The sequence below is a fragment of the Photorhabdus australis DSM 17609 genome (genome assembly GCF_000711895.1).
Classification (GTDB): Bacteria; Pseudomonadota; Gammaproteobacteria; order Enterobacterales; family Enterobacteriaceae; genus Photorhabdus; species Photorhabdus australis.
This window is the reverse complement of the sequence record NZ_KL543986.1, coordinates 1-51,931: the sequence shown is the minus strand read 5'-3', so window position 1 is coordinate 51,931 and position 51,931 is coordinate 1. Positions and strand designations below refer to the sequence as shown.

38 protein-coding genes and 2 pseudogenes are annotated in these 51,931 nt (G+C 46.0%); 27 read left to right on the top strand and 13 right to left on the bottom strand.

What is annotated here, in order from left to right; translation table 11 throughout:
• Nucleotides 1–150 precede the first annotated feature (150 nt).
• The 11 genes and pseudogenes from BO26_RS19775 to BO26_RS19725 all read left to right on the top strand — a co-directional run bounded on the left by BO26_RS19775 (nucleotide 151) and on the right by BO26_RS19725 (nucleotide 12,163).
• Nucleotides 151–642 carry an Hcp family type VI secretion system effector gene (locus BO26_RS19775; RefSeq protein WP_036774500.1) on the top strand — a complete coding sequence of 164 codons (492 nt, stop codon included), beginning with the start codon at nucleotides 151–153 and terminating at the stop codon, nucleotides 640–642.
• A gap of 242 nt (nucleotides 643–884) precedes the next feature.
• Nucleotides 885–3,569 (top strand): type VI secretion system ATPase TssH, encoded by a 2,685-nt coding sequence (gene tssH / locus BO26_RS19770; protein ID WP_036774499.1) that lies wholly within the window; start codon nucleotides 885–887, stop codon nucleotides 3,567–3,569.
• Between the two features lie 31 nt (nucleotides 3,570–3,600).
• Nucleotides 3,601–3,840: pseudogene (locus BO26_RS22540) on the top strand (contractile injection system protein, VgrG/Pvc8 family); the annotation flags it as partial.
• 355 nt (nucleotides 3,841–4,195) lie between these two features.
• Entirely contained in the window at nucleotides 4,196–4,642 is a 447-nt protein-coding gene (locus BO26_RS21730) for a cytochrome c oxidase assembly factor Coa1 family protein (protein WP_051691073.1), read from the top strand.
• A 409-nt stretch (nucleotides 4,643–5,051) separates the two neighbouring features.
• The gene (locus BO26_RS19755; RefSeq protein WP_036774497.1) at nucleotides 5,052–6,200 is read left to right on the top strand and encodes a hypothetical protein; all 1,149 of its coding nucleotides are present in this window, start codon (nucleotides 5,052–5,054) and stop codon (nucleotides 6,198–6,200) included.
• A gap of 416 nt (nucleotides 6,201–6,616) precedes the next feature.
• Nucleotides 6,617–6,977: pseudogene (locus tag BO26_RS22925) on the top strand (type VI secretion IcmF C-terminal domain-containing protein); the annotation flags it as partial.
• 3 nt (nucleotides 6,978–6,980) lie between these two features.
• The gene (gene tssA / locus BO26_RS19745; RefSeq protein ID WP_036774494.1) at nucleotides 6,981–8,579 is read left to right on the top strand and encodes a type VI secretion system protein TssA; all 1,599 of its coding nucleotides are present in this window, start codon (nucleotides 6,981–6,983) and stop codon (nucleotides 8,577–8,579) included.
• A gap of 57 nt (nucleotides 8,580–8,636) precedes the next feature.
• Nucleotides 8,637–9,773, top strand: a complete 1,137-nt coding sequence (locus BO26_RS22535) for a type VI secretion system baseplate subunit TssF (RefSeq protein WP_072023312.1) — start codon at nucleotides 8,637–8,639, stop codon at nucleotides 9,771–9,773.
• The gene (tssJ, locus tag BO26_RS19735; protein ID WP_036774492.1) at nucleotides 9,754–10,290 is read left to right on the top strand and encodes a type VI secretion system lipoprotein TssJ; all 537 of its coding nucleotides are present in this window, start codon (nucleotides 9,754–9,756) and stop codon (nucleotides 10,288–10,290) included. The genes BO26_RS22535 and tssJ (BO26_RS19735) overlap by 20 nt, the downstream gene beginning before the upstream one ends.
• Nucleotides 10,291–10,293: 3 nt before the next feature.
• Nucleotides 10,294–10,728, top strand: a complete 435-nt coding sequence (tssE, locus tag BO26_RS19730; RefSeq protein ID WP_036774491.1) for a type VI secretion system baseplate subunit TssE — start codon at nucleotides 10,294–10,296, stop codon at nucleotides 10,726–10,728.
• A gap of 64 nt (nucleotides 10,729–10,792) precedes the next feature.
• The gene (locus BO26_RS19725; RefSeq protein WP_036774489.1) at nucleotides 10,793–12,163 is read left to right on the top strand and encodes a VasL domain-containing protein; all 1,371 of its coding nucleotides are present in this window, start codon (nucleotides 10,793–10,795) and stop codon (nucleotides 12,161–12,163) included.
• 544 nt (nucleotides 12,164–12,707) lie between these two features.
• On the opposite strand, the gene BO26_RS19720 is transcribed toward BO26_RS19725, so the two are convergent.
• Nucleotides 12,708–13,052: a hypothetical protein gene (locus BO26_RS19720; RefSeq protein WP_036774488.1), complete on the bottom strand. Its 345-nt coding sequence runs from the start codon at nucleotides 13,050–13,052 to the stop codon at nucleotides 12,708–12,710.
• 1,432 nt (nucleotides 13,053–14,484) lie between these two features.
• Here BO26_RS19720 and BO26_RS19715 point away from each other — a divergent pair.
• The 4 genes from BO26_RS19715 to BO26_RS19700 are packed head-to-tail and all read left to right on the top strand — an operon-like array spanning nucleotide 14,485 to nucleotide 20,249.
• A complete protein-coding gene (locus BO26_RS19715) occupies nucleotides 14,485–15,615 on the top strand; it encodes a LuxE/PaaK family acyltransferase (RefSeq protein WP_036774487.1) in 1,131 nt (376 codons plus the stop codon).
• A 1-nt stretch (nucleotide 15,616) separates the two neighbouring features.
• Nucleotides 15,617–18,028, top strand: coding sequence for an acyl-CoA reductase (locus tag BO26_RS19710; protein WP_036774486.1), 2,412 nt, complete (start codon nucleotides 15,617–15,619; stop codon nucleotides 18,026–18,028).
• 29 nt (nucleotides 18,029–18,057) lie between these two features.
• Nucleotides 18,058–19,329, top strand: coding sequence for a phenylacetate--CoA ligase family protein (locus tag BO26_RS19705; protein ID WP_036774485.1), 1,272 nt, complete (start codon nucleotides 18,058–18,060; stop codon nucleotides 19,327–19,329).
• Nucleotides 19,326–20,249: a GNAT family N-acetyltransferase gene (locus tag BO26_RS19700; protein WP_036774483.1), complete on the top strand. Its 924-nt coding sequence runs from the start codon at nucleotides 19,326–19,328 to the stop codon at nucleotides 20,247–20,249. Before BO26_RS19705 ends, BO26_RS19700 begins: the two co-directional genes overlap by 4 nt.
• Before the next feature lie 393 nt (nucleotides 20,250–20,642).
• Here BO26_RS19700 and BO26_RS19695 read toward each other — a convergent pair whose 3' ends face one another.
• Nucleotides 20,643–21,041 (bottom strand): hypothetical protein, encoded by a 399-nt coding sequence (locus BO26_RS19695; RefSeq protein WP_036774482.1) that lies wholly within the window; start codon nucleotides 21,039–21,041, stop codon nucleotides 20,643–20,645.
• 9 nt (nucleotides 21,042–21,050) lie between these two features.
• Nucleotides 21,051–21,245: a hypothetical protein gene (locus tag BO26_RS19690; RefSeq protein WP_036774481.1), complete on the bottom strand. Its 195-nt coding sequence runs from the start codon at nucleotides 21,243–21,245 to the stop codon at nucleotides 21,051–21,053.
• Nucleotides 21,246–21,526: 281 nt separating this feature from the next.
• On the opposite strand from BO26_RS19690, the gene BO26_RS19685 reads away from it, so the two are divergent.
• The 11 genes from BO26_RS19685 to BO26_RS19635 all read left to right on the top strand — a co-directional run bounded on the left by BO26_RS19685 (nucleotide 21,527) and on the right by BO26_RS19635 (nucleotide 37,235).
• Complete coding sequence (locus tag BO26_RS19685; protein WP_051691072.1) at nucleotides 21,527–24,031, top strand: type VI secretion system Vgr family protein; 2,505 nt, start codon at nucleotides 21,527–21,529, stop codon at nucleotides 24,029–24,031.
• Between the two features lie 24 nt (nucleotides 24,032–24,055).
• The gene (locus BO26_RS19680) at nucleotides 24,056–26,602 is read left to right on the top strand and encodes a DUF2169 family type VI secretion system accessory protein (RefSeq protein WP_036774480.1); all 2,547 of its coding nucleotides are present in this window, start codon (nucleotides 24,056–24,058) and stop codon (nucleotides 26,600–26,602) included.
• Complete coding sequence (locus BO26_RS19675) at nucleotides 26,599–27,657, top strand: pentapeptide repeat-containing protein (RefSeq protein WP_036774479.1); 1,059 nt, start codon at nucleotides 26,599–26,601, stop codon at nucleotides 27,655–27,657. Before BO26_RS19680 ends, BO26_RS19675 begins: the two co-directional genes overlap by 4 nt.
• A 44-nt stretch (nucleotides 27,658–27,701) precedes the next feature.
• The gene (locus BO26_RS19670) at nucleotides 27,702–28,337 is read left to right on the top strand and encodes a DUF3540 domain-containing protein (protein ID WP_051691071.1); all 636 of its coding nucleotides are present in this window, start codon (nucleotides 27,702–27,704) and stop codon (nucleotides 28,335–28,337) included.
• The gene (gene tssE, locus BO26_RS19665) at nucleotides 28,338–28,874 is read left to right on the top strand and encodes a type VI secretion system baseplate subunit TssE (protein WP_036774477.1); all 537 of its coding nucleotides are present in this window, start codon (nucleotides 28,338–28,340) and stop codon (nucleotides 28,872–28,874) included.
• A 3-nt stretch (nucleotides 28,875–28,877) separates the two neighbouring features.
• On the top strand, nucleotides 28,878–30,746 hold the full coding sequence (tssF, locus tag BO26_RS19660) for a type VI secretion system baseplate subunit TssF (RefSeq protein WP_036774476.1): 1,869 nt from the start codon (nucleotides 28,878–28,880) through the stop codon (nucleotides 30,744–30,746).
• On the top strand, nucleotides 30,743–31,834 hold the full coding sequence (gene tssG, locus BO26_RS19655) for a type VI secretion system baseplate subunit TssG (RefSeq protein ID WP_051691069.1): 1,092 nt from the start codon (nucleotides 30,743–30,745) through the stop codon (nucleotides 31,832–31,834). The genes tssF and tssG overlap by 4 nt, the downstream gene beginning before the upstream one ends.
• 52 nt (nucleotides 31,835–31,886) lie before the next feature.
• Nucleotides 31,887–34,511 (top strand): type VI secretion system ATPase TssH, encoded by a 2,625-nt coding sequence (tssH, locus tag BO26_RS19650; RefSeq protein ID WP_036774474.1) that lies wholly within the window; start codon nucleotides 31,887–31,889, stop codon nucleotides 34,509–34,511.
• A gap of 115 nt (nucleotides 34,512–34,626) precedes the next feature.
• Nucleotides 34,627–34,896 (top strand): type II toxin-antitoxin system RelB/DinJ family antitoxin, encoded by a 270-nt coding sequence (locus tag BO26_RS19645; protein WP_036774473.1) that lies wholly within the window; start codon nucleotides 34,627–34,629, stop codon nucleotides 34,894–34,896.
• A gap of 450 nt (nucleotides 34,897–35,346) precedes the next feature.
• A complete protein-coding gene (locus tag BO26_RS19640) occupies nucleotides 35,347–35,766 on the top strand; it encodes an RpnC/YadD family protein (RefSeq protein WP_072023311.1) in 420 nt (139 codons plus the stop codon).
• 485 nt (nucleotides 35,767–36,251) lie between these two features.
• Complete coding sequence (locus tag BO26_RS19635) at nucleotides 36,252–37,235, top strand: Rpn family recombination-promoting nuclease/putative transposase (RefSeq protein WP_036774470.1); 984 nt, start codon at nucleotides 36,252–36,254, stop codon at nucleotides 37,233–37,235.
• Nucleotides 37,236–37,943: 708 nt separating this feature from the next.
• Here BO26_RS19635 and BO26_RS19630 read toward each other — a convergent pair.
• The 10 genes from BO26_RS19630 to BO26_RS19585 form a co-directional block, all read right to left on the bottom strand.
• Nucleotides 37,944–38,939: a type VI secretion system-associated FHA domain protein gene (locus BO26_RS19630; protein ID WP_157835585.1), complete on the bottom strand. Its 996-nt coding sequence runs from the start codon at nucleotides 38,937–38,939 to the stop codon at nucleotides 37,944–37,946.
• Between the two features lie 141 nt (nucleotides 38,940–39,080).
• Nucleotides 39,081–39,605 (bottom strand): Hcp family type VI secretion system effector, encoded by a 525-nt coding sequence (locus tag BO26_RS19625; RefSeq protein ID WP_081861955.1) that lies wholly within the window; start codon nucleotides 39,603–39,605, stop codon nucleotides 39,081–39,083.
• Nucleotides 39,606–39,634: 29 nt separating this feature from the next.
• On the bottom strand, nucleotides 39,635–41,143 hold the full coding sequence (gene tssC / locus BO26_RS19620; RefSeq protein WP_036774468.1) for a type VI secretion system contractile sheath large subunit: 1,509 nt from the start codon (nucleotides 41,141–41,143) through the stop codon (nucleotides 39,635–39,637).
• On the bottom strand, nucleotides 41,130–41,687 hold the full coding sequence (tssB, locus tag BO26_RS19615; RefSeq protein ID WP_036774467.1) for a type VI secretion system contractile sheath small subunit: 558 nt from the start codon (nucleotides 41,685–41,687) through the stop codon (nucleotides 41,130–41,132). Before tssB ends, tssC begins: the two co-directional genes overlap by 14 nt.
• A gap of 99 nt (nucleotides 41,688–41,786) precedes the next feature.
• Nucleotides 41,787–42,794 carry a type VI secretion system protein TssA gene (tssA, locus tag BO26_RS19610; RefSeq protein WP_036774466.1) on the bottom strand — a complete coding sequence of 336 codons (1,008 nt, stop codon included), beginning with the start codon at nucleotides 42,792–42,794 and terminating at the stop codon, nucleotides 41,787–41,789.
• A 10-nt stretch (nucleotides 42,795–42,804) separates the two neighbouring features.
• Entirely contained in the window at nucleotides 42,805–46,362 is a 3,558-nt protein-coding gene (gene tssM / locus BO26_RS19605) for a type VI secretion system membrane subunit TssM (RefSeq protein ID WP_036774465.1), read from the bottom strand.
• Between the two features lie 16 nt (nucleotides 46,363–46,378).
• Nucleotides 46,379–47,542, bottom strand: a complete 1,164-nt coding sequence (icmH, locus tag BO26_RS19600; RefSeq protein WP_036774463.1) for a type IVB secretion system protein IcmH/DotU — start codon at nucleotides 47,540–47,542, stop codon at nucleotides 46,379–46,381.
• Entirely contained in the window at nucleotides 47,539–48,888 is a 1,350-nt protein-coding gene (gene tssK, locus BO26_RS19595; protein WP_036774461.1) for a type VI secretion system baseplate subunit TssK, read from the bottom strand. Before tssK ends, icmH begins: the two co-directional genes overlap by 4 nt.
• A 25-nt stretch (nucleotides 48,889–48,913) precedes the next feature.
• A complete protein-coding gene (gene tssJ / locus BO26_RS19590) occupies nucleotides 48,914–49,441 on the bottom strand; it encodes a type VI secretion system lipoprotein TssJ (RefSeq protein ID WP_036774459.1) in 528 nt (175 codons plus the stop codon).
• A gap of 13 nt (nucleotides 49,442–49,454) precedes the next feature.
• On the bottom strand, nucleotides 49,455–49,847 hold the full coding sequence (locus tag BO26_RS19585; protein WP_036774458.1) for a DUF4150 domain-containing protein: 393 nt from the start codon (nucleotides 49,845–49,847) through the stop codon (nucleotides 49,455–49,457).
• Nucleotides 49,848–50,163: 316 nt separating this feature from the next.
• Between BO26_RS19585 and BO26_RS22920 the strand changes: the two genes are divergently transcribed.
• The coding region (locus tag BO26_RS22920) for an inverse autotransporter beta domain-containing protein (protein ID WP_201771293.1) at nucleotides 50,164–51,931 on the top strand (1,768 nt) is incomplete at its 3' end.

The window sequence follows — 51,931 nt, the reverse complement described above, 5'->3', positions numbered from 1 at the left end:
CTGCGGGGCGTGCTGCCAACCGCAGAGTTGAAATCCGTCTGGTCCCTAACGCAGTCGCCTGCCAGCGACTGCAGGTGGTGTCAGGCTCTTTATCAACAACAACGTCGCCGGTGCAGGCGACATCACACACGCAAAAACAGGAGTAAAATTATGGCTATCCCCGCTTATTTGTGGTTGAAAGATGACGGCGGTGCGGACATCAAAGGGTCTGTCGATGTACAGAACCGTGAAGGCAGCATCGAAATTGTGGCGTTGGAACATGCGTTGCATATTCCGACGGACAACAATACTGGCAAGCTGACCGGAACCCGCGTGCACGCGCCGCTAGTGTTCACTAAAGAAGTCGATTCTTCAACCCCTTATTTGTATAAAGCGGTCACCTCTGGCCAAACCCTGAAATCAGCGGAAATCAAGTGGTACAAAATTGATGACGCGGGTCAGGAGAAGGAATATTTCAACACCCGACTGGAGAACGTGAAGGTGGTGAAAGTGGCGCCGCTGATGCATGACATCAAAGATCCTACCAAAGAGAAACACAACCATCTGGAACAGGTTGAGTTTCGTTACGAAAAAATCACTTGGACATACAAAGACGGCAACATCATTCACTCGGATGCGTGGAATGAGCGCAATCAGGCGTAATGACTGACAGGCAGCCATACCTCGGTATGGCGGCCATTTTAATCGAACCGGTGCGGCGTTATCGCCGTGCGGGTTAAACACAGGGACTGGTTGGGATATCCCACCAGACTAATAACTTTTTACCCGAGATCGGGCACATTTTGAGCAAAAAATCACGGATGAGATTCAGCCGTGCGGTAGCTATGGCAAAACGGCTTATTCCTCGAATGTGACCTGACCTCTTAATTAACACCGGAATTTATATGGATACGGTATCGACTTCATTATTGTGTCGCTTAAATCCCTATTGCGCTCAGGCATTAAACGCGGCAGCGGCACTCTGCCAGACACGAGCGCATGCTGAAATTACTGTGGAACACTGGTTGCTAAAACTACTTGAAGACGGTGAGGGTGATATTACGGTGATTGCCCGGCGTTACGAGTGGGATATGCATTCATTATGGCAATCTCTATTGACCACGATTGATCGTCTGCCTCGTAGCATTAATCAACGTCCACGGTTGTCAGATAGCTTGTGTCGTTTATTACAAGTCGCTGAGTCTGTTGCTTCTCAAGAAGAGGTCAATGAATCTATTCGCTCAGTGCATCTGTTGCAGGTACTGCGCGGTCAGCCGGCTTGGTTGCGTGCCCATAGTGCCTGGCCGTTGATGAGCCTGAATGTGAGCCAATTACAACATTTGCGCCCGATGCTAGACAGGCACTCAGAAGAGCGCCCGGCAGTACAGGCGGCGGCGCGTCTGGCCGATAGCAACGGGGGGCCTGCGGTGGCAGACAGGCATCCTGATAAACCTGTGCAAAACTCCCAAACCTTATCACCAGCATTGCAGGGAGTATTAGACAAATTCACGTTGGATTTAACGGCGCATGCCGTTGAAGGCCGTATTGATCCAGTATTTGGTCGTGACAACGAAATTCGCCAGATGATCGACATTCTGTCGCGTCGGCGTAAAAACAACCCGATTTTGGTCGGTGAACCGGGGGTAGGAAAAACCGCGCTGGTGGAAGGATTAGCCTTGCGTATTGCTGATGGTCAGGTGCCTGATAGCCTGAAAACCGTCAGCGTGCGGTCGCTGGATCTGGGGCTATTGCAGGCAGGGACGGGGGTCAAAGGCGAATTTGAACAGCGGCTGAAAAACGTGATTGAGGCAGTACAACAGTCACCGACCCCGATCTTATTGTTTATTGATGAAGCTCATACGCTGATTGGCTCTGGTAATCAGGCGGGCGGCACCGATGCGGCTAACCTGCTCAAACCCGCACTGGCACGGGGAGCATTACGCACGATTGCCGCCACAACCTGGTCGGAATACAAACAATATCTTGAGCGGGATGCGGCACTGGAACGGCGTTTTCAGATGATCAAAGTGGACGAGCCGGATGATGAAACTGCTTGCCTGATGTTGCGCGGCCTGAAAGCGCGTTATGCCCGTTACCATGGCGTTCATATTCAGGATGATGCCGTTAAAGCGGCGGTCACTTTGTCTCGCCGTTACCTGAGCGGGCGTCAGCTCCCGGATAAAGCGGTGGATTTGCTGGACACGGCCAGCGCTCGGGTGAGGATGAGTCTGGATACGGTGCCAGAAGCATTGACACAACATCAGGCACAACTGACGGCCCTTGAAATGGAGCAACAGGCGATTGAAGCGGATGGGGTTGTGTTGCCGACAGAGGAAGATAACACCCGCTTAAAGGAGATTGCAGTTCAGCGTGAAGAGGTTGCACGCCAGACGGAACAACTCACCGCACAGTATCAGCGTGAAAAGAGCCTGGCTCAGCGCATTCTCGATTTACGCCAACATTCACCCAAAACACCTGAACTCAGGAAGGGCATGGAGGAGCTGGCAGAATTACAAGGTAATGAGCCGTTACTTTCATTGAATGTGGATATGCGCACCGTCGCGACGGTGGTTGCCGACTGGACGGGGATACCGTTAAGCAGTTTGCTAAAAGACGAACAAACCGGTTTGTTACATCTTGAGCAGCATTTAGGCGACCGGGTTATCGGTCAGGATGTGGCATTGCGGGAAATAGCCCAACGTTTACGGGCGGCTAAAACCGGTTTGACGCCGGAACAGGGACCACTGGGCGTCTTTCTGCTGGTGGGACCGAGTGGGGTGGGGAAAACGGAAACCGCGCTGGCATTGGCCGACTGCCTGTTTGGGGGCGAACGTTCACTAATTACTATCAATCTATCGGAATATCAGGAACCGCATACGGTTTCTCAGTTGAAAGGTTCACCGCCGGGTTATGTGGGGTACGGACAGGGCGGTATTTTGACGGAAGCGGTACGTCAGCGCCCTTACAGCGTCGTGTTGTTGGATGAAGTTGAAAAAGCGCATCGTGACGTATTGAACCTGTTCTATCAGGTCTTTGATCGCGGTTTTATGCGGGATGGTGAAGGGCGTGAGATCGATTTTCGTCATACCGTCATTTTGATGACCTCTAATTTGGGTAGTGATCAACTAATGGCGTTATTGGCACAACAGCCAGATGCTCCAACCGCCACCCAGCATGAATTGTTACGCCCCATATTGCGTGATCACTTTCAGCCTGCTCTGTTGGCCCGCTTCCAGACTGTGATTTACCGCCCATTATCGTCGGAAGCGCTCAGACGGATTGTGGACGTCAAACTGGGACAAGTCACCCGACGTCTGAACACCCATTATGGCCTGATCTGTACGGTGGAAAGTGGCCTGTGTGACACGCTGGTCAATGCCTGCCTGTTGCCGGACAGTGGGGCGCGCAATATCGACAGCCTGCTCAATCAACAAATTTTACCGGTGTTATCGCAGGCGCTGCTGGAACGTCTGGCACATCATCATAAACCTGTCGGCGTAACGTTAGGTTTCAATGAAGAAGAGGGGATCATCCTCGCTTTCACTGAACAGACTGCCGGATCTGACAGCGGGGAAAATGATGATGGATAGAAAAATGCTGCTGGCCCGCCAGCGTCAGGCGGATGAAACCCACTATCAGGTCTGTCTGGAACCGCGTCTGGCGCTGCTGCGCCATACCCGACGTTGCGCCATTTACCAGCATCAGTCGGTCCCGGAAATTGTGGAAAAGGTCCTGCGTGACCGACACGGTTTTCGTGGCCAGGATTTTTTGTTCACGCTGGTGCGGGAATACCCCCGGCGGGAACTGGTGGTGCAATGGCAGGAGAGCGATCTGGATTTTATTCAACGGATCCTGGCGGAATCGCGAACAAGGGCGACATTGCATCTGCCGGACAAAACCGGGGTGAAGCTGAGCTATCCGCGCAAAGATGGTGCTGGATTACACAAGTGACCGTAGAACAACATGGTTGGCAGAAGGTAAATGTGCGGACTCATTGAATTATTAGGTTATGTTTTTTGCTGTGTGATTAAATTATTTTGAAACTAAATATGCGAGTTTGAGTCTAAGATTTTCCGGTAATAAACGTCAGCGACTGGGTAACTTTCTTCTCAGGAAGAATAAGTTCGAATATAAGGTCATGTGAGATCGTGATTTTGATGATGATTTCGGGTTTATCATCGGCACTAATTTTAACTAATGAAAAGGTATTAAAGAGATGAAAATAAAAGAAGAGTGGAATTTGTCTAATAACGAAACCATGACAGATACGTCCTTACTTCCTGAAAAACGCAGTTGGGTGGCAGGGAAATGCAAATGGCTTATTCTTTGCCTTGTGCCTCTGTTTATAGTCGGTGTATTTACGTTTGTTATGGGGACAATGAAATCCTCAGAGCCCTATGAGAAAGCATTATCGCTGGCACAATCTAATTCTATTGTGAAGAGTATTCTGGGGCAACCAATTGAAGCAGGTTGGTTTATTTCTGGCAGTATCAGCAATAGTGACGCGGAATTGGAAATACCTATTAAGGGAAATAAATCCAGTGGTGAAATCTATGTTGAGGCGGAGAAGCATTCAGGACATTGGCAATATAAGACAATGACTGTTCAGCCTGATACCGAAGGGGGGCTGATTAATTTGTTGAATCCTAATGTGAAAAAGTAATATCGATTCTGCGATGTGGTGAATAACCTAAAAGATGTGAACGAATTATTTGTTGACAATGGATAGCTCCATACAGTAAAGGTTATTTCATTTATATGGTTTGATTAATTATTTAATCCTCCAGATATTATCTAATATTCATTTTAGCGTAATGAGATTCATTCCTAAAAGAGAAATTAAGGAATGTAGAGTTAATGGTATTTTATTCTGTGTAATGGAATATCATTCTCTGCTACGTGGATTGTCAGGTTATTTCAAGTGTAGTAAAGGTTTCTATACCTAATGGATTTCAAGATGCATCGCGACGGCCAGGGAGCGAATCCCCGGGAGCATAGATAATTATGTGACCGGGGTGAGTGCAACTAACAAAGAGGCAATTTGAAAGATAACGGGTATATAAGGTAAAAATATGGGCTGGAATAAACCAGTAATAGCAATACAGCAAGAACCCGTCCCGCCGATATTATGGCGTTGGTTTATCTCGTTCATTGCGATTATTAGCATTGGTGTTGCCTGCTATCTGTTATGGCCTGAATTTCTCAGGCAGCAACAAGGGTGGATGCTCCTGGGAGCGGTGGGCCTGATATGGCTTGTTGTCTTTGGACTGCGATTGTATTTCTTTGGTTATCGGCTGGAAATGTATCGTCTTTGGAATCAAGAGAACCAGTATATCGAGAGAGAATGGCAATCTTGGGCTGGCAGATATATGTCTGTATTGCACAGCGGTGTATTTTTACCAGAAAAGATAACCGCAGCGACTATCATGCAGGAAGAATCGAAAATTGAAGTTCAATGTGGCATAGGAAAAGCCATCGATTATTTTCCATGGTCAGAGAATAAATGGCGGGATTCAGTAAAGATATTATTACATAGTATAGAAAATGCCATTGATGAACTACCACCTGACAGGCCAATTTGTATAACGGTTATCACTAATTACCCTGAGCAGGAATATGAAAAATTAGAAATGTTATTACAGGAGAACTGGCAATCGGCTTTTCCTTCTGGCAGGTCATTATCTAAATTAAATATATTGCCTTATTTGCCTGCGATGCAAATTGATAATTGGTTAAAAGACCCCACAAGTGAAGTACAATTGCTGATATTGATGCAAATTGAAAGCACTGAACAGTTTTCAGAAGGTTTAGGTATATTTCTTCTGGCAACGGATGATTTGGTGAAAAAATTTGATTTGGTGGAAAAAGCCAGAATATATCGACCCATGGAGATTAATCCAGAACAATTTGAACGAGAATTCGAAATCTTTATCAGCACTCAATTATCTGCTAAAGCGGCAACAGGAATGATAGGAGATGACGACAGTATGTATTTATATACTTCACAGATAATGTCAGTTATCCAAAATCAGCAGGCAGTATTAAAGCTGGAACAGATTAAAAATATTGGCAAGATTATTGATGCACCTGGCCCGGGAGCTTATTGGTTGGCGACCGGATTAGCAATAGATCTGTCTCAATATAATTCAGCGCGTTATTTGGTTTTGACAAACAGTGAATATCACTGGGTGATAAATACCGTTCAGGTATTGGAGGAATAATGGAAATAATCGGTAATAAATGGACTAAAGCGGGTAATACAGCACTATTTATTGTCATTGCTTCGGTACTGGCATTTTGTATTTGGCTTTATGGTGAAAAAGTCGGGTTAGATGAGAAGTATAAAAAAACATTTTCCTGGGGATTAGCTGTTTTGATTTTTGGCGTATTTCGTCTTTTGCCAATAATTGTGGGGATTTATCGGCAGGAACATATTAGAAGAAAAATAGAACAGGAAGGGCTATATCCGGTCAAAGAAAAGCGTTTAAAAGTTCATTTATCGGAAGATGAAAAGATGGAAATTATCAATTTTCATCTCAGTCGTCGTTATGGTCGTTTCTGGCGGTTTAAGGTGCGTATTTTAATGGTCATGGGTGAGCTGGAACAAGTGGAATCCATAGCCCCGGGACTGACGGCGCAACCGGACCTGACGATAGACGGTCAGCGTCTGCGTTACTTTAACCAGATGGAGAGCTGGCAGCGTTTGCGCTGGCCGGGCGAGAGCGATAACCCCGGGGTGGTGCTGACGTGGACGAATGTGAACACGGGAGCGAGGGTGTTTGGCGATTACCCGGGAGAGTGGGGGTTGCTGTGCTGGCTGGAACAGGCGCAGGTGAAAGCGCTGGATGGGGGTCGTTACCGGCTGAGGTTTAATGGCGCCGGACGGATTAGCGCTGACCTGGGATTTACGCACTGAACAGGATAGAGGTCCGCTGGTGCTGTTGGGGCTGAAAGGGTTCCGGTTGCCGGGCCAGATATTTAGAGAGAAAGGGGAATAAAGCATGTTGCAACAATTGATAACAAACTGCTTTGCCGAGCGTGATGTGCTGGCTGTAGCACGGGAAAGGGCGGCACGGTGGGAAAACTGGTTGTTACCCATTCGTGCTGATGCTCCTGTGGGTGATGATCCGGTCTATAACGACGATTTTCAGCGTATGCGGGAGGAGGTCAACAAGCTCAGTGGTATTGATACGGCACTTATCTGCAAACTGGCGGAAAAGCTGCTGATCACTGAATGTAAAGATGTCCGCGTGGCGACTTATTATGTATGGGCGCGTTTACACCAAGAGGGTGAAAGAGGTCTGGCCGATGGGCTGGGGTTACTGGCTGCACTGGTAGAGCGTTTTGGTGAAGCCTTGTTACCTGTTCGGGCTGGTAGTCGAAAAGCTGCGCTGGAGTGGTTAATGGGCACCAAGATTCAGGACAGTTTGTCACTCTATCCAGAGGTAAATCGTACCGACTTTGAGCACATTCTGTCCGCTGTGGCGTTATTGGAACAGACATTTGCTACCTGGGACGAAAATGCCCGGCCCTCTCTGGCTGGGCTGGCAGGCAATCTGGAAAACCGCTTAGCTCAGTCCGGTGGGGTGGATGCGGTGGTACCACAAACAGCGGCGCGGGTACCCGTATCTGGGGAGATGGGTAATTTATCCGCTCAGGGGGAGCCATCAGTGTGGTGTCAGGTGCAATCCGGGCGTGATCTGTTGGAACGCGCCCGTGAATTGGCACGCTATCTGCGTGAACAACCTCAGGGCTGGCTCTCTTCTGCACGGTTAATGCGGAGTGTCCGCTGGGATACTGTGCATCAATTACCTCCATTAGATGCTGATGGGCGTACCCGCTTGGTACCGCCACGCACAGAATACCGGGCTTTGTTAAAACGGCTTTATCGGCAACAAAACTGGCACGATTTGTTGGAGCAAGCTGACCGAATGTTCGCGGAAAGTGTTAACCATTTTTGGCTGGATTTGCAGTGGTATCTCTGTCAGGCGTTAAACCGATTGGGTAGCACCTATGAAAGTTGGACAGAGATGGTGAAACATGATCTGAGGATGCTGCTTGAGCGGCTGCCGGGACTGGAAAACCTGGCGTATAACGACGGAACACCTTTTGCTGATGAAGTCACTGTCGGCTGGATAGCCCAACAAGTTCATGACTCTCAGGCAGATTGGTCGTTTGTACATTCACCGATGCAGTCCCAGCACGATGATGATGTTTTAGCGCTGGAACCGGAAGCGCAGCAGTTGGCGGACAGTGAAGGCATAGATGCTGCATTACGTTGGCTGGGGCAACTGCCGAGTATCAATGGAGCGCGACAGCGCTGGTTACAGCGCTTACTGATGGCTCGGGTGGCGGAGCAATACGGCAAAAATGAAATGGCTTTGCATTTGCTGACCGAGCTGAACGCCGATGGGCAATTTAATCTTAGCGAATGGGAACCCGTACTGATGTTTGAGGTGAAAGCGTGTCTGCTTAAGTTGTTGCGGACGAAAGCACAGCGCAGTGAACAGGATAAAGCGCGAATGGCGCAACGTATGGAGACCTTGCTAGCTGGATTGGTGGCGATTGATCCGGTCAGGGCCGCCGTGCTATGTGGCTGATTTTACCGATATGAGTTCCCTATCTTCGATTTTTATGACAATGACGAGAACAATCTTATGGATGATTTAATTCTCCGCTATTACGAGGCGGAAATGCACTATCTGCGTGAGGCGGGTAAAGAGTTTGCGCTGGCGCACCCGGATCGGGCGGCAATGCTTAATCTGGATGAAGGGCATGATCTTGATCCTTATGTGGAACGGTTACTTGAAGGCTTTGCGTTCCTGATGGGCCGGATGCGTCAGAAACTTGACGATAGTTTGCCGGAATTGACGGAAGGGTTGGTTAGCCTGTTGTGGCCGCATTATATGCGCACCATTCCCTCACTCTCCATTGTTGAACTGGCGCCTGATTATCAAGATTTGCAAAGAAGTGAAAGTATTGCCAAAGGGTTTGAGGTGGTATCCCAGCCTGTAGGGCCAAGTCAAACTCGCTGCTACTATCGTACTACCCGTGATATGTGCATAACGCCGCTGCATATCACTTCTGCCACGCTGCAAAATGAACCAGATGGACGTTCGGTGATCCGGCTGCGTTTTGACTGTGGCCCGCTGCCTACCGCTTATCTGGACGATATTGCCCAGCGTCGTGAAGGCTACGAGGGAGTGACCGATTTTCTGGATATTTTTAACCACCGGATGATGACCCAGTATTACCGTATCTGGCGTAAATACTCCTATCCAGCCACTTATCATTCGGGTGGTAAAGATGAGACATCACAGTGCTTGCTTGGGCTGGTTGGTTTGGGCATACCGGGTAGCCAACAACAGATTGACACGCCGGTTTCCCGCTTTCTGGCCCTGCTCGGGACTATGCGACTGTCAACCCGAACCGCCGAAGGGGCCATTAAGCTGGTCGAGCTGCTGGCACCTCTGACACAGGCAAAGGTGGTTCCGCATGATCGCCGACGGGTGCGGTTGGCTCAGCAGGAATTCCATGCCGATCTATTGGTGCTGTTGCGTGTTTATCTGGGGTGGCGTTGCAGTGTGCGATTACATCTCACTTTACCTAAAGGGATATTGCCACCGGCTCAGTTGGGGAAACAGCGTATCCGGTTAGGTCGTACAGGTGTATTAGGATTAAAACCAGGAGCGCCGGCTGTTTCAGGCATGGTGACGATTAATCTGGGACATTATCAGGGGCTATTGCCAAGTTATCAATATCGGGAGGCCGAGAATGGCAGTTATCAATTTTAAATCAATCATGATGGGCAGTATGGTGTGGTTGGCAACGGCTGGGTTAGCAGGATGCGGTCTGACGCAGACTATAACCGACGGCACCGTAGCTGTTACCCAATCCATTTTCCATAAGCAGGTGAAGACCCTGCATCTGGATTTCAGTGCCCGTAGTGCGCTTAACACCAGTGACGCGCAAACACCGCTGAGTACGGTGGTACGTGTTTATCAACTCAAAGACAATAAAGCTTTTGAACGCGCTAGTTATGCGGAACTGTTGAAAGGTGACAGTGAGGCGCTTAAGGCGGACAGGTTGGCACAACGGGATATTAGAGTGGCTCCAAAAGGGAGTGTGATGCTGGATATGCCGATGGAAAAGGCGGCGAAGTTTGTGGCGGTAGTGGGGCTGTTTCATACACCCGATGCCACCAATAATGACTGGCGGTTGGTGATTCGGCGAGATGAGCTGGATGCAGATAAACCGCGTACTATCGAATTAGGTAACGGCACATTAACACTAAATCCCATGAAGGAGTAATCGATGAAACAGCTGAGGCCCTCACTTTACGAAATGTTAACGCTTAACTTTAATGAAGATCTGGATATCGATCAGGTCAGTAAGCGGGAGCAGGTGATTTTATCCGTACTGAACAATATGCAACGTATCCTTAACTGTCGTGCAGGTTCACTCACCCATTTACCGGATTATGGGTTGCCCGATCTCAACACGATCTTGCAAGATTTGCCTGCATCGTCACAGCGTTTGACTTCGACGATTGAACATACGCTATTGACTTATGAACCGCGTTTGAAACAAGTCAACGTGACATTATTGCCACAACTTGAGCCGGCGCACCTGCGTTATGACGTCAACGCTGAATTGAAAGGTGTGGGATTGGTGCGTTTCAGTACCGAATTTGTGCCGGAAGGGAAGGTATTGATCCGCCATTTACGCCAGCAAGGGCGCATAGATTAATCCGCTGTATTTTTATTTGCCATTCGACGCTGATTAAAACAGATTCTCATTAAGGATAAATGTTATGGCCACAATATCATCCGGTCACACGGTACATACCGGGGATGACCCGCGCGCACTGCCTGAATTTAGTGCATTGAAAGAAGAAATAAGCAAACTGAGCCATCCGGCCCGGCCAGATGTTGACTGGGCTAAAGTTGAACAGCTTTGTCTGGCGTTATTTCGTTTAAATGGTGTAGAACTGCAAAGTGCTGCCTGGTACACACTGGCTCGTGCCCAGCGCGCGGGATTAGCGGGCATTGATGAAGGGTTGGCACTGATTGATGGGTTAGTGAGTCATCAATGGTCGCAGTTCTGGCCTCAACCCGTTCATGTGCGGGTTGAAATTTTTGCCTGGCTGGTTGCTCGTTTACAGCAGGTGTTGCGGACTTGTGTTTTCTCTTATATCGATCTGCCGCTGATTTATCGTATAGAGAAGGTAGTTGAGCGTCTGTGTGAAGTGCTTCAACGTTTAGAACTGAAACATGTAAGCAAATTCGACAGTCTCCGTGTACAGCTCTACAACAGCGCCCGGCGACTGGAGAGTCTGGAGCAGGAAAAAAGCACGGTATTTGTCTCTCGCTCTTCTGTTCATGTTCACGAGGACAATCCCATGGTGATACCGGTGGAACATGTTCAGCCACAACTGATGTATGTGGTACACGAAACTATCTCCTCTGAGCAGCCGCAGGTCAAAGTGATTCACGGGGGACCTGCGCCCCGTAGGAAAGCCTGGCATGGTTTTGTTGCGGGTATTGCATTATGTGTGCTGGTTGTAACGGGGGATTGGTTGGTGGATAAGATGCAACAATCACCCCCGACGGAACTGGCTTTGCTAGAAACTGTGCATCCATTACCACAAGTATTGCTTTCAACACAATTGGCTGAGTTACATCACCCTGACAATGCGGTGTTATTGAGCCGGTTGCAGGATAAAGCAATAGATGCCAGTCGTACCCAACTGACGAGCTTAGATGCATTGCCGCCATTATGGCGATTGAGCTATAGCTCGCAGTTATTACAGCAGTTACGTACATTATGGCCGGCCAGCCAAACGGTGCAGGATATGGAAAAACAGTGGTTACAGCAACGTGAGGCCACGGCCTTGCCGATGTTGGAACTGGAAAATTACCATTTGGCTCAATCACGGCTGCAACAATTGACTGCGCGACTTGATGCACTGGATGAAAAGCATGGGCGCTATCTTACTGGCTCTGAACTGAAATCGATGGTATTTGGTATCAGGCAACCGTTGTCCACTACACCGCCATTGGAAGAATTATTACGTCAACTGGCGGAACAACAAAAAAATGGCACCGTTTCTCCGGCATTACGCCAACAAATTAATACTCGTTTTAATCAGTTACTTAATCGCTATTATTTGTTACAGAGGTAGAGGGATATTTTAAGTGTATGGTTAAGTTCCGTTGGCAACTATTAATAATTCCTTGATTCATTATATGAAGCTGAAATATTTCGATGGAGAATATCAGTAAGTTGTTACTTTCATAAATATTTCACTGAAAAAGCAACAGGATTTTTTATGTCTGATTAGCTGGTAACAAAGTTGCCGAAACATAGCCTTTAATATAGTCAAAAGGCTATGTATTCACAGGGGGGATTATGCGTACATATACACCATCACTTGGAGCACGGTATTTTCTCATGATTGTATATCGGATTATTAAAAGGAGGTGTGGTGCTTGTATTTTGCGGAAATTATCAATTATATTTCTGGAGCTTTATATATTCATTTGTTGGTTACTAAAAGTTAATTTGGTACAAAGTGGTTCTTACTTTGTACATTAGATGAATTATGTAAAAATTTAAGCCAGTTCAACAAAGATTATGATTTTATCACAATATGATTTTTCCCTGTTACTATTTATATTTTCCACATGGTTAATACTACACGAGTAAATAATCATGTGGAAGATAAATTACCATCTCCATGTATCAGGGCTGGTTGCAGTGGGTAAGACACTAATGCCATAGTAGCTAATAACAACCACGACATATATATCGCTACCATAGCAATCTAATTGATATTTTCTTCCTCTTTCTGTCCATTCCCAATAATCAGTTTTCCAACTGGCTGGGAAGAATTTTTGAAGCAACGAAGCTGTCCCCGGGCTTAATCCGTTGACATCAAGAGCACTGGTATTTTCAGAGTTACTCCAAATTACCTGACCTCTTAAATTTTCGTTTGTCAGGTTAACAACAAAAAAGAAATGATCGTTACTATCAAGCATTTCACCCTTTTCTTTTTTTTCAGTTTCTTTCATCTCATACTCCTGATAAATAAATGGATAAAATTGGTGATCATGATAGAAATCTTCATGAGCTTTTTACTTTTACTGAGATTGATGCAATAACTACAATAAGAATTATAGTATAAATAAATACATAGGCAGTGGATTTACATGCGTCGACATTTTTATAGTAGATTAAAAATATAAAATGTGAAGTATATACTCATTGAGGATTCGACACGAACATATATGTTTTGCTTAAAAATATATTATTGTTTTCTAATGAGAATGAAATTAATAAAAACAATAAACTATTACAATGGTTATTTTAAACTTATGGTATTTTAGTCTGTGCTAAAATAGTAATTAATTTCTTTGTGTTATTTGTTTGTGTTTAAATAATTTTTTGTTGAAATCATGGGGTAAATTATAGAAATTAAGTTGTAAATAGTAACAATGCTTAAGATATTAGTTGTATATTATGCATTGTAGATATTTTACCCGGTAAAATCTTGTGATTTTTTATTGAAATGTAATTATGTATGGTATAACTTATAATAATTCTTATCTGGTTGTTATTAGGACACTTTATTTGTTTTCAGGAGTCATGGTTAATTAATGAATATTAACGAGAGTAGTTAATCAAGTAGGGGAATTAATAATGTGAAAGCAAATTTCTATCGTATGTATAGGAATATGTTTTTTAATATATTCTTTTTAAAAGAATTTTATGTTAATCAAATGGATTTCATTCGTATCGATAATATACCCTATGGATTTCAAGTTTTATCGCGGCGGCAAGGGTTAGACTTTGTTAATGAAAATACAGGTTTTAGATCGGTGTTTATTATAATGCTGTAAGTAATTCTGAATATTCTTCATCACTGAAGTAGAAATAGACAATTATTTCTCAGTGCTGAAGTGATGAAATTGTTAAATATAAAATTCTTATTCCTATGGGTTTAATGGTTATATTCCTGATCAGGGTATTTTGCATTGAAAAAATTTCCGAAATAGAAAAGTAACGTTATTAACTATTATGCTGATTATTAACTCTGTATGAATAGAGTGTAGATTTTAGAATTCTATTTGTTTCTTAAATGTTAATTCTTAATCATAGATTCATACCTGATGTAGTCATTGATAATGACATTTCAAGTTATTGACGTATAAATAATTATGATTAGATTCTATGATGAGGTTATTAAAAATGGATTTGTTATTCATTGGCCTTTCTTAAATCATGATTGTTATTTTTTCATTATTTTGTTCACAAGGAATTAACAATATTAAATATTAGCTTTCCCAATACAATGATCTATTTTTATTTGGTTAAGTAGTTGTATTCACTATGCAATAATTTTTTTGTTCGGATATTCGGGTTATTACCTGCTTGATGGTGGAACAGCCTGCTTATTATTTTAAGGGCGTAAATCCTTTTTTTCTTTTTTTCTGGAGATGACTTTTGACTTCTCTTGCTTATGTTGATGCTCTTTGTGCACTTGAGCATCCTTATCGTGTTGATGATGCTTGCAATCGGCTGTTTGATGCGGCCATGCGTGAACTGACGTTGTACCACTGTGAAAATACGCCCGGTTATTACCCGTGGTTGAAAGCAGGCGGCTTTGACGTTCAAAAACTGGAGAAACTGAACGATTGGTCGCATTTACCGCCCATTTTCGCTAATTATTTTAAACAGCAATTGTTGCTCAGTTCTTCTGGCAGGGATGCACTGGAACTCACTTCATCCGGCACAACGGGGCAAAAGAGCCGTATGCGTTACGATGCACGTAGTATAAGTGCCGCCCAGAATATGGTTGAACGCATTTTCGAGTATTACGGTTGGAATACACCACAACAGCCCTGTAATTATTTGCTGTTGAGTTATGAACCCGCCGGCGCAATTACGCTGGGAACGGCTTATACCGATCAGTATCTGTGTAAATATGCGCCAGTGGCGCAAGTCTGTTATGCACTGCGCCATAACGGGAAAGGTAATGAATTTGATCCATTTGGCGTAATTCGAGCCTTGCAGGGGTTTGCTGTGCAAGGGCTACCCGTGCGTATGCTAGGTTTTCCAGCATTTCTGTGGTTTGCGCTGGAAAGAATGCGAGAAATGGGATTGCCTCCGATACGGCTGCATCCTGAGTCGTTGGTATTTCTAGGTGGCGGCTGGAAAACACACGTCGATAAAGAGATTCCAAGATCCTTGCTGTATCAGCGTTTGGGGGAACAATTGGGTATTCCCGATGAGCGTTGTCGGGATGGTTACGGTTCGGTTGAGCACCCGGTGCCTTATGTTGAGTGCCGAAATCATCATTTTCATGTGCCGGTTTATGCTCGTGCCTATATTCGTGATACGGCCAGTATGGCGGTTCAATCCTATGGCAGGCCTGGTTTTCTGCATCTGATATCGCCTTATATTACTTCCAGTCCGGCCCACAGTATTGTGGTGAATGATTTGGCTGTGTTGCATCCAGCTACTGAATGTGGTTGTGGGTTGGCTACCGATTGGTTTGAGTTATTAGGTCGTGCTGGTACGAGTAAAAGCCGCAGTTGTGCGATTGCAGCTTCTGAGTTGATAAAGGGATCCTGAAATGTATTTAATTAATGGCGAGGTTATCTCTGACCTGGAGCCTGCAGCTGTACTGGCTGAACTTAAAAGTAAGCTTGCTGATACGCTGGCTTGTCCCCCAAGCGTACAACAAGTATTGGAATGCGCTGGGCGCTTTGCCGACAGTCTCGATACTGTCGCGGCTAAACTTGGGCTGGATACAGCCACAATCAATACCTTACACAGCTTTTGTCATCGTGATTCATTGGAAGCAAAGTTACGACACGAATTGGGTGAACAACCGTTTTCTTTGCGCCGTTTTGACTATACACAACCGCGCTTTGAAACCTGGCAGCCTTTGGGATTAGTTGTGCACATCACGCCAGCCAATGCTCCGTTGCTGCCATTTATGGCAGTGCTGGAAAGTTTGCTGGTTGGCAATGTCAACTGGTTGCGTCCTAGCAGCAGTGATCGCGGTCTTAATGCGCAAATACTGGCGGAATTTTTGAGTCATGATCCTGGCGGCAAGTTGGTGTCTTATGTCTCTGTGTTGCCTTTGCCGTCTGACCAATTGTCAGAATTATTGGATTGTGCTGATGCCGTGTCAGCTTGGGGAAGTAATACCGCATTGACCGCTATCCGTAGCCAATTGCGGCCCGGTTGCCGTTGGATAGATTGGGGGCATCGTATCAGTTTTGCTTATCTTGATCCGATAGCTGCCAGTAGTGCTGATTACGATGCATTGGCTGATGATATTTGCCGTTTTGATCAGCAAGCGTGTTCCAGTCCACAGTGTTTGTTGGTAGACAGCATTGACGAGGACGTTTTACGGCAGGTGGCGAGTGCAATGGCTGCTGCGTTGGCTCGGCGGGCACCAGTATGGCCAGCGTTACAACCCGATATACAAGAATCGGCTGAAATTAGCAGTCAGATGGCATTTTTGCAGTTGGACCAAACTTTTGCTGGTCTGGCGGGTTCGGTAGAGCAGGGTAATGGATGGCGGATAGCCTGGATACAGCGTCAGGAACTGGTACCATCACCGTTGTACCGTACCCTGCAAATTCGTCCGGCACCGCGGGCAAAATTAGTAGAAATTTTGTTGCCGTGGCGCCCCTATTTGCAAAGTTGTGGCCTGATAGTTAGGACGGATGAACTGACTATGTTTAGTCGTCAGTTGCTGACTGCCGGAGTTAGCCGCATATGTCAGGTTGGCGCTATGCACGATGGCTATGAAGGCGAACCGCATGATGGTGTTTATGCATTGACTCGGCTTGCACGACGTGTCTCTGTGAGCTTGAAAGCTGAGCAATTACCGGGCCATGTCTCATTGGATAAATTGTCAGTTAATCCGCCAGAACTGGCCGGGATTCCTGTGATGGATAAAGCTAAGTTTCAGCAAAATGGCGTCACTGAGAAAGCACAGTTGTTTTTCCGCAGTGGTGGCAGTAGTGGCGCCCCCAAACTGTCGGGTTTCAGTCGCAGAGACTATCACAGTCAGATGCAGGCTGCGGCAGATGGCCTGTTTTCGGCTGGTTTGGAATCGGCTAAAGATCGGGTAATGAATTTGCTGTATGGCGGCAATTTATATGGCGGAATGCTCAGTTTTTTCACTATCCTGGATAAATTATCTGTACCACATTACCCGATGGGAGGCCCGGTAGACGATGATTTTAGCCAAATCAGGCATTTTATTGTCAGCCAGAGGGTCAATACGTTGGTGGGGATGCCAAGCACTATACACCAATTGTTTGAATGTGAAGAAGCCGCGTTGCGTGCTTATGGTGGTGTACGCAAAGTTTTTACTGGCGGAGAGCATATTAGCGAAGATCGACGTCAGTTTCTGTCCAGTTTTGGTGTACAGGTGATCCGCTCGGCAATTTACGGTTCTGTGGATGCGGGTCCATTAGGTCATGCTTGTACCTGCTGCCTCGATGGAGAATTCCATCTGTTATCTGATATTCAATGGCTGGAAATATTGGCTCTGGACAGTGATCAGCCTGCCCCGAACGGTGAAATCGGTCGACTGGTGTTTACCTCTCTGGTGCGGGAAGGGCAGTTGATTCAGCGTTACGATTTAGGTGATTTAGGTCACTGGCTGCCGGGTTCCTGTTCCTGCGGATTGCCAGCTCCACGTTTTAAACTGGAGGGGCGTCATGGTGTATTGATACGGGTAGGTTCTATTTTCCTGAATCCGACAGAATTATCGTCTGGGTTGGCGTTTCCAGTGCAGTGGTTGGTAGGAAACAACAAATCCGATGGTTATGAATATATCCATATATTAGCGGATGGGGACGCTGATCAGGTGCGTAGGCATCTGCTGCAACATAGCAGGATGCTAAATCAAGTTGTCAGCGGTGGATTACTGCAACTGGAAATTATTCCTACACCAGTTGGACAGTTCCGTCATCATCCGCAAAGTGGCAAAACGCCGCTAGTGCTGGATTACCGACTCTGAGACCAATAATATTATTTTTTGAGTAAATCATGACATTATCATTACACGATCTGGTTGAATATGCCCGTGATCATGCTCCCTTCTTTAGGGATCTTTACCGTGATTTGCCTCGCTCCGGCTGGACGCTGACTGATTTGCCATTAATCGATCCTGCCAATTATTGGCAGCAGTCGCAACCATTGGAAAACTGGCCAGTATTGACCGGCCCTATCAACGGTGGTCATGTTTTCAAAACCGGTGGTTCTACCAGTGAGGGCAGGCTATCGGTGTTTAGTTGTGACGAATGGCGCGATTTTGTGCGGGCATTTGGGCAAGGACTGGCGCAGCAGCTAAAGCCCGGTGATCATGTTGCCAATCTATTTTTTGCCGGTGATCTCTATACTAGCCTGTTGTTCATTCACGGCGCTTTGTCTTATTCACCGGTGCCAGTGATAGAGTATCCGTTCACTTGTTCAGTTGATGATCAGGCATTGGCTGACGCTATTGTCAGTTTGGGCATCAACGTTCTGGCCGGAGTGCCTGTGCAATTGCTACGTTTTGCCAGCACTTTGCAACAGAGCGGCCAATCCATACCCAATATTGAACGTCTGTTGTACGGTGGTGAAAGCCTGTTTCCAGAACAATTAACATTACTGAGTACCGTGTTTCCCAATGCACGTATTGGCTCAATCGGTTGTGCCAGTGTCGATGCTGGTCTTATTGGGGCGGCGGCTCCAGATTGTTGTCATGGTGAACATCGGGTTTTTGATACTGAAACGATTGTCGAAATTATTGATGAATCCAACGGTCAGCCTATTACCGTACCTGGCCAGAATGGCATGTTAGTTGTTACCAATCTGCAACGGAGCCTGATGCCGGTTATCCGTTATCCTACTGGTGATATGGCTTGTTGGTGTGAAGAGCCGGGGAAACCGCAGCGTAAATTCGCTTTGCAGGGGCGGGCTGGAAGTGCTCATCGAGTTCGAGTCTCCACTTTGTCTCTTTTTCCGGACCAGATTGCTCATTTACTGCAACAGCAGGAGGGAATACTTGCCTGGCAGCTATTGTTGAGCCGTCAGGATGGTATCGATGAGATAAAACTACTGTTAGCCAGAGAGCAATCATCGGTGTTATCTACGACATCAATCTATCAAGTACTACTGGCCGCGCAACCCGCGATTGCCGATCTGTGTTGTCAGGGGCTGCTACATGTGGAAGTGATCGATTGTGCTATCGAAAATATGTTGACTCATCCACGTTCCGGTAAGCTGATGCGCGTGGTTGATCATCGTGGTTATCGTGTTGAAGAGAAGGCAGCATGAGTATAAATCCAGTGATGCCATTGATTCGATTATTCCGGGAAGAGGATTCTACCGGTGTCAGCGCCTTATTCCGGGTAGTTTACGGCGAAGATTATGTCTACCCGGAAGTTTATTTGCCCACCATGCTTGGCCGCTATAATGCGGCAAAACACTGGTATTCTGCTGTTGCAGTACAGGATGGCCGAGTGTTAGGGCATGCGGCATTGTGGCGGGATGATCGTTGTCCGTTAAGCGCTGAACTGGCGCTTATCGCGGTACATCCACAGATGCGTGGTCAGGGGATCGCCACTGCTCTGGGGCAATATTTGTGCGATCAGGCTAGAGAAGTGGGCTTTAGTATACTTACTATCAAGCAGGTATCGTCACATAATCACAGCCAGCGTTTAGCCCAAAGCTTGGGCTTTCACACCACCGGCCTGTTGCCGGACTATGTAACATCACCATTTGATCAAACGTATCCTGAAAGCATAGTTTTGGGCTGCCTGCCGTTACGAAGCTGGCCCTTTCCTGAATTACACTGGCCTTCAGGTTGGCAAAAGTGGTTGAAGTCGGTGACTCAAGTATTTGGTCAGGAGCCTCTAAAACAGGAGGAGGCAGTTGACGCGGAGATCAGTATGACGAGTCATGGTCGCAGGTTGGAAGTGTGGATAGAAAAACAGACAACTGAGCGGATAAAAGAGGTGGCAGAATTACCCACTCGCAAATTGGTCTATGTGAAACTTCCGGTAGGAGAGGGCACTCTTCAGGCTATGCAAATTTTGCAACAGGCGGGGTTTGCTTGTACTGGTTTTGTACCAGGTCATCATCATCGTTGGGAGGCTTTGCTGGTTCGGGGGCATAGCAGGAAAGAATTGAGCCTAAGTTGTCAGCTTGCCCGTAGCCTGCACCAGCAAAGTATGTTTGCCTGCGCCGTTGGATAGTCCGTCAGCCATGACCGGAAATGATTTAGCGAAATCTGTTAAAGCTTAAAGGGCCTGACAGATTAATAACAAACCTACTTTTTGGCAGTAGGTTTTTTTGTGTCTTTCGCTCGGAATGTTTCTTTACAGGTAATTTATTATTCTGCAATGCTATACCCGTTATCTTTCAAGTTGCCTCTTTGTTGGCTGCACTCACTCACCCCGGTCACATAGTTATCTATGATGTGATTGTTCAATATAACGAAGTCGAGATTATAAGAAATTTATTATTATATAACTTCTCTCTGCAATAATAGATTTCCCAGGTAAAAATAATCCAGATAGCATTATTTAAAGACACTCAAATTATCTCTGTCACCATTCAAACCACTGTATTGCTCTATATATATCGTTTTAGCACCCATGCCTCGGCGTTTGGCAATCATCGTTTTCTTGTATCCACGCGAGACATTCATCATATAATGCCTGTACAGGTTGTTTTAGATTAAATACTTTGCGAGTACCTGGCCACTCCGTTATTATCCGGTTGATTGCATATGAGGGATCAATTAACAAGCCAAGATGCCAGTCAGATAACCAATGATATTGTTGGCAAAACCCAGTGATCTCACTTAACCATTCCCGGTTAAGGTTGCAGATATCCAATAATATAAAACCATACGGTTCGTCTTTGGCGGCTGCAAATTCTGATGGTGATGAATATGTATGGAGTACGTCGACGTGCGGTGTTAGCAAGTATAAAAATGCCTTACGTGTCATTTCGCAAGCACTGATGATGGATAGCCGCTTCATTCTTTCTCCTTATTCTCCCTGGTTTAACTTTGCCAATTCGGTTTGTAGTTCATCCGGTAAATCTGCCAGAAACCAGTAATATTCTGAATACAAAAGACTCGCTGGGTTGTCGAATAATGCTGGGCTGTCGTAATAAGACAACCGCGTTGGGTTTTGATTCGATGTTGTCGATCTCATTGATCTTTTTGATTTCTTACGAAACATATTTTCTCTCCATATTTGTCATTATTTGCGGGTAATCAGGTTGCTCTCTGATTTACCAATATCAAATGTCAGTGTTCATAGTCAGTATATTGAGCATCTGTCTCAATCCGTTGAATACCTGATAACGGTGTCATTTTGTTAAGAAAATCAGACGTTGGAAAGTAAATCTCATGTTATTACCTGATGTTCAGCTCGAGCCTGTACAGCTTATTATCGCCTGAGATATTAGCGCGAGCGACGCCCATTGATGGTAAGACGGGCCTGTTTTATTGGAGAAGATTATGATGAGTCATACATCCGATTATCGTACAGATGTCCGCATTATTGCGAATATACCGCGTAACATTCCTAATGGCGATAAATTGCGTTTCAGAAAATTAACGGGTAGCGAATCGTTGTCGCAACTGTATCAGTTTAAAGCGGAGTTTCTCTGTCCATGTAATGATCTCGATATGAAATCATTATTGGGTAAGGGGATGTCTCTGGAGATACCATTGATACAGGGTGGTTGCCGTTTCTTGCATGGTAATATTACGCGTATTGAATATGCTGGACATTATTTGCAGGAAGGAAAGGATAAATTATATATCTTCACCTTGCACCCTTCTTTATGGTATTTGACGCAGAATCGTGATTGTCATATTTGGCAGGGACAGAGCATACCAGATATTATTGCTGGCCTGCTTGCAAAATATAATATTAATATCGAAAACCGTCTCAGTAGCCATTATCGTCAATGGGAGTATTGCGTTCAATATCAGGAGAGTGATTTTGATTTTATTAGTCGATTAATGGAACATGAAGGTATTTATTATTATTTCAGTCATCAGAAAGAGGGGCATACTTTAATTCTGGCTGACTCTCCGAATGCACATCGGCCATTTAATGATGCTTATGCTCAAATTCGTTATTTAGCTGCACAACCGGGTGTTGTTGATCATCATGAAGGTATTACCTGTTGGAATACGGCACAGGAAATTACGCCTCGCGTTTACGCGTTAGATGATTATGATTTCCGTAAACCACGGGCGCATTTATTAGAAGTATGCCGTAATCCAGCATCGTTTGCAGCTAATAAGGCTGATGTTTTCGAATGGCCGGGACGTTATATCGACAATCAGCACGGTCAATTTTATGCGCAAATTCGTCAACAGGCATTTAAAGCACAGCAACAACAGATGTATGGCAATACGACGGCGTGCGGAGTAGCGCCGGGAAGCTCTTTTATCCTGCAAAATAGCCCTTTTCCATCAGATTCAGACGCTTTTCTTGTCACACATGTGGAGTATGAATTGTATGACTGTACGCTGTATGACGAATTGGACAAGTTTCATCAGGATAAAGGACCATTTCAGGCCACATTCCGCGCGGTGCCGGCTGATATTGTCTGGCGTCCACAGAGGATAACGCCCTGGCCGAAAACCTGTGGCCCCCAAACGGCGGAAGTCACGGGTCCGGCAGGAGAAAGCATCTGGACCGACAAATATGGTCGCGTCAAATTGAAATTCCGTTGGGACAGATACAGTCAGCCAGATGATCGCAGCTCTTGTTGGGTGCGTGTTTCCAGTAGTTGGGCAGGTTGGAAATATGGCAGCTTGCAAATCCCACGCATCGGTGAAGAGGTGGTGGTTGATTTTATTAACGGTGATCCAGATCGCCCGCTGGTGACTGGGCGGGTTTATAACGAAGAATGTATGCCGCCCTGGCAGTTACCCGATGATGCGACTCGGATGGGTTTTATGAGCCGCAGTAAGAAGGGTGGGGTAGAAAACGCCAGTTTTCTGTTTCTCGAAGATGCGCCTGGACGTGAGTCATTCACCATGCACGCTGAACGTGACATGAATATCTCCGTTGAGCACGATAAAAATATTACTGTCGATGGTGCCTTGGCGCAGGAGATAAAAGGCGAAACCCATTTTAAGCACTATGGTATGTGCAATACCCTGAAAACGATGCCGGATATTCAAACCTTCCTGTTAGGGAAAACTGCCGTTATTGGTGTCGGTGGACGTGCAGATTTTATTATGGGTGGCAGGTATGAACGTATCCTCGGTAAATCAGAGACGCAGGTCAGCCAGAGTATTAGTCAGCATGCCGGGGAAAATATCAGCTGCCATGCGCGGGGCAATATTCTGTTCGATGCGGGTAAACAAATCATCTACGGTGACAGCCTGTATCTCAACAAAGAAAGCAGCGATCCTAATAATCAGGCCCAGAAGAAGCTGATGACATTACAGGGGCTGACACCGGAGGAGATCGCGGATCAGAAAGCATCAGAGCAGCAACAGCAGCAAAAAATTCCAACCTCAGTGATTTACAAGAAAGGAGTCAGTGTTGAGATCAATGGTGTTGATAACAGACGTGTGGATAAAGATCAGAAAGTAGAAATTAAGGGCGCGGTAACGCGGAGCATTGAGGGTAGCTGGCAAGAACATGTTAAAGATGACCTGAAAATTCAGGCAGATGCTGATGCCCATCTTAATTGTGGCGGTAAGGTGTGCATCGAAACAAAAGATATGGAGCATAAGATTGAGGGCCACATAGAAACCCATGCCGGCAATACCCTGACCGTTTGTGGCACGACGGAGAGTGTCAACATGCTCAATTACACCAACTCCTCTATTGCTATGAAAAATGAGGGTGTGGTGATGTCAAATAATATGCTGAACATCGGTAATACCACGCTCCATATGTCAACCAATACCCTCAACCTTAGTTTGGGGCAGATAAATATCAATGCTGTAGCACTGAGTCTCAGTCTCAGTGGTTTAGCTATTTTTATCTGATATACCCAGACAGGAGAACTGGTGATGAAAATCATAAAACCTCTGAGATTGGGGCTCTTACATCGTCCGTGGCGCTGGCAGCAACAAAACTATTTGGGCGTTACGGTGATGGCGCTAACGGATATGAGCGATTCGCCACAAATCAGGCCAGAACCGGAGCTATGGCAACTGGTTGCTCAGGAGTTGCAAAGTACTGGCGGAGTATTGGATCTTTCCATCCCTAAGCCTTGCGCAGAATTCTTTGCTTCCGGTTATGCCTGGACGAATCATCAGCCTCAAAAAGAGGCTTGTATGGCGAAAATTCAGGTTGCTGATAAAGAAAAAAGCCTGATGGTGTTTGGTGATCGTTACTGGCAGAACGGGCATCCCTCAGCGCCGCAGCCGTTCGAGAAGATGCATCTTGATTGGCCAAATGCCTTTGGCGGTCACTGCACGGCAGAGAACCCGTTGGGTAAGGGGGATGAACCGGTTACCCGTGATGGAGTATTGTGGCATCCATTACCTAATGTTGAATTGCCTGACCAGTTGCTGAATTCAGTACATCAGCGTGTCCCGCCCGCCAGTTTCGCACCACTGGATTTTAGCTGGCCTCAACGTAGCCGTCTGATGGGAAAAAAATATGATAAACAGTGGCTGGCACATGAATTTCCCGGTTTTGCCCGCGATACCGATTGGCACTTGTTCAATATGGCCGGGCAGGATCAATGGTTGACGGGACAATCTTGTTTGCCACCCGCTGCCAGCTGGCGTATCTGGAATATGCATCCCACTCAGGCCGTACAACAGGGAACATTGCCGTGCTGGCAGGCACGCTGTTTTATCAACCGCCAGCGTGGTGAGGAAATGCGTCTTGAAGAGGTCCATTTACGTGCTACCACGGTATGGTTTATTCCTCATTTAGAACGCATGGCACTCATTTGGCACGGAGCCTGTCCGATTAATGAAGATGATGCTGCGGATGTACATCAGATGCTGGTGGCGATGGAGTTGGCGCAATCCGAGCGTCCCGTTGCCCATTACCAACAGGTGATGACACAACGGGCAGAAAAAGAGAAAGGTGCACTTTTTACCCTGCGGGAAAAGGATCTGATGGATGAAAGCCTGATTGCACCCTGGATAGATAATGATGTGCAGGTTACTCCCAGTGCATTGGCCGCGATGATGACAAGGCGTGAAACCTATTTGCGCCAGCGGCATCAGGCGAGAAGTCAGAAGCAAGATCAGGACATCAATCAACTGCTGACAGAGTTGCCGCTGCAAGAGGAAAAAGCGCTGACTGCTGATAAATTACCGGAACTGGTTGCCAGTCTGGAGCGGCAGGCAGAACGTATACAACAGCGTGTTCAGAAAAAACATGCCGCCTATGCAGCAGCTGAACAAGCCAACACTCCCCCGGCTGGCCCGGCAAGTTACTACCGGATGTTGGATCTGTTGCACAAACAGTCGCAAAAAACGCCGGAATTACAGACACCTGAAACATTGAAACAGACACACCGTAGTTTGCATCAGATGTATTTGTTGTCAGCGGATACACGTCCACCAGCTGCCAGATTACAAGGGGAGCAAGCGGAGGTGTTACGTCGCCATGTGATTGCTTGCATGGCAACAAAGCGTGATCTCAGTGATATGGATTTGACTGGGGCGGATCTTTCTGGTCTGGATCTGCGTCGTGCTAATTTACAGCGTACCCTGCTGGAAAATGCCAATCTGGATAATTGCTGTCTGGATGAAGCTGATCTGAGTGAAGCGATGCTGGCTTATGCCTCATTGAATAATACTTCGCTGAATGCGGCCTGTTTAGATAATGTTTCACTGACCGGAGCACGGTGCCACAATTGTCATTTTGTTGGTGCACGCCTTGGTGGCGTGTTGTTGGAGCGGGCGGAGCTGGTCATGTGTGATTTCTCCCAGGCTTCTCTGAGTGATATTTTGTTGCGTCAGTGCATGCTCTACCATTGCCATTTCTCTCAGGCGCGGCTGGAAAATTGCTTGTTTATGGAGCTGGTGCCGGAAGAGCTGGATTTCAGCCATGCTCATTTGACACGTATGACAGTGATCAATGGCGGGTTTACCGCAGTGCGTTTCAATCACGCGGTGATGGATAGCTGTACTTTTCTTGATAGTGCACTCGATCATGCGCAATACCAGCATGCACACTTAGAGAGTTGTGTCTTTACGGGTAAAACGCATATCCGTTCCGGTCTGTTTCAGCATGCGCGGCTGACCAGTTGTAACTTTCGCCTCACACTCCTTGAAGCCGCTGATTTTTCAGAGGCTGTATTACAAAACTGTGATTTTAGCGAAGCTAATCTCAGTTTTGCCCAAATGCACGCTGTCAATGGCAGCAACTCTCTGTTTATCCGTACCTTATTGACGAATAGTAATTTGCAGGAAGCCAACCTGATGGGCGCAATATTGCAAAAATCTCATTTAGCCGGGGCTGATTTACGTCGTGCTAATCTGTTTCGTGCCGATATTTCTCAATCTAGCGTTGATGTGAATACCCAGTTACAGGGCGCTCTGCTTGATCAGTGCAAAACTTTACCTTGTGCCGGCGGGGACTTAGTATGAAAACGTTAACGGCGGAACAACTGAGTGAGCTGATTGCGCAAGGGGAAATTATTCAAGATGCCTATCTGACTAATGATCTACTGGCAGGGCGGGATCTTGCTGGTATGGTGTTTGTCAATGTTGTCTTTGAAAGTGTTGATCTCAGTTGTTGCAGACTTGATGAAGCAGTATTTCAGCAATGTCAGCTATCGTATGCCTCCTTTCAGGGCATGGCGATCAAGGGGTGCTCGTTTCAACAATGTACTTTGTCGCAAGCGTGCTTTGATCGCACTCAGCTAAATAACTGCGTATTTAATGACTGTCAGCTGGAACAGCTCTCTTTGCAGCATGCAGTGCTTGATAGTAGCTATTTCATCGTTTCTCACCTTAATAATGTGCGTCTTACCGATAGTACGCTTGATAAGGTCATACTGTACGACTGTGATATGCACAATGGTGCGGTACATAACTGTCGTTGCCAGAGTTTAACTTGGTTCGGCATGGATCTGCGTAGTGTCACCTTTGCAGGTAGCCGTTTTGAACGGGTCGTGTTTGCACATTGCGATCTGCGTGAAGGGCATTTTCAAGGACTCACCTTTCAGGCTTGCCAATTTACCGATAACCAATTGGATCATGCTGATTTCCGACAAGCGGTATTAACGCAGAGTTGTTTTAAAGGTGCCTCGTTGCGAGGCGCCTGTTTAGATGAGATACAGGCTGAAGGGGCGTTGTTTATTGAAAGCGACTTACGTGAAGCACAGTGCCGGCAGGCAAAAATCAATCACGGGCAATTTATTGCTGCCCGTTTAAGCCAATCTGATTTCTCTCACAGCACATTAGTGCAAAGTCAGTGGCGCTATGCGCACGCGGATAATTGTTCTTTTATTGGCTGCGATTTGAGCTATGCCGATTTCAGTTGGGCAGATCTCAGTCATGCTGATCTGCGTCAGGCACATTTTAAGCGCACGCTGATGCATAGGGCCTGTCAGCAAGCAAGCCGTTTTTCCAGTCGTCAAGGCATCCTGGAACAAGATGAAGCACTGTTTGCGGCAGAGATGTGGAGTGCTCGTAGCTAGCGTTTAACGGAAGCTGAGAGCTTTATTAGTGATGAGGTCGATCTATGAATACAGCGCAAAAACCATTTCCATTGGGGATTAATCTTCCTCAACAGGCTGCGGGGCAAGTGGTCAGTATACTGCCAACCGGTGATGTCATCGTCGAGTATCAGCAACGCGGCTGGCAATGTCGTGTTGCTATCAGTTGTTTGCTGAGTCCACAGGTTGGTGACGAGGTGCTGATTTGTGGCGACGATAGCCATCGGTTATGGGTGTTGGCTGTATTGAGCCGTAGTGATGAACAGCAGACTGTAACGCTGAGTGTTCCGGGGAATTTGTGTATTGCTCCGCAGGGAGAATTAACGCTTCACAGTGCTGAACAGGTCAGTATTGATAGCCAATCTGTGCAGATCACGGCGCAGCAGAGTGATTGCCATATTGCTCATATGCGTTACAGCGGTGATGAGTTGACTGCTCGGGTGAACGTGGCTTGTCTGCTTGGTCGGCGCGTGGAAGCTTTGTGGAAAACCGTAGTGCAAATCAGCCAGCGTGTATTGCGTAAGGTTGAACAGGCAGAACATGTGCGTGTTGGGCAACTGGATTGTCAGGCTCGCGATTATGTCCGCCTGCACGCACGTAACACCATTATTACGTCGCAGGCGATAACAAAAGTGGATTCTGAACAGATTCATATGGGTTAAATGATGAGCAGAGTACCAGAGAAAAACGCCAGAGAACGTAGGAAGTCGGCAGTTTATGCTAATCACCAGACATTTCCCATGTTACTTGAACGTCTGACCGAGAGCGGAAATGATCGGGAAGATGTGTTGCATGGCGACAGTGCTCAGCAGCTTCGTCTGTCGGTTCTGCATAATTTACAGGCTCTACTGAATTGCGACCACTACTCCTCTGGCGCCGATCTTTCATCGTGGCCGCATGTCAGCACCAGCACGTTGAATTTTGGTATTCGTGCACTGGCTGGAAAGTTTGTTTCTCAGGTGAGCTGGGAAAGTATTGAGTGCGCGATACGCGAAGCTATTCTCCATTTTGAACCGCGTATTATGCCGCAGGAATTAACCATTACGGGTATGCAGGGCGATCAAAAATTGAATGCTCACAATATCCTCTGCTTTGAAATCCGTGGGCATCTGTTGTGCTCCTCCCGCCCTTTGGCATTTGCTTTCAGTAGTCATGTTGATCTGGAAAATGGCCGTTTTGAGCTGGTGGATGGAGGGTAAATCATGCATGAAAAATTACTGGAATATTACAATCGTGAATTGGCATGGCTGCGTGAAATGGGGGGAGAATTTGCTCGCCATTATCCTGGCGTTGCCGGACGATTGGGGATGCAGGGGGATGAAGTCACCGATCCTTACGTTGAGCGTCTGATGGAAGGGGTTGCTTTTTTGACTTCGCGCATTCAGCTCAAGATGGATGCTGAGTTTCCTCGTTTCTCCGCTCAGTTACTGGAAGCCCTTTATCCTAACTACCTTGCTGGTTTGCCTTCGATGGCAATTGTTGAATTACAGCCAGATCCGACCAAAGGGGATCTGAGTAAAGGTTTTCCTGTGTTGCGCGGTTCTCTGATGGAGAGTTTGGCACTGAAAAAGAAGGGGCTTCACTGCTGCTACCGTACCGCGCAGGATGTCACCTTACAACCACTGCGTTTGCTACAGGTTGAATTGGGCGGTGTTCCTGCGGATATTCCGCTTTCTGCACTTGGCGGTGCGAATGTACAGGGTGCTTTGCGTATTCAGTTATCGTGTTTTGATAATGTGTCATTGAGTGAATTGCAATGCGATGAGCTGATGTTTTATCTCAGTGGCGGCGATATTCCCGCGTTGCAACTGCTGGAGTTACTAATGGCGCACTGTCAGGGGGTGCTGTGCCAAATTCCCGGTAGTTCAGTACAGCGGTTATTGCTGCCATCTCAGGCGTTGCGTCACGAGGGTTTTGACTCTGAACAGGCATTGTTGCCGGTTGATTTGCGCAATGTAGAAGCTTACCGCCTGTTGCAGGAATATTTTGCTTTTCCTGCCCGTTTCCAGTTTTTCAGTGTCAGTGGCTTACAGCCGCTGTTGGCGCAGGCTGGTAAACAACAGAGATTAGAAATTCAGATCTTGCTGGATGTCCGTTCGCCGCAGTTGGAAAAGGTGGTGGATGTCAGCCATCTGGCTTTGCATTGTACCCCTGCTATTAACCTTTTCCCTCGTACTGCTGAGCCGATGATACTCAATGAGCAACAGCATGAATATCATGTTGTGGTTGATAATATGCGTCCGCTTGATTATGAGGTTTTTTCTGTCACAGCATTACGCGGTATTGGTACTCAGCATGATGGCGACCAGCGCTATATTTTCCATCCGCTTTATCATACGCAGCATGATGATGCGTTGGTTAATGCGGGATATTTTTCTATCCGCCGTGAATCTCGCCTGTTGCCACAGGATGTAAACCGCTATGGTATGCGCTCTGATTATCTTGGCAGTGAGGTTTATGTCTCGCTGGCAGACGAGCATCATCCGCCCTGGCGCAGTGATTTGAAATATCTCAGTGCAGAAGTTCTGTGTACCAACCGTGATCTTCCTTTATTGCTACAACGACAGGCACAAGAAAGCCTGGTGATGCAGGATTCGGTACCTGTTTCTGCTGTGCAGTTGCGTAAAGGTCCCAGCAATCCCCGTCCGGCATTGGCAGAGAGTCGTGTCTGTTGGCAACTAATCAATCAGTTACAACTTAATTACTTTAGCTTGCAGGATTGCACCACTGAACAGGGTGAAACGGAACTACGACGATTGTTGCGTTTTCATGCAAGTCAGGCAGATGCGGTGATTGCGCAGCAGATTAATGGTATCCGTTGTTGCCGTTTGCAGGCTCAAAATCGCCACATGGCCGGTACACCGTTGTTTCGGCGTGGAATCAGCGTGGCGTTGGAGGTCGATGAACAGGCATTTTCTGGCCGTTCTCCCTGGTTAATGGGAAGCGTACTGGCGCAGCTGTTTAGCCGTTTGGTGACAATAAACAGTTTTGCCGAAACAACGCTGTCCAGTGTGCAACGGGGGACGATCGGATTCTGGTCGGGCCGTGATGGGGTGAGGACCTTGCTATGAAGATATTCGCCATACACGCCGACAATCAGATCGTACAAGTTGGAGAAAAAATACAGACTGCATCATCTGCCCTTGATACTCACTTTTGGTCTGAAAGAGAAAAAATACCGTGGGATTTTGATCTGTTTCAACTGCTACGGCGTATTGATGCACAGTCAGGAGCGCCTTATTCATTGGGACGTTCACCTTTACCGCGTTATGAACCATTGCGTTTGGGACAGCAACCGACGTTGTGCTTTGCGCCGGCAGAAATTGCGTCTATCGAACCTTACCCAGATGGCACTCGCTATCAGATTAATATCAATAACTTTGGTCTGTTTGGCCCGAATGGGCCTCTGCCTTTACATGTTACTGAGTTTGCCTGGCAACGTCAGAAGCAACATAAAGATCATGCACTGAGTGCCTTTTTTAACCTTTTTCAGCACCGTTTAATCACCTTGTTTTGGCGTGCATGGGCGGATGCTCAGCCTTGTCTTTCCTTTGATCGCAGTGATAACCATCGTTTTGACCACTTTTTTGCTAGCTTTATCGGCATGGGACACATTCCGAGTTATAACTTGCGGCAGGAACGGACGCATCACTATATGGTTGGGCATTTGAGCCGCTATCCGCGTAATAAAGAGGGGTTGTTGTGTTTGTTACGTTACCACTTTGGTTTACCGGTTACGTTACATGAAAACCAGTTTCATTGGTTAGCGATTGCTCGTGATGAGCAGTTACGGCTGCATAACGGGAATTCAGGTGCTCGGTTGGGGTGCGAAACTCGTCTCGGTATTGCGGTAGCCGATGTGCAATATGCATTTTGTCTGGAACTTGGCCCGCTTTCCTGGTCGGCGTATCAGCGTTTCTTGCCGGCTTCGCGATTCTCAACATCCTGTTGTGATGATCTTCAGCAATTGTGTGACTGGGTTCGGGGTTATATCGGCCTTGAATATGCCTGGAAACTCAGAATTACGTTGGATCATCAGCATTATCAGGGGTGTTCATTAGGTAGCGCTCAGTCTCTGGGGCAAAACTGTTGGCTGGGACTTAACGTCCATCATCACGATCGTAGCGATCTCTGTTTTAGTCCAGATAAGGCTGCGTAGTCATAACAAGCTGCATCTGTTTTCTTTTCTATCCAATATGGACGAGGGTTCTATGTCAGATATCAATCGCCAGTCACTATTTAATAAACTTAATCCGCCCTTGTTTAGTGCTTTGGAAAGCGCCAGTGCATTTTGTAAGCTGCGGGGCAATCCTTATGTTGAACTGGCGCACTGGTTGCATCAGCTGATGCAGCAAAAAGCGGGCGATTTGCAACAGATCATGGGGCATTTTGCTCTGGATGAGCAGCAGGTAGCACGGGATATTGTACAGGCTTTGGACGCATTGCCGCGCGGAGCTAGCGCGATTTCCGATCTTTCCGCTCATATTGATGAAGCAGTGGAGCGGGCTTGGGTGTGTAGTTCTGTGACCTTTGCAGCGGGTGAGATTCGTGGTGTTCACCTATTGCTGGCCCTGTTGACGACTTTTAATCTGCGCCAGCATTTGTTAGCGATTTCTGCTCAGTTTGCCCGTATTAATGCGGAAAGTTTGGCGCAGGATTTTGCGCATATCCTGCGCAACAGTACGGAAAATAGTTCTCAGCGATCAGTAGCTGAGAATGGAAACAATAAGTCAACGTCAGAGAGCGCGTTACAACGTTATGCGCAGGACATGACTGCACTCGCGAAGGCTGGGCGAATTGATCCTGTTGTTGGGCGGGATAAGGAGATCCGCCAATTGGTTGATATTCTGCTACGTCGTCGGCAAAACAATCCTTTGATTACCGGTGAGGCTGGTGTGGGTAAAACGGCGCTGGTGGAAGGATTGGCATTGCGTATTGCATCGGGTGATTTGCCACCGTCGTTGTGTCATGTTCAGCTTTGGTCATTGGATATTGGCCGTTTGGAAGCGGGTGCTGGCATGAAAGGAGAATTTGAGGCACGTTTGCAAGCGGTGATTAATGAAGTTCAGCAAAGCCCGGTTCCCATTATTTTGTTTATTGATGAGATTCATATGCTGATTGGTGCTGGCGGTGCGCAAGGGGTTGGTGACGCCGCAAATCTGTTGAAACCGGCACTGGCGCGTGGACAGTTACGGACTATTGGTGCTACTACTTGGGCGGAATACAAAAAGCATATTGAAAAAGATCCGGCGCTGACTCGGCGTTTCCAAGTATTACAGGTCGAACAGCCGGACGAAGCACTGGCGTTACAAATGATACGGAGTTTGTCAGGGAAACTGGAGCATCATCATGGTGTGTTATTACTGGATGAGGCTTTGGAAGCTGCAGTATCGCTTTCTCATCGCTATATTCCGGCTCGCCAATTACCTGATAAAGCTATAGCTCTGCTTGATACCACCTGTGCACGGGTTGCGGTTAGTCAGCATAGTCAACCGGCGGTATTGGAAGATTATCGCCGTCAGCTTGATGCACTTCAGGTTGAATATGAGATTGTTTGTCGTGAGCAACAACTGGGGGGTGATCATGATGCACGTTTGGCTCAGCTTGATGAGCAGCGCCGTAAATTGCAGGAGGAGCAGGAGCAGATGGTTCAGCGTTGGCAGGCTGAAACGACACTGGCTCAGCAGATTATCAGTTTGCGTCAACAACTGATTTCCGATGATGAAATACCGGTGGATGATGCACAACGTTTGGCCTGGCAGACACAATTACAGGATTGTCGGCAACAATTGGGTTTATTGCAGGGAGAACAGCCATTAATTACGGTGGCGGTGGATGGGCACAGTGTTGCGGCCGTGGTTGCGGATTGGACCGGCATCCCGCTTGGCCGGATGGTAAAAAATGAGCTTAATGTTGTCCAGAATCTGGAGTACAGCCTGGGGCAACGGGTTATCGGTCAGCAACACGCGCTAAATATCATCAGTGAGCGGGTGCGGACGGCCCGTGCACATTTGGCTGATCCTAATAAACCGGTGGGGGTTTTTCTGTTGTGTGGTCCTTCTGGGGTAGGGAAGACCGAAACGGCGTTAGCACTTGCTGAGAGCTTGTATGGTGGAGAACAGAATCTGATTACCATCAATATGAGTGAGTTTCAGGAACCACACAGTGTATCAACTCTGAAAGGGGCGCCACCGGGATATGTTGGTTATGGTGAAGGTGGTGTCTTGACGGAAGCGGTTCGTCGACGCCCATACAGTTTGGTGTTGCTTGATGAGGTGGAAAAAGCCCATTCTGATGTTCATGAACTGTTTTTTCAGGTATTCGATAAAGGCTGGATGGAAGATGGGGAAGGTCGGCGTATTGATTTCCGTAATACACTGATCATATTGACCTCGAATGTGGGGAGTCAGGAAGTTATCAGCGCTTGTACCCGGCAGGGTGGTTTGCCGAATATGGAAATGTTGACTCAGCAGTTACGCCAACCGCTGTTACGAACATTTCCTGCCGCACTGCTTGGCCGTTTGACAGTGATTCCTTTTTTATCATTGAGTGATGAAATGCTGGAAAATATTGTGCAATTGCAGCTGGCGCGGGTGGCTCAGCGTCTACGGGAAAATTATGGTATTGCAGCACAGTTCGACCGCCGAGTGACGCAACAGATTATTTCCTGTTGTATAGAACAGGAATCTGGTGCTCGCAGGATTGATTCTATTATTACGAATACTTTATTACCACAAATCAGTCGTAAGTTGCTGATGGCAACGATAGAGAATCAGCATTATTCACAATTGCAGGTGACTTGGGAGGAGACGGCATTTCAGTGTCATTTTTGCTGAGATAGGTACCGTCCTTAGTATGTTAGCCCGGTTTTAATTCCGGGCTTAAAAGCTGTTTTGTGGCTCGCGCGTGCTACGTTGTGATGTAAACTGATAACAAGGGGCTAAGGCTAAAATGGCAACTATAAAAGCTGAAATTGCCAGAGCAAGAGTTGAACCTAAGTTGAAAGAAGATGCGGAAAAGGTGTTATCCGCGCAGGGAATAAGTCTATCTGATGCTATTAGGATATTTTTAAATCAGGTTTCATTAAGGCAGGAATTTCCTATCGAGTTAAAGATACCTAACAGGACAACCCTAAAAGCATTTGCTGCACCGGTAACTGGTGAGGTATTCACTTCAGCAGATGAATTATTTTCTAGTGTGTGTGGTGATGCTGAAGATTAGACAGAAAGCGCGATTTAAAAAGGATTTGAAAAAAGCGATTCAGGATAGAAAGAGGAACACAGAACCACTTAAAGCACTCCTGTTGAAAAAGGGAAATATGGCAGTAATACGCAATTGCAATCAATGCAACTTTTAAAGCCTTTTCCTTTTTCAAAAAGATAGTTAACTGTATTTAATCGAAGCCCATTAACCATTAATAAAGAGTTAAAAAGCAATCAGTGTAAAAACGAATATTATCCGTAAAAACATAAAGAGAATACCTTATTAAGACTATTCAATATTTCCGGTAAAACAACGTCAGTAAAGCTGTTCATTAAACGTAAAACCACGATATGCCATGATGATTAAACTTGGTAAAAAGCAGGCGTTAAATAGTGGTAAAAACAGTGGTTAAAACTTTATCCCGATTAACACCATGACGTTTAAAACTGGCCTATTATAAAATTATCAGTGAGAGATGAATTTACACAAGTCATTCCGCTATTGGCTCAAGCACTGAATAACCATTATAATAGTGATAATGACATTATTACTATCCTTAATTATCTGTTCTTGGCGCTGGATTCCCCTTATTTTGAACAAATCGTCCAGCAATTGAGTGAGCAGACTGAAAAGCATCAGGAGGCAATTGTGAATATTGCACAACGCTTACAAGAGAAAGGAGAAAAATTGGGTTGGGAAAGAGGCCGTCAAGAAGGGATTGAACAAGGGATTGAACAAGGTATCGAACAAGGTATCGAACAAGAGAAATTACGTTCTCATCAGCGCCAATTAGAAACGGCCCGTACCCTGTTAAAAAATAGGGTAAGCCTGGATTTGATCATGGAAAGTACCGGTTTAAGTCGTGACGAACTGATCTTGTTGCAATAATTGTGTGCGGTTCCCTGCCCTTTCTTACGGTAGGGAACTGGCGGTTACTTCATTGCCTTAAATCAATCTGTTTAGAATGATACGTAATCCTATAGCAGTTTACCGCATCAAAAATCTGTCATTTTGACACCTATAAATACTGTCCGTTATTACCGATTTAAATAAAAATTACCTATCATGTCTAAGATCGGGCAATATTGTTATGATTGCTTTTGTTATAATGGAAAACGGGTGATGACTCTAATTTAATGATAGCGATGAACCGTTAAGTACCAGCCAATGATTTTGTCGTGATTATTAGAAATGGATCACGAATTTGATGAAGTTTCTGAGAATTTTTACGTCATCGAATAAGAATCTCAATGAATGAAATTCAAAAAATCCTGTTTCGTTCAAGAATAGAATAAATATAAAGGTAGCGGACAAATATGGCATTCTCCGTTATGATAAGCCATATTGTGAATTGACCCTAGGTTAGGCACTTAATGAAGAAGAAGCACACATCAACTGCTCATGATGCCGCGTTTAAGGGGTTCATGACTCAAATCGAGAGCGCGAGGGATTTTTTCACTATTCATTTACCGGAGCATATTAAGTCGCTGTGTGATTTTAGTACTCTAAGTCTAACTAACTCTTCATTCATTGATAAGAAACTGCGATCACGGTTATCGGATGTGTTGTATTCCGTGCAAACCACCGAGGGAGAAGGCTATATCTATCTTTTGGTTGAGCATCAATCTACGCCGGATAAACTGATGGCCTGGAGATTAATGCATTATGCGTTTTTGGCGATGAATCAGCATTTGCAACAAGGGAACAAAACATTGCCGTTAGTGGTGCCTGTGTTGTTTTATCACGGAGGCCGTTCCCCTTACCCGTATTCGCAATTGTGGACCGATTGTTTTTCACTGCCGGATATTGCTAATGTGTTGTACACCCGTCCTTTTCCTTTGGTAGATGTGACGGTTATCGATGATAATGAACTGGTGAATCATCGTAAAGTGGCTGTGATGGAACTGGCGATGAAGCACAAGCACCTACGGGATGAGTTTACACAAGTCATTCCGCTATTGGCTCAAGCACTGAATAACCATTATAATAGCGATAATGACATTATTACTATCCTTAATTATCTGTTCTTGGCGCTGGATTCCCCTTATTTTGAACAAATCGTCCAGCAATTGAGTGAGCAGACTGAAAAGCATCAGGAGGCAATTGTGAATATTGCACAACGCTTACAAGAGAAAGGAGAAAAATTGGGTTGGGAAAGAGGCCGTCAAGAAGGGATTGAACAAGGGATTGAACAAGGGATTGAACAAGGTATCGAACAAGGTATCGAACAAGAGAAATTGCGTTCTCATCAGTGCCAATTAGAAACGGCCCGTACCCTGTTAAAAAATAGGGTAAGCCTGGATTTGATCATGGAAAGTACCGGTTTAAGTCGTGACGAACTGATCTCGTTGCAATAATTGTGTGCGGTTCCCTGCCCTTTCTTACGGTAGGGAACTGGCGGTTACTTCATTGCCTTAAATCAATCTGTTTAGAATGATACGCAATCCTATAGCAGTTTACCGCATCAAAAATCTGTCATTTTGACACCCATGAATTTGAGGTTGATGGCAATATTGATTTTACGCACCAAATGATTTTTGGGGAAATTATGTATATTGGTTTGATAGATATGAGATAGGTTTTTCAATATTATGATTGAGTTCATCTTTAATTCTGGCCGTTATCAGACAAAGTGCTAACTAAAAGGTCAGCACCTTATGATTAATCTGATTTATACCCGTTATCTTTCAAGTTGCCTCTTTGTTGGCTGCACTCACTCACCCCGGTCACATCGTTATCTATACCCTTCATCTTTCAAGCTGCTGCTTTGTTGGCTGCGTTCACTTACCCCAGTCACATAGTTATCTATGCTCCTGGGGATGCGTTCCCTTGCCGCCGCCCTGCAACTTGAAATCTATTGGGTATATGCTCCCGGGGATTCGCTCCCTTGCCGTTGCGATGCATCTTGAAATCCATTGGGTATATATCCTTATCATCAGTTTCGATTTAAATAAACTACATCTAGTAATTTTATTATCTAATATATTTTTAACTTCAAACGGTTAATTGATTGTAATATCCAGTCGCGGAAAATATCAGGTAATTCCAATAGTTTTTTGTCCGTGTTATTCGCCATTATTATTGTCGAAAATAGTGTTCAATTTTTGTTGATAAACACTGAGGAAAAAGGCATTGAATAGTGTCGATGATTGCTGACGTATCTCTTTGGTAGTTTGTTGGTAACGCTCAGTGAAATTATCCCACAATTTTGCCTTACGGTGCTGCGTGCCATTCATGTGCCAGAAGTGTGCTGCGGGGACGCTGTTTTCGTCGTAGGATGGGTCAAAACGATTCATGATGGAGTTAAGGCAATAGAAAAGTGCTTCTTTCATTGCTTGTTCGTGCCTGTCTGACATTTGATATGTTTGTGGCGCGGTCATATCGTTAGCCGTGGCGGTTGTTGGCTCTGTTTTGAACATGCATAACGGATCGAGTTGTTTTACCTGTTCTTCCCATAGTTGCAATGGTGTAACAGAGAGACGGGGATTTTGTTGAAACAGGGTATGACCGTTGGCACCGTGACGTTGGGCCGTAAAGAGTTGCATCGGATCGGTGGGGCGGGTAGCGAGTTGGTCAAGAGATAGCACCGGCTCTGTTCCTTGCTTCGGTAGCATAAAATCGGCTAATGACAGCTGTGTGTCTTCTGTAGGATTTTTTTCTGTGGGCAATGTCTCATTTAATTCGTCCCATAGTGCTGCGGAAATATCAGTTTCTGGTATTTCATGTCCGGCATAACGGTATTTTGTTGTTTCCGTTTTATCTACAGTCAGGTAATAGTCTCCAATCTGGAGTTTGCTATTTTCTTGTAGAGAGGTGGTTTCTCCACGCGCTAATGGGACATTATTAATCATCATGAAAGCAGTTCCAATATTAGTAATAGTGCAGGCACCTTGGGCAGAAATATGCACACTGGCTTGTAATGCCGAAATACAACCACTCGGATCTGGCAATACAAAATGATTATCTTCGCTGGTACCGATAGTGCCACCGGGAGGATAAAAAATATGACTGCTATTTGCTGTCATGTCGCCTGCTGGAGTATTGATGATGGTTATTTGCATAATAACTTCGCTCATTATCTTGAATAATTATTTAACCTTCCTCCACGAAAAAAGTGTGCGGTATCCTGACGGAAACCAACATAGCGTATTCCGGGAAGAAGGTTATTATTTTTACTGACTTAGTTGTCAGTGAGTATTTTGTTATTCAGGGCGGTTAGTTTGTGTGTTCCACTTAAACTCCACTTCAGCGCCACTTTTTCCTTCGTTATCTTGTTCCTTATAAATTACTTTGGCTTTATTCGGAGAGAAACTGTATTTGACGCCAATAGTACCGGGTTTAATATCAGTTGAGCCTTCTGTCAGATGTGGAATGTCGCGGTTAAAGTCAACGAGTTCAATGCTGTCAAGTAATGCACTTTCAAGCGTAATAGTGGTGAACTCTTGTTGCTCGCTTCCAGCTTTGCGCATGGTTAACTTCACTTCTGGAAGATGAGCCCCTTGGGCTAATTTCTGCATTAACGTTGGCATTGCCTTATCCATACGGGCATAGACCACCAGAGAGTGAATTTTGGCGCGACCACTTCCGCCACCGCCGCCACTACCTGTTTCTACTGGTTGCGACAGCTCCCATTTAAAGGTATGCACATCAATACCATTGGGATGATTGCTGTCTTTGCATTCACCAGAAACATCTTTGATATCCAGATAGATACTGTTATTCATCATCGTATTCCTTCATTCAGTGATTTTCAGGATTAACCGCCACTCTGTTTCAGGGAGGGCAGTTTTGATACCAACCGCAGGGAAACTGTTAATCCCTCCAGTTGATAATGGGGACGCAGGAAGAATTTGGCTTGATAGTAGCCAGGGTTATCTTCCTGTTCGCTAACTTGTACTTCCGCCGCTGCCAGCGGTTTGCGCGCTTTAGTCTGTTGTGATGAGTTAGCGGGATCGCCGTCAACGTAGCTGAGAATCCATTTATTCAACCAGCGTTCAATGTCATTGCGACTCTGAAATGATCCTACTTTGTCACGCACGATACATTTCAGATAATGAGCGAAGCGGCAGCAGGCAAATAGATAAGGTAAACGGGCTGCCAGGTTAGCATTTGCCGTGGCATCTGCATCCATATATTCCGCGGGTTTTTGCAGTGATTGGGCGCCGATAAACGCGGCAAAGTCAGAATTTTTACGGTAAACCAACGGAATAAAACCGTTTTTTGCTAGTTCAGCCTCGCGCCGGTCACTGATGGCGATTTCGGTCGGGCATTTGATATCTAAACCGCCATCATCTGTTGGGAAGTTATGGCAGATCAGTTTTTCTACTGCTCCGCCTGACTCGACGCCTCGGATGGATGCGCACCAGCCATATTCTTTAAATGAACGATTGATATTGACCGCCATGGCATAGGCTGCGTTGCTCCATACGTAGTTACTGTGAGTAGCCCCTGCGGTTTTTTCTTCGAAATCGAATCCTTCAACTGGATTGGTACTGATACCGTAAGGTAAACGAGCCAGAAAACGTGGCATGACCAAGCCGATGTAACGAGCATCTTCTGATTCCCGCAAACTACGCCAGGATGCGTATTCGGTGTTAAGAAAGATTTTGCTCAGATCACGCGGGTTTGCCAGCTCTTGCCAGGTTTCCATTTGCATCACCCCGGGCGAGGCGCTGCTAATAAAAGGACAATGGGCAGCGGCAGCGATACGGGCCATCTCTCCCAGTAACTCAACATCCTGAGGATTGTGGTCAAAATAGTAATCACCGACCAGACAACCAAGTGGCTCTCCGCCAAATTGGCCGTACTCTTCTTCATAAATCCGTTTGAATATCGGACTCTGATCCCAGGCTGTTCCTTTATAGCGCTTCAGTGTGCGTCCTAATTCTTTCTTTTCGATGCTCATAACACGTATTTTCAGCATTTCGCTGGTTTCTGTGTTGTTCACCAGATAGAGCAAGCCACGCCATGCCCCCTCCAGAGCCTGAAAGTCAGGATGATGGAGAATTTCATTGATTTGTTGAGAGAGTTTGTTGTCGATAGCGGCAATCAGCGCTTGAATGGTGCTGAAAGTGTCGCTCGATAACGTCAGGCTATTTTCCAGCGCCTGATGTGCCAGAGTTTTAACCGCATTTTCTACAGCAAGCCGCGCTTGATCTGTTTTCGGGCGAAACTCTTTTCTGAGTAGTGCACTGAGTTCTCCCTGACTGTCGTTGTCGGTTTGAGTTTGGTTTTCACTGGCAGCATAGATTTCAGACTGGCTCATTGGTGCCTCCTTGATCTTGTTCTGCTACCGAGTCTGTGGATTCCGTACTATTCAACGGTGCAGTACTTAATGATTTCAGTAATTCAGGATTTTGCAGGATGGAAGCGATCAGCTCTTCCGCACCACTTTTGCCGTCCATATAGGACAGTAAATTGGCTAGCTGAGTACGGGCTTCCAGGAGTTGATTAAGGGGTTCTACCTGGCGTGCTATTGAGTCAGGCAGAAAATCATCCATGGTGTTAAAAGTGAGTGCTACCTGAATTTTGCCTTCACCGTTCAGAGTATTGTCCACCGGAAAAGCCACGCTTGGGCGTAGTGATTTCATTCGGTCATCGAAGTTATCAACATCAATATCGAGAAACTTGCGCTGACCCAGTGGAGGAAGTTGATCAGCAGATTTTCCGGCTAAATCCGACATGACGCCCATGACAAAAGGCAACTGAACCTTACGTTCACTACCGTATAGTTCGACGTCATATTCAATTTGTACTCGTGGAGCACGGTTACGAGCGATGAATTTTTGCCCGCTATTTGATCCTGACATAATATTCTCCATCGGGAAAATCAGTGGTTATGGGTAATTAACGAAGCACAACAGTCCTTCTGGCGTACTACCTGATATTCTGTTGTGTTTCTGACCTCGTTATGTGTGCTTTTCACGGCCAAAAAAGTGTTCAAGTTGATCAACAGCTTCTGGCGCAAGGTTGCGCATAATGCTCATAAAATCCTGACTCATTAAGCGTTGTATCCTTTCAATCATCAGTGGTGCCGGATGGCTGGATTCATGTAGCAGAAAGTATTGTCGTACCGCTTCCAGCGCCTGTTGAGCCTGTTCGCGGTTTTGAATGCCGGATGTCTGCCAGCCATGGGATATTTTTTGTTGTAAAGGCGTATTTTCTGGCAGGGGATGCGCCGTATTGTCTACCGTCTCAACCGCGCTGGTTTCAGGGGCGAGAAGTTGTGTCAGATGATTAAGTGTTGTCATCTGACGGCGCATATCTGGCAGTCCGCTGTCGCCAAGATAACCGCGTAATGTGCTAAACAAGCATTGAAGGGTGGCCGCAATTTGTGGGATCTGCCTGATAACCGGTGCGGCGCTTTTTCGTAATTCGGCGATCAGAAGATCGATCCCACCGGGAAATGGGCTGTCTTCCGCATTACTGCCATCCAGACATTTCATCACATCTGCTACTGTAAGAATGATCCCATTCAGATGGGCAAATTCACAAAGGCGTACTTGTTTAGCCAGCGCGAAACCATCACTCAGTCCTTGTAATGCGTTAATACGCATCAGCAGGTCAGGCTCCCCATCTAGATCTGCGGCTGGCCACAATGCTTCCCAATAACGGCTGATCGTCTGTTCCAATAACAGCAGCCCCTGTTCATATCCAGCCAAACCGTATTGGCTGCACCAGGCTTGCATTAGCAAGATGATAATGCGCAGATCTTTACTGCGAGTCAGCAGAACCAATGCACTTTTTTCTATCTGACGCCAATCTGGTTCCTGAGCTGGCATGATAAAGTCACCGAATTGCTGTTCAGCTTTTCCTTCTGCCAATTGAATCAGTTGCATGAATTCGGCACTGTATTCCAGATCTGTTCCACAGGGATGTTCCTGGCTGATCGGGTCAAGCAAAGAGGCAATATTCATCAGGTTCTCCTTATGGCTTGATACAGGTAAATTCCGGCAGAACAAACGGGTTATGTATGCTATCGGGGGTGAGTATCAGCGTGGCTTGATGCCCTGCCAGATTGAAAGTGATTCGATAATGCATGCTGTCCTCCTGAAACCATTTTCCTGTATCAATTAGTCTGTTTAATGCCCAGGGACCTGAAGTTTCCAGTGATTTGGTTTTGCCATTAGCCAACAGCATAGTTAGTTTGGCTTTACCGGCGTTGTTGCTACCGGGCCAGGTGAAGTACCAGGAAGTCAGTGGCCCGTGGCTGTAACTGGCACTTTGATCATTGAGTGTCAGTGACAGGGTAAGGATGTCGTTATCCATGCGCAGAGGTTGCAAGGTAAGTGAAAATGATGGTTGTGAAGAGGCAGCACTAAAGAATGCATCACGGACAAACTGCGCTTGCCGGAAGGTTTTTAGCAGTGACTGATCTTCTGGCTTGGTACTGCCTAGCGCCCAGGGGAAAAAGCGCCATTCGTTGCCTTGGGTGTTGACCTTATCCACCAGATACTGATTAAAAAAACGATCCATTAACCCTTGGTTTGGCGAAAACATGTGTGCCATATCATCAGGAGTAATATCACGTTTGCTGTGGCGGGATAGTGGATAACGCCCGGCAATGGCTTCCCGGCAGAAGTCACTTAATTGAGCACTGGCCAATTGGTGTATGCGCGAAACCGCCTGTTGTTGTGTGTCGCCTTTGGCCCCTTGTGTCATGTCCATGATAATGCTGCGGAACGGCGCAGGCAGGCGGCCAGCATCAGCCTGTAATTGTGTCAGTATGGTTCCAGAAGAGGAGGCCGTAGCTTCACCATTTTCCTGTAAGGCGGTAAGGTAGCGATACAGGTCACCTAGTTTCTTGAACAGATCATCAAAGGCGATTGTGTCATTGTGATCTCCCTGTGGACGTGCTAGATCGAGCAGATCACGATAGTGGCTTCTGACAATCTGTTCTGGTGAAGGTGGCGCTGGAGTTGTTCTGACCACCGGAAACAGATTTTGTAATTTTCGGGTTGCTTCATCGTTCAGTTGCTGGCCCAGCTGTGTGAGTTTACCGTGATCTTCTGGTGGGGAAAGATCAACAATGTGGCTGATACCAATCAGCAGATTACGCAGGGGTGAATGGGCGCCAGAGAGAATGCGCACATTATTAATACGTTGGTTGAGGTTACTTGTCGGGATCAGGACGATATCATTGAGAAATGTATCCCACTCCAACATAAAGTCATCCATATAAAGCTGACGTACTCGACAGGCCGCGTCGCATCCTTCCTGTACCTGTGGCGAAATATTGAGTACCCAGCGATCAGTGTCACGAAGTGTCTTTACCGTATCATCTACCTGTGCAACCAGGCCGTGCCAATATCCGTCTGGTGTAAAAAAGCCGGGGATCGTCGCCGTATCTGGCAAGTCGCTTTTACGTTTTAATACCAACTCAGCCTGAGAACCCGCCAAATCAAGCAGATTGACGGATTTGAAATGTCCGCTATTGATCAGCCTTTTTTTTATGCTGGTATAAACCCGCTGGGAAAACGCAGAACGCATGATATTTTTAATCGCTTCCTGTATCAATTGTTGATCCTTGTGTTGGGACCAGGAAGGCTGACTGTGATTCAATAACTGATAAAGATGTTCTTGCAGTTCTTTACGTTGTGCCTCATTCAACTTTTCACCACCAGGGATGTGGGACAGATTCAACATCAGCCAAGCGGTAAGGAATTTGCCATCGTAATGCTGTGTCTGAAATAGCATTTGATAAGCTTTCAGCGCTTCATAAGTTGATTCACTGTTATCGCTATCAGCTTGCTGACGCAGAATACTCTCGACTTGCTGTGTCACCAGCGGCAGCAATAAATTCTTTAATGCATGCTGATAAACGGGATAACTGGCATTGTTCAGTTGGGGACCTTGATACAATCCCATACCGTAAACAAGTGGCGGATTGTCTGGATAAATTTGCTGATTTGCTGTCAGTGACTGTAGTTGTGTCAAATACTGAATCAAGTGTGGTAGATCGCGAGCTGATGGCTTATTCAGCGCTTTACCCTGTTGTTCCAATAGCGGAAGCCGGGCTGTAATTTGTGCCAGATAACTGTTGTTATTATGGTAACTGGTTAGTAATAGTAAGCAGATCCCTGCCATTAGACTGAGTAATAGGCCACATCCAGTCAGCAGCACAAAGCGTCGGCGTAATTCGTACATGCGATTGATGCTTGCCAGTCCACTCTCAGCCAAAATGATTTTTTGGAATAATTGTCTCAGAAAGTAACTGCGGGCAGTCCGGTGAGTTGTTTCTCCATCGCTATTGGTAACAGAGGAAAGCGCATAACTATAATCAAACAGATTATCTTGCGTAACGCCATTACTGTGCTGAAATTCCCCATGTTTTTGGTTAGCACTGGTGAAATAGAGACCATGGGGTAACCATGGGTGATCAAAGCCAGAAGTGGCAAAAATAATACTTAGATAACGCATCAAGACTGGGCGTAGGGTGGCGAATGCCTGCGGGAAGGCAAAGCTTTGTTCCCGTTGAGTGATATCTTGCTGGGTTATCAAGGTATCCGCCAGTGCGGCGTCCAGACGTTGCTGCAAACGGTCATACTGCTCATCCAGCATCTGTTGTAAATCGTTATGGGAATGCAACTCCTGTTCCCAGGGAAATGTAAAACCCCAGACCTGATCCAATTCTTCGCCATAAAAACCGTTGAAGTAGCTGCTGAACCCCGGGAGCAAGTCGGCTTTAGTGATCATCACGTAGACCGGGAAATCAATTTTCAGTTGCAAACGTAAATCCATCAGTCTCTTACGTAGTAATAAAGCTTGATGATATTGTGCGTCATTGTCTTGTTGCAGCAGATCTTGCACGCTGATTGCCAGAATAACCGCGTTGATTGGCTGACGTGGACGATAACGTCTTAGTAGTTTCAATAAGGTTTGCCATAGAGGATTGCCTTCCTTAAGGTACTCTCCTGCGGGGCTAAGAATGACGCCTTGCAAGGTGAAATACCATGAACAGTGCGATTCAGCATTGGTTTCCGGAAAAGCGAATTGGCTTGGATAAGTGGTGTGGTAGAAGTCTAACCCTGAATTCAGCAGAGATTTATCTTTACCACATCCTTTGGTACCTAAAACCAGGTACCAAGGCAGACGATAGAGATAGAATTTGCCCAGACGAGTGGTAAGTTGTTCTCCATTCAGACGCAGCCCGCGTTTAATCAGGGCTGCCGCCTGTTTAAAGTTGTCAGAAAGGGATTGAGAAGCACTCCGGGCTGTCGGTGTGACATTGCTGACATGGTGTAAGCGGCGACGCAAACGCGCATTTGCCCACATCTGATAGAGAAAAGGTAACAGTTTTAGCAGTAACCACAGCGAAATCAGGGCAGTGATAGCGATTTGGCGTTGGCCTTCGGTTGCCAGTGGATGGTGATCACTAATGGCGATAAATGGCCCCATGATCCAGATAAGCAGACACAATGCGGCAACGATCAGCGCCCCCCAAAACAGGCGATTAGTGATGATGGCGATAAATGCTCTTAACATTTTCTTTCTCTCCTGCCTATTGGCCTGAATTGTCCGACTTGGTGTTGAAAATAATTTCAATACGGCGGTTCAAAGCCCTATTCTTGGCGGTGGTGTTGGGGACTAAAGGTGCTTCTGCGCCAGCACTTTCAACCTGTAGCCGTTGTGGTTGGAGTAAGTTAATGCGTAATTGTTGTGCTACAGTTTCTGCTCGCGCCAATGACAGTGCATAGTTAGAGGAGTAGGTACGTGTATGAATCGGCAGATTATCACTGTGCCCGCGAACGATAACTTTTCCAGTCGTCAGGTTCAGTTGTTTGGCAAGCTCCTGGAGAGGTACCTGATAAAGTGGATTAAGTGTCGCTGATGCCGAAGCGAATAAGGCGCCGCCTTGCAGGGTTACGCTGATATTATCTGCATTCTGGCTGATGGTGATGTCCTGCTGTTCAATCATCGGTTGCAGCACTTGCTGCAAATGAGCAATAGAGAAACTTTCAGCCGGTGATGTAGCTTCTGGTAGTGGTAGATCATATATGGATGTCAACACGGGTTCTGTCTGCTGATTAAGCCGAGTGTTTAATCCGATGTAGAGTGAACCGGTCAGTAGTACTCCAGATAGCGAACAAAACACCAAAAAATGGGTTAACCGTGATGTCTGATGTGTGTTGACTGGCGGAGGTGGAAGAGCGCTTAATGCCGCAGAATATTCTCCCCGCACTTGACGCAGACGTATAGCCAGCCGCTGGGTCAAAGTTTCCAATTGAGCCAGGCCGTTATCAATCAAGCGATAACGCCCACCAAATCCCAGTAACAAACAGAAGTAGAACAGTTCGAGTAAATCGATATGTTTAGCAGGTTGTTGCAGCAGCATATCCAATAGCTTGAAAAACTTTTCACCGCCACTGCTCTCTTTATGGAATGTCACTAACAGGCCATTACCTGACCATATGCTATCGCCTCCCCAGGAAGTCAATGCAACTGCTTCATCTAAACATGTGCACAGACAATAACGGGCGCCGAGAATAGTTTCGTAACTGAATCCCTCTTGTTGACACTGTTTTTCAAAGCGATACATTTCACCAATCAGTTGTTGGCGTAACTGACTGGAATCTTCTAGTTTTGCTGTGTGACGAATATGTGGCATAGCATTTAACAGTGGATAAGCCGCCTGTACCAATGAGTTACGGTAGTTATGATTCATAGGTTCATTTCCTCCTCATCAGACAGACGTTTAAGTGCCCAAAATGCCATTTTCAGACCGGGAAACTCCCCAGCAATATAAAAGGCAAATACCCCGGATTTTCCCAGCGACTGTTCAATTTCACTGTTTAATTCCAATTTGAAGTAGCAATGCCCATTCTGATAGGGAAGTTGTCTGGGAATCTGTACTAATTGGCGTAGAGCAATACCGGGCAATTGCAGGCGTACCAGATCGCGTATGCGATCAGCTGGGGCGATTTTGATTTGGGCCGGAAAATGAGCCATAAAAGAGTCATGTTCCATCTCAGACTTCACGACTAAGATGAAGTGGTAATCATCCAGATTCATCTGTTCTGGTAGTGATGCTACGCTCAATCCGGGCAGGCGTTTGGTCAGGGGCAGTGATACAACATGCTCTTCCAGCACAATGGATAAGCTGCGTTGCAGTAAAGTACAGAGGCGGGTGAAACAACCACCAATATCCAAATGATTGTAGCGGGGTAATTCTCCTTCCAGTGTATAAGGCGCCTGAAAGGAACTCATTTCCAGTGCATAGCTGATCCAGATGAGGAACAGCATTTCGGGTGCCTGTTGAGGCAGATGCATGATGTGTTGCAGCTGAGCACTAAAACGGTTAAGTAGCGCCAGTCGTAATAGATCACTGGTACAAGCACCATTACATTGCAGGTGATGGCTAAGTTGTCGGCTGCGTTGCAATAACAGAGCGTACAGATCATGAGTCATGTTCTGTAATGACGGACTTATCCAACAGTTAAGTAACGGTGGAATATATCCTGTATCCAGCATGACAATGCCATCCTGATTTTTTTCTAAAACCCTCAGGACTCCCATTGCAATCCATTCACCATTCAACTCATTTTCTGGTAGCAGGCGCAGGCGTAATTTCCCGCAATGTAAGGTCGTACTGCTAAGTGCCAGAGAATTGATGTCATTGACCTCTTTCTCAAATGCTTGATAACGCGCCAAAGAATCGGGTGCATCATCGAAGCTGACTGATTCACGCCCGGTCAGGTAGGCAGGTATAGCTAAAGTGATAATTTGTGAACGTAGTGAAGTGCTGATTGCTAATGCTGGTGGAGCTTCATTGGTTTCAGTAAATTCAAAACTGGTGCCATCAGGCATAATACCGCTGGCCGCCAACAGAGAAATTTTTCCCAGAGCAAGCTGGCTCTCATCGATTTTTAATGATGAAAACCCCCAATTGTAAGCTCGTTGCAAGGCTCCCCATTGACGTAAGCGTGCATCTACATACTCATCTGCCTGCTGAAAATGGTGAGGTCGTAAAAACATGCCTTCCATCCAGAGAACTTTGTGTGCATTTTTCATAGGTGATCTCCTGAGCATGCGTGATTCATTGATTGGACGCAGATGCAATCTGTAATCCGTGAGAAGTAACGGTAATCAACTGATAAAGCTCAGAGGATGAAAAAGGATTCAAAACCGATAAATAAGACGCTGTTAGAAACGATGATAACGGAATAACGATCCGCCATTGTTTGTCGCCAATACTCTGATACTCGGCCCAAATCGCAATATATTTCTCCGTTGACGGTGTATTAATGGTAATACTGATATCATTTTGTTCTTTTGTTGGCAGTAAGAAGATGGATTTTTGATAAAGTACAGTATTATCCAAAGCTGAATTAGTATTTTTTTGTAAAGACCCGATATCAGCCTGATTAAATTTATCCGGATCATTTAACAATAATATATTTAATTTTAATGGAGCGCGGTTGTTAATATCGCCATATGCCTGGAATTTAATTGTGTATGGAATATTTTTTTCTGCTTTATTTGCAGAACAACTCACACTCAGCAGTATGCTCAGCAGAATAAAGGCTGAAAAATAGTGACTTTTATGGCGAAATAAAAGCAGCATAGAAAGCCCTCCATCACAGACCCAGCAGCAGAACCTTAAGCTGGCTGGGAATTAAACGCATGCCAATCATGTTGGTGCTATTTTGTAAGCTCAGACTGGTGACGCGTGTGGCCGGAAATCCCTTAATTAACGTGGTAAATGAGCCGATTAAATGGCGCGAAGGCCCCATTACGGTACCGGAAACAACACCGAGATTAACGCCAGGATTATCACCGAAACTTGAATTAGTCAGTGTTGCCATATTATGCGCAGGCATTCCCATAAACAGCACTTTATAAGTGTGAGGAGTTGCCATCAGGCCCAGTGTCATATTGGGATATGGAACAGGCACGGGTACAGGTAAAGGTGTCATACAGACATCTGGAAATGCCAGATCCATACCAAAAAGTTGGCAGTTTGCAAACATATCATCACCTACCAAATTAATGTGTTGCTATTTCTGTCAAATAGATTAGCAAATAAGGGAATAGAACCAATAAGGTATTAACCTTATTTCTGGTAATGGGTGATGGAATGAAAATATTAATATTGTTGTTTTCTTTGGTGTGGAAAAATAAGGTTTTTGACTGATTTTAATGAGAATTGTATTTCGGAAGAATTCCCGCCGCAGTAAGGATATAAAATGAGTAACTAATATGAATGATGACATTGTCTTTTTTATTTAGTGGCATGACAGTGTTTGAATCTATTTCTAATATAATGATATTTAAATAAAAGCGCTCATGAAGAAAAGCATAAGGTATGTATCAGCCATTACCGTGGCGTTGCTATTAGCAAGTTGCTATAAGTCCAATAAGAAAAAAGAGCCAGTAGTGAATGAAACTCAAGAAGAGAGTCTTAATACTGTTGGCAACGAACAGAAACGAAAAAAGAGGTGGCTACAGCATCAGACTGATGATGTCACGCAGGGCGGTGAAATTCCTAAATCGGTTATAACAAGTAAAAGGTGGTTACGGCATCAAACTGATGACGATGTGATGCAGGGAAGTGATATTCCGCAATTGGCTATGGCAGATGTGGGTTTTGCCGCGTTGCAGCCGGAGGCAGAAGAAAAAGCTTCAGCTGGGGGAGTACGTGCTAATTTACCTTTGTCTGATGGAAAACTAACCAGCGGCTCAATCGACCTTTTTTATCCATTATATGACAGAGATGATCGTCTGTTTTTTGGTCAGGTAGGTGCTCGCCGTTCCGATGGGCGCAATATAGTTAATTTGGGTATTGGTCAACGTTATTTTCAAGGAGATTGGGCTTTAGGTTACAACACCTTTTACGATATCCAAATATCCGGCAATGCTCACCAGCGGCTAGGATTCGGACTGGAATACTGGCGCGATTATCTGTATCTGGCTGCTAACGGATATTTTGGTTTGACGGATTGGTATTCGTCTTCGGAACTGGATGGTTATGCGGAACGTGCAGCGAATGGCTATGATATCCGTGCTCAGGGCTGGCTTCCTGCTTACCCGCAACTGAGTGGTAAACTGAAATTTGAGCAATATTTCGGTGATGATATTGCGCTGCTTAATCACCAGAATCATTATAAGGACCCATATGCGCTGACAGTGGGTCTTGAATATACACCTATCAAATTGATTTCATTAGGAATAGATAGAACTTTTAGTCACAGAGGCAAGGATGACACAAAAGTTAATCTGTCTTTCAACTATCAGCTCGGAGAGCCTTTATCCCAACAGATTGATCCGACGACGGCACCGGTAAGACGCACTTTGGCGGATAATCGTTACCATCTGGTTGAACGTAATAATAATATTGTGTTGAAGCACCGAGAAAGAGCACAGCTGAGCCTGCATTTACCAACGGGACTTAGTGGATTTGGTGGAGAAAGGAAACTGATTAATTTTTCTTTCAACGGGAAATATCGTTTAAAACATATCCAGTGGAATGATGGCGCATTACGTGCACGTGGAGGCCAGATCGTTGCGTTATCAAATAATAGCTACGCCGTGCACTTCCCTAATTATAGTAGTCAACAAAGTAACCATCTTACGATTTCAGCTGTAGCGCATGATGAACAGGGAAATGTCTCAAATAGCAGTGAGATGGGCGTAGTGATTAATGTGCCGGTTACACAGCCACAACCGCAGCCGCAACCACAACCGCAGCCACAACCACAACCGCAGCCACAGCCGCAACCACAGCCACAGCCGCAACCACAGCCGCAGCCACAACCGCAGCCACAGCCGCAACCACAACCGCAACCACAACCGCAGCCACAACCGCAACCACAACCGCAGCCACAACCGCAGCCACAACCGCAGCCACAGCCGCAGCCGCAGCCACAACCGCAGCCGCAGCCACAACCGCAACAACAGCAGCAACAACAGCAGCAACAGCAGCAACAGCAGCAGCAAGGAGGGCAGCCGCATATACCGCTGGCACCAGAAATGCCAGAAATCCCGGTGTGGCAGCAGGGACAGCCGCGTCCGGAGCCGCAGCAGCAAGGAGGGCAGCCGCATATACCGCTGGCAC

Bases quoted from the DNA above. Each gene is read 5' to 3' on its own strand.
- tssA (WP_036774466.1), bottom strand. From the start codon at position 42,794: ATGAATATTGCCTCTTTGCTTGACCCGATCAGCCAGGAACATCCCTGT.
- BO26_RS19775 (WP_036774500.1), top strand. From the start codon at position 151: ATGGCTATCCCCGCTTATTTGTGGTTGAAAGATGACGGCGGTGCGGAC.
- BO26_RS19585 (WP_036774458.1), bottom strand. From the start codon at position 49,847: ATGTTTGCAAACTGCCAACTTTTTGGTATGGATCTGGCATTTCCAGAT.
- BO26_RS19725 (WP_036774489.1), top strand. From the start codon at position 10,793: ATGGCCACAATATCATCCGGTCACACGGTACATACCGGGGATGACCCG.
- BO26_RS19630 (WP_157835585.1), bottom strand. From the start codon at position 38,939: ATGCAAATAACCATCATCAATACTCCAGCAGGCGACATGACAGCAAAT.
- BO26_RS19695 (WP_036774482.1), bottom strand. From the start codon at position 21,041: ATGAAGCGGCTATCCATCATCAGTGCTTGCGAAATGACACGTAAGGCA.
- BO26_RS19720 (WP_036774488.1), bottom strand. From the start codon at position 13,052: ATGAAAGAAACTGAAAAAAAAGAAAAGGGTGAAATGCTTGATAGTAAC.
- tssF (WP_036774476.1), top strand. From the start codon at position 28,878: ATGCATGAAAAATTACTGGAATATTACAATCGTGAATTGGCATGGCTG.
- BO26_RS22535 (WP_072023312.1), top strand. From the start codon at position 8,637: ATGGATGATTTAATTCTCCGCTATTACGAGGCGGAAATGCACTATCTG.
- BO26_RS19685 (WP_051691072.1), top strand. From the start codon at position 21,527: ATGATGAGTCATACATCCGATTATCGTACAGATGTCCGCATTATTGCG.
- BO26_RS19700 (WP_036774483.1), top strand. From the start codon at position 19,326: ATGAGTATAAATCCAGTGATGCCATTGATTCGATTATTCCGGGAAGAG.
- tssJ (WP_036774459.1), bottom strand. From the start codon at position 49,441: ATGCTGCTTTTATTTCGCCATAAAAGTCACTATTTTTCAGCCTTTATT.
- tssH (WP_036774499.1), top strand. From the start codon at position 885: ATGGATACGGTATCGACTTCATTATTGTGTCGCTTAAATCCCTATTGC.
- tssG (WP_051691069.1), top strand. From the start codon at position 30,743: ATGAAGATATTCGCCATACACGCCGACAATCAGATCGTACAAGTTGGA.
- BO26_RS19680 (WP_036774480.1), top strand. From the start codon at position 24,056: ATGAAAATCATAAAACCTCTGAGATTGGGGCTCTTACATCGTCCGTGG.
- tssK (WP_036774461.1), bottom strand. From the start codon at position 48,888: ATGAAAAATGCACACAAAGTTCTCTGGATGGAAGGCATGTTTTTACGA.
- BO26_RS21730 (WP_051691073.1), top strand. From the start codon at position 4,196: ATGAAAATAAAAGAAGAGTGGAATTTGTCTAATAACGAAACCATGACA.
- tssC (WP_036774468.1), bottom strand. From the start codon at position 41,143: ATGAGCCAGTCTGAAATCTATGCTGCCAGTGAAAACCAAACTCAAACC.
- BO26_RS19645 (WP_036774473.1), top strand. From the start codon at position 34,627: ATGGCAACTATAAAAGCTGAAATTGCCAGAGCAAGAGTTGAACCTAAG.
- BO26_RS19705 (WP_036774485.1), top strand. From the start codon at position 18,058: ATGACATTATCATTACACGATCTGGTTGAATATGCCCGTGATCATGCT.
- BO26_RS19675 (WP_036774479.1), top strand. From the start codon at position 26,599: ATGAAAACGTTAACGGCGGAACAACTGAGTGAGCTGATTGCGCAAGGG.
- BO26_RS19710 (WP_036774486.1), top strand. From the start codon at position 15,617: ATGTATTTAATTAATGGCGAGGTTATCTCTGACCTGGAGCCTGCAGCT.
- tssA (WP_036774494.1), top strand. From the start codon at position 6,981: ATGTTGCAACAATTGATAACAAACTGCTTTGCCGAGCGTGATGTGCTG.
- BO26_RS19635 (WP_036774470.1), top strand. From the start codon at position 36,252: ATGAAGAAGAAGCACACATCAACTGCTCATGATGCCGCGTTTAAGGGG.
- tssM (WP_036774465.1), bottom strand. From the start codon at position 46,362: ATGTTAAGAGCATTTATCGCCATCATCACTAATCGCCTGTTTTGGGGG.
- tssH (WP_036774474.1), top strand. From the start codon at position 31,887: ATGTCAGATATCAATCGCCAGTCACTATTTAATAAACTTAATCCGCCC.
- icmH (WP_036774463.1), bottom strand. From the start codon at position 47,542: ATGAATCATAACTACCGTAACTCATTGGTACAGGCGGCTTATCCACTG.
- tssE (WP_036774477.1), top strand. From the start codon at position 28,338: ATGATGAGCAGAGTACCAGAGAAAAACGCCAGAGAACGTAGGAAGTCG.
- BO26_RS19670 (WP_051691071.1), top strand. From the start codon at position 27,702: ATGAATACAGCGCAAAAACCATTTCCATTGGGGATTAATCTTCCTCAA.
- tssJ (WP_036774492.1), top strand. From the start codon at position 9,754: ATGGCAGTTATCAATTTTAAATCAATCATGATGGGCAGTATGGTGTGG.
- BO26_RS19625 (WP_081861955.1), bottom strand. From the start codon at position 39,605: ATGATGAATAACAGTATCTATCTGGATATCAAAGATGTTTCTGGTGAA.
- tssB (WP_036774467.1), bottom strand. From the start codon at position 41,687: ATGTCAGGATCAAATAGCGGGCAAAAATTCATCGCTCGTAACCGTGCT.
- BO26_RS19690 (WP_036774481.1), bottom strand. From the start codon at position 21,245: ATGTTTCGTAAGAAATCAAAAAGATCAATGAGATCGACAACATCGAAT.
- BO26_RS19755 (WP_036774497.1), top strand. From the start codon at position 5,052: ATGGGCTGGAATAAACCAGTAATAGCAATACAGCAAGAACCCGTCCCG.
- tssE (WP_036774491.1), top strand. From the start codon at position 10,294: ATGAAACAGCTGAGGCCCTCACTTTACGAAATGTTAACGCTTAACTTT.